Source organism: Nocardioides sediminis (assembly GCF_003047295.1).
Lineage (GTDB): Bacteria > Actinomycetota > Actinomycetes > Propionibacteriales > Nocardioidaceae > Nocardioides > Nocardioides sediminis.
In genome coordinates, this window is sequence record NZ_PZYZ01000007.1 from 1 (window position 1) to 56,145 (window position 56,145).

General features: G+C 72.3%; 55 protein-coding genes (1 of these 55 only partly in view). 37 read left to right on the forward strand and 18 right to left on the reverse strand.

Going from position 1 to position 56,145, the window contains the following annotated elements:
• Positions 1 to 470: 470 nt before the first annotated feature.
• Together DAI17_RS15640 and DAI17_RS15645 are read right to left on the reverse strand one after the other, a co-directional pair.
• Positions 471 to 965: a beta-class carbonic anhydrase gene (locus DAI17_RS15640; protein WP_107774153.1), complete on the reverse strand. Its 495-nt coding sequence runs from the start codon at positions 963 to 965 to the stop codon at positions 471 to 473.
• Between the two features lie 27 nt (positions 966 to 992).
• Positions 993 to 2,210, reverse strand: a complete 1,218-nt coding sequence (locus tag DAI17_RS15645) for a sigma-54-dependent transcriptional regulator family protein (RefSeq protein WP_107774154.1) — start codon at positions 2,208 to 2,210, stop codon at positions 993 to 995.
• Positions 2,211 to 2,320: 110 nt separating this feature from the next.
• Between DAI17_RS15645 and DAI17_RS15650 the strand changes: the two genes are divergently transcribed.
• Positions 2,321 to 4,156 (forward strand): NAD(P)/FAD-dependent oxidoreductase, encoded by a 1,836-nt coding sequence (locus DAI17_RS15650; protein WP_107774155.1) that lies wholly within the window; start codon positions 2,321 to 2,323, stop codon positions 4,154 to 4,156.
• Positions 4,157 to 4,201: 45 nt separating this feature from the next.
• Here DAI17_RS15650 and DAI17_RS15655 read toward each other — a convergent pair whose 3' ends face one another.
• From DAI17_RS15655 to DAI17_RS15665, 3 genes are read right to left on the reverse strand one after another with little or no spacing between them, the layout of a single operon-like run.
• Entirely contained in the window at positions 4,202 to 5,965 is a 1,764-nt protein-coding gene (locus tag DAI17_RS15655) for an MFS transporter (RefSeq protein ID WP_107774156.1), read from the reverse strand.
• A complete protein-coding gene (locus tag DAI17_RS15660; protein ID WP_107774157.1) occupies positions 5,962 to 6,702 on the reverse strand; it encodes an LppX_LprAFG lipoprotein in 741 nt (246 codons plus the stop codon). Before DAI17_RS15660 ends, DAI17_RS15655 begins: the two co-directional genes overlap by 4 nt.
• Positions 6,703 to 6,706: 4 nt before the next feature.
• Entirely contained in the window at positions 6,707 to 9,211 is a 2,505-nt protein-coding gene (locus tag DAI17_RS15665) for a DNA gyrase/topoisomerase IV subunit A (protein ID WP_107774158.1), read from the reverse strand.
• A 79-nt stretch (positions 9,212 to 9,290) separates the two neighbouring features.
• Between DAI17_RS15665 and DAI17_RS15670 the strand changes: the two genes are divergently transcribed.
• The 3 genes from DAI17_RS15670 to DAI17_RS15680 are packed head-to-tail and all read left to right on the forward strand — an operon-like array spanning position 9,291 to position 13,743.
• Positions 9,291 to 11,996: a bifunctional acetate--CoA ligase family protein/GNAT family N-acetyltransferase gene (locus tag DAI17_RS15670; protein WP_107774159.1), complete on the forward strand. Its 2,706-nt coding sequence runs from the start codon at positions 9,291 to 9,293 to the stop codon at positions 11,994 to 11,996.
• A 26-nt stretch (positions 11,997 to 12,022) separates the two neighbouring features.
• Entirely contained in the window at positions 12,023 to 12,598 is a 576-nt protein-coding gene (locus DAI17_RS15675; RefSeq protein WP_107774160.1) for a DUF5998 family protein, read from the forward strand.
• Positions 12,595 to 13,743 carry an alkaline phosphatase family protein gene (locus tag DAI17_RS15680; RefSeq protein WP_107774161.1) on the forward strand — a complete coding sequence of 383 codons (1,149 nt, stop codon included), beginning with the start codon at positions 12,595 to 12,597 and terminating at the stop codon, positions 13,741 to 13,743. Before DAI17_RS15675 ends, DAI17_RS15680 begins: the two co-directional genes overlap by 4 nt.
• A 6-nt stretch (positions 13,744 to 13,749) precedes the next feature.
• On the opposite strand, the gene DAI17_RS15685 is transcribed toward DAI17_RS15680, so the two are convergent.
• On the reverse strand, positions 13,750 to 14,403 hold the full coding sequence (locus tag DAI17_RS15685) for a thymidine kinase (protein WP_107774162.1): 654 nt from the start codon (positions 14,401 to 14,403) through the stop codon (positions 13,750 to 13,752).
• 54 nt (positions 14,404 to 14,457) lie between these two features.
• On the opposite strand from DAI17_RS15685, the gene DAI17_RS15690 reads away from it, so the two are divergent.
• Positions 14,458 to 15,282: a sulfurtransferase gene (locus tag DAI17_RS15690; protein ID WP_107774163.1), complete on the forward strand. Its 825-nt coding sequence runs from the start codon at positions 14,458 to 14,460 to the stop codon at positions 15,280 to 15,282.
• Between the two features lie 191 nt (positions 15,283 to 15,473).
• A complete protein-coding gene (locus DAI17_RS15695) occupies positions 15,474 to 16,817 on the forward strand; it encodes a carboxypeptidase-like regulatory domain-containing protein (RefSeq protein WP_159081593.1) in 1,344 nt (447 codons plus the stop codon).
• A gap of 45 nt (positions 16,818 to 16,862) precedes the next feature.
• Here DAI17_RS15695 and DAI17_RS15700 read toward each other — a convergent pair whose 3' ends face one another.
• The 3 genes from DAI17_RS15700 to sepH all read right to left on the reverse strand — a co-directional run bounded on the left by DAI17_RS15700 (position 16,863) and on the right by sepH (position 20,812).
• Positions 16,863 to 17,702, reverse strand: coding sequence for an MOSC domain-containing protein (locus DAI17_RS15700; RefSeq protein ID WP_107774165.1), 840 nt, complete (start codon positions 17,700 to 17,702; stop codon positions 16,863 to 16,865).
• Between the two features lie 9 nt (positions 17,703 to 17,711).
• Entirely contained in the window at positions 17,712 to 19,721 is a 2,010-nt protein-coding gene (locus DAI17_RS15705) for an SDR family oxidoreductase (RefSeq protein WP_107774166.1), read from the reverse strand.
• A 68-nt stretch (positions 19,722 to 19,789) separates the two neighbouring features.
• On the reverse strand, positions 19,790 to 20,812 hold the full coding sequence (gene sepH, locus DAI17_RS15710) for a septation protein SepH (RefSeq protein ID WP_107774167.1): 1,023 nt from the start codon (positions 20,810 to 20,812) through the stop codon (positions 19,790 to 19,792).
• A 125-nt stretch (positions 20,813 to 20,937) separates the two neighbouring features.
• On the opposite strand from sepH, the gene DAI17_RS15715 reads away from it, so the two are divergent.
• The gene (locus DAI17_RS15715; RefSeq protein WP_234412530.1) at positions 20,938 to 21,573 is read left to right on the forward strand and encodes a trimeric intracellular cation channel family protein; all 636 of its coding nucleotides are present in this window, start codon (positions 20,938 to 20,940) and stop codon (positions 21,571 to 21,573) included.
• 4 nt (positions 21,574 to 21,577) lie between these two features.
• On the opposite strand, the gene DAI17_RS15720 is transcribed toward DAI17_RS15715, so the two are convergent.
• The 4 genes from DAI17_RS15720 to DAI17_RS15735 all read right to left on the reverse strand — a co-directional run bounded on the left by DAI17_RS15720 (position 21,578) and on the right by DAI17_RS15735 (position 26,839).
• A complete protein-coding gene (locus DAI17_RS15720; protein ID WP_107774168.1) occupies positions 21,578 to 22,876 on the reverse strand; it encodes a D-arabinono-1,4-lactone oxidase in 1,299 nt (432 codons plus the stop codon).
• 148 nt (positions 22,877 to 23,024) lie between these two features.
• The gene (locus DAI17_RS15725; protein ID WP_107774169.1) at positions 23,025 to 23,471 is read right to left on the reverse strand and encodes a hypothetical protein; all 447 of its coding nucleotides are present in this window, start codon (positions 23,469 to 23,471) and stop codon (positions 23,025 to 23,027) included.
• Between the two features lie 308 nt (positions 23,472 to 23,779).
• Positions 23,780 to 25,219 (reverse strand): HNH endonuclease, encoded by a 1,440-nt coding sequence (locus tag DAI17_RS21590; RefSeq protein ID WP_107774170.1) that lies wholly within the window; start codon positions 25,217 to 25,219, stop codon positions 23,780 to 23,782.
• Positions 25,220 to 25,654: 435 nt separating this feature from the next.
• Positions 25,655 to 26,839, reverse strand: coding sequence for an MFS transporter (locus DAI17_RS15735; protein ID WP_107774171.1), 1,185 nt, complete (start codon positions 26,837 to 26,839; stop codon positions 25,655 to 25,657).
• 33 nt (positions 26,840 to 26,872) lie between these two features.
• Here DAI17_RS15735 and DAI17_RS15740 point away from each other — a divergent pair, with 33 nt between their 5' ends.
• The 3 genes from DAI17_RS15740 to DAI17_RS15750 all read left to right on the forward strand — a co-directional run bounded on the left by DAI17_RS15740 (position 26,873) and on the right by DAI17_RS15750 (position 29,276).
• A complete protein-coding gene (locus DAI17_RS15740; RefSeq protein ID WP_107774172.1) occupies positions 26,873 to 27,970 on the forward strand; it encodes a ferrochelatase in 1,098 nt (365 codons plus the stop codon).
• On the forward strand, positions 27,967 to 28,821 hold the full coding sequence (locus tag DAI17_RS15745) for an inositol monophosphatase family protein (protein WP_234412531.1): 855 nt from the start codon (positions 27,967 to 27,969) through the stop codon (positions 28,819 to 28,821). The genes DAI17_RS15740 and DAI17_RS15745 overlap by 4 nt, the downstream gene beginning before the upstream one ends.
• 164 nt (positions 28,822 to 28,985) lie before the next feature.
• Positions 28,986 to 29,276, forward strand: a complete 291-nt coding sequence (locus tag DAI17_RS15750; RefSeq protein ID WP_107774173.1) for a DUF4193 domain-containing protein — start codon at positions 28,986 to 28,988, stop codon at positions 29,274 to 29,276.
• 103 nt (positions 29,277 to 29,379) lie between these two features.
• Here the strand turns inward: DAI17_RS15750 and DAI17_RS15755 are convergent, their stop codons facing one another.
• Positions 29,380 to 29,700: a DUF4235 domain-containing protein gene (locus DAI17_RS15755; RefSeq protein WP_107774174.1), complete on the reverse strand. Its 321-nt coding sequence runs from the start codon at positions 29,698 to 29,700 to the stop codon at positions 29,380 to 29,382.
• A gap of 9 nt (positions 29,701 to 29,709) precedes the next feature.
• Positions 29,710 to 30,159, reverse strand: coding sequence for a DUF3093 domain-containing protein (locus tag DAI17_RS15760; RefSeq protein ID WP_107774175.1), 450 nt, complete (start codon positions 30,157 to 30,159; stop codon positions 29,710 to 29,712).
• A 44-nt stretch (positions 30,160 to 30,203) separates the two neighbouring features.
• On the opposite strand from DAI17_RS15760, the gene dut reads away from it, so the two are divergent.
• From dut to DAI17_RS15780, 4 genes are all read left to right on the forward strand, one after another.
• Positions 30,204 to 30,698 (forward strand): dUTP diphosphatase, encoded by a 495-nt coding sequence (dut, locus tag DAI17_RS15765; protein WP_107774176.1) that lies wholly within the window; start codon positions 30,204 to 30,206, stop codon positions 30,696 to 30,698.
• Between the two features lie 120 nt (positions 30,699 to 30,818).
• Positions 30,819 to 31,481 carry a DUF3710 domain-containing protein gene (locus DAI17_RS15770; RefSeq protein WP_234412532.1) on the forward strand — a complete coding sequence of 221 codons (663 nt, stop codon included), beginning with the start codon at positions 30,819 to 30,821 and terminating at the stop codon, positions 31,479 to 31,481.
• Positions 31,482 to 31,486: 5 nt separating this feature from the next.
• Positions 31,487 to 31,870, forward strand: a complete 384-nt coding sequence (locus tag DAI17_RS15775) for an OB-fold nucleic acid binding domain-containing protein (RefSeq protein ID WP_107774178.1) — start codon at positions 31,487 to 31,489, stop codon at positions 31,868 to 31,870.
• Positions 31,867 to 32,688, forward strand: a complete 822-nt coding sequence (locus tag DAI17_RS15780) for a DUF3159 domain-containing protein (RefSeq protein ID WP_107774179.1) — start codon at positions 31,867 to 31,869, stop codon at positions 32,686 to 32,688. Before DAI17_RS15775 ends, DAI17_RS15780 begins: the two co-directional genes overlap by 4 nt.
• A 19-nt stretch (positions 32,689 to 32,707) precedes the next feature.
• Here DAI17_RS15780 and DAI17_RS15785 read toward each other — a convergent pair whose 3' ends face one another.
• Together DAI17_RS15785 and DAI17_RS15790 are read right to left on the reverse strand one after the other, a co-directional pair.
• A complete protein-coding gene (locus DAI17_RS15785; protein WP_107774180.1) occupies positions 32,708 to 33,379 on the reverse strand; it encodes a potassium channel family protein in 672 nt (223 codons plus the stop codon).
• Complete coding sequence (locus DAI17_RS15790; protein ID WP_407669746.1) at positions 33,379 to 34,026, reverse strand: potassium channel family protein; 648 nt, start codon at positions 34,024 to 34,026, stop codon at positions 33,379 to 33,381. Before DAI17_RS15790 ends, DAI17_RS15785 begins: the two co-directional genes overlap by 1 nt.
• Before the next feature lie 95 nt (positions 34,027 to 34,121).
• Here DAI17_RS15790 and DAI17_RS15795 point away from each other — a divergent pair, with 95 nt between their 5' ends.
• The 18 genes from DAI17_RS15795 to DAI17_RS15880 all read left to right on the forward strand — a co-directional run bounded on the left by DAI17_RS15795 (position 34,122) and on the right by DAI17_RS15880 (position 52,145).
• Positions 34,122 to 36,164, forward strand: coding sequence for an APC family permease (locus DAI17_RS15795; RefSeq protein ID WP_107774182.1), 2,043 nt, complete (start codon positions 34,122 to 34,124; stop codon positions 36,162 to 36,164).
• A complete protein-coding gene (locus DAI17_RS15800; protein WP_107774183.1) occupies positions 36,161 to 37,336 on the forward strand; it encodes a class I SAM-dependent RNA methyltransferase in 1,176 nt (391 codons plus the stop codon). The genes DAI17_RS15795 and DAI17_RS15800 overlap by 4 nt, the downstream gene beginning before the upstream one ends.
• A 741-nt stretch (positions 37,337 to 38,077) precedes the next feature.
• Positions 38,078 to 39,661, forward strand: coding sequence for a S8 family peptidase (locus DAI17_RS15805; protein WP_199905162.1), 1,584 nt, complete (start codon positions 38,078 to 38,080; stop codon positions 39,659 to 39,661).
• 45 nt (positions 39,662 to 39,706) lie between these two features.
• Complete coding sequence (locus tag DAI17_RS15810) at positions 39,707 to 40,687, forward strand: phosphotransferase family protein (RefSeq protein ID WP_107774185.1); 981 nt, start codon at positions 39,707 to 39,709, stop codon at positions 40,685 to 40,687.
• The gene (locus DAI17_RS15815; RefSeq protein ID WP_107774186.1) at positions 40,684 to 41,655 is read left to right on the forward strand and encodes a T3SS effector HopA1 family protein; all 972 of its coding nucleotides are present in this window, start codon (positions 40,684 to 40,686) and stop codon (positions 41,653 to 41,655) included. The genes DAI17_RS15810 and DAI17_RS15815 overlap by 4 nt, the downstream gene beginning before the upstream one ends.
• On the forward strand, positions 41,652 to 42,995 hold the full coding sequence (locus DAI17_RS15820; RefSeq protein ID WP_107774187.1) for a lanthionine synthetase LanC family protein: 1,344 nt from the start codon (positions 41,652 to 41,654) through the stop codon (positions 42,993 to 42,995). The genes DAI17_RS15815 and DAI17_RS15820 overlap by 4 nt, the downstream gene beginning before the upstream one ends.
• A gap of 22 nt (positions 42,996 to 43,017) precedes the next feature.
• Complete coding sequence (locus DAI17_RS15825; RefSeq protein WP_159081594.1) at positions 43,018 to 43,326, forward strand: hypothetical protein; 309 nt, start codon at positions 43,018 to 43,020, stop codon at positions 43,324 to 43,326.
• A gap of 223 nt (positions 43,327 to 43,549) precedes the next feature.
• On the forward strand, positions 43,550 to 43,897 hold the full coding sequence (locus tag DAI17_RS15835) for a UBP-type zinc finger domain-containing protein (protein ID WP_107774190.1): 348 nt from the start codon (positions 43,550 to 43,552) through the stop codon (positions 43,895 to 43,897).
• Positions 43,898 to 43,957: 60 nt separating this feature from the next.
• A complete protein-coding gene (locus DAI17_RS15840; protein WP_107774191.1) occupies positions 43,958 to 44,413 on the forward strand; it encodes a hypothetical protein in 456 nt (151 codons plus the stop codon).
• A gap of 39 nt (positions 44,414 to 44,452) precedes the next feature.
• Positions 44,453 to 44,809, forward strand: coding sequence for a hypothetical protein (locus DAI17_RS15845; protein ID WP_107774192.1), 357 nt, complete (start codon positions 44,453 to 44,455; stop codon positions 44,807 to 44,809).
• A gap of 133 nt (positions 44,810 to 44,942) precedes the next feature.
• The gene (locus tag DAI17_RS15850; protein WP_107774416.1) at positions 44,943 to 47,756 is read left to right on the forward strand and encodes an aconitate hydratase; all 2,814 of its coding nucleotides are present in this window, start codon (positions 44,943 to 44,945) and stop codon (positions 47,754 to 47,756) included.
• 3 nt (positions 47,757 to 47,759) lie between these two features.
• Positions 47,760 to 48,341, forward strand: coding sequence for a hypothetical protein (locus DAI17_RS15855; RefSeq protein WP_107774193.1), 582 nt, complete (start codon positions 47,760 to 47,762; stop codon positions 48,339 to 48,341).
• Positions 48,338 to 49,090 carry a sulfite exporter TauE/SafE family protein gene (locus DAI17_RS15860; protein WP_107774194.1) on the forward strand — a complete coding sequence of 251 codons (753 nt, stop codon included), beginning with the start codon at positions 48,338 to 48,340 and terminating at the stop codon, positions 49,088 to 49,090. The genes DAI17_RS15855 and DAI17_RS15860 overlap by 4 nt, the downstream gene beginning before the upstream one ends.
• A gap of 35 nt (positions 49,091 to 49,125) precedes the next feature.
• A complete protein-coding gene (locus DAI17_RS15865) occupies positions 49,126 to 49,728 on the forward strand; it encodes a DUF3105 domain-containing protein (protein ID WP_107774195.1) in 603 nt (200 codons plus the stop codon).
• Between the two features lie 200 nt (positions 49,729 to 49,928).
• On the forward strand, positions 49,929 to 50,687 hold the full coding sequence (locus tag DAI17_RS15870; protein ID WP_267894734.1) for a DUF4386 domain-containing protein: 759 nt from the start codon (positions 49,929 to 49,931) through the stop codon (positions 50,685 to 50,687).
• 147 nt (positions 50,688 to 50,834) lie between these two features.
• Positions 50,835 to 51,137: a thiamine-binding protein gene (locus DAI17_RS15875; protein WP_107774197.1), complete on the forward strand. Its 303-nt coding sequence runs from the start codon at positions 50,835 to 50,837 to the stop codon at positions 51,135 to 51,137.
• Positions 51,127 to 51,531, forward strand: coding sequence for a YjbQ family protein (locus DAI17_RS21065; protein WP_159081596.1), 405 nt, complete (start codon positions 51,127 to 51,129; stop codon positions 51,529 to 51,531). The genes DAI17_RS15875 and DAI17_RS21065 overlap by 11 nt, the downstream gene beginning before the upstream one ends.
• Positions 51,528 to 52,145 (forward strand): GNAT family N-acetyltransferase, encoded by a 618-nt coding sequence (locus DAI17_RS15880; RefSeq protein WP_159081597.1) that lies wholly within the window; start codon positions 51,528 to 51,530, stop codon positions 52,143 to 52,145. Before DAI17_RS21065 ends, DAI17_RS15880 begins: the two co-directional genes overlap by 4 nt.
• A 10-nt stretch (positions 52,146 to 52,155) precedes the next feature.
• On the opposite strand, the gene DAI17_RS15885 is transcribed toward DAI17_RS15880, so the two are convergent.
• Positions 52,156 to 52,644 carry an FBP domain-containing protein gene (locus DAI17_RS15885; protein WP_107774199.1) on the reverse strand — a complete coding sequence of 163 codons (489 nt, stop codon included), beginning with the start codon at positions 52,642 to 52,644 and terminating at the stop codon, positions 52,156 to 52,158.
• 54 nt (positions 52,645 to 52,698) lie between these two features.
• Here DAI17_RS15885 and DAI17_RS15890 point away from each other — a divergent pair, with 54 nt between their 5' ends.
• The 5 genes from DAI17_RS15890 to DAI17_RS15910 form a co-directional block, all read left to right on the forward strand.
• Positions 52,699 to 53,265 (forward strand): TetR/AcrR family transcriptional regulator, encoded by a 567-nt coding sequence (locus DAI17_RS15890; protein WP_107774200.1) that lies wholly within the window; start codon positions 52,699 to 52,701, stop codon positions 53,263 to 53,265.
• Positions 53,266 to 53,366: 101 nt separating this feature from the next.
• Positions 53,367 to 54,122 (forward strand): hypothetical protein, encoded by a 756-nt coding sequence (locus DAI17_RS15895; RefSeq protein ID WP_107774201.1) that lies wholly within the window; start codon positions 53,367 to 53,369, stop codon positions 54,120 to 54,122.
• An 86-nt stretch (positions 54,123 to 54,208) separates the two neighbouring features.
• Entirely contained in the window at positions 54,209 to 54,943 is a 735-nt protein-coding gene (priA, locus tag DAI17_RS15900; protein WP_107774202.1) for a bifunctional 1-(5-phosphoribosyl)-5-((5-phosphoribosylamino)methylideneamino)imidazole-4-carboxamide isomerase/phosphoribosylanthranilate isomerase PriA, read from the forward strand.
• On the forward strand, positions 54,940 to 55,701 hold the full coding sequence (hisF, locus tag DAI17_RS15905) for an imidazole glycerol phosphate synthase subunit HisF (protein WP_107774203.1): 762 nt from the start codon (positions 54,940 to 54,942) through the stop codon (positions 55,699 to 55,701). Before priA ends, hisF begins: the two co-directional genes overlap by 4 nt.
• 70 nt (positions 55,702 to 55,771) lie before the next feature.
• Positions 55,772 to 56,145: the 5' portion of an ABC transporter substrate-binding protein gene (locus DAI17_RS15910; RefSeq protein ID WP_107774204.1), read on the forward strand. The gene runs 511 nt beyond the window's last position; 374 of the gene's 885 nt are visible here — the first part of the coding sequence; its start codon is at positions 55,772 to 55,774; the stop codon falls past the right edge of the window.

Here is a 56,145-nt window from a genome sequence, read left to right on the forward strand (position 1 = left end):
GGGGCTGTACTTCGAAGCCTGCGGCTTCCTCAGGTTGGGCATGTTCCATCCTCCATTCACATCGGAGGTGTGCACCAGACCCGGGGAGGTTCACCCGCGGATCTGCTGCATTTCCACGCAACTGCGCGGAACTGCACACACGCTGCGGTCCCGGTGGCACGCCGGGCGCCGAGGTCCGGTGCACGTCCGACACCTCGGCGGCCGGGTCGTCGGACGTCAGCCGGGACGTCCGGCGCTGCGGTCGTTCGGACAGCCGGGTAGTCGTACGTCCCGGGCGACGTCCGACGTGACGGGCGCGCTGCGGCGACGCGGGCGCCTGATCGTCGTACGGCGCCGGCGGCTCGTGGACGCGCGGACACAAGTGCTCCGTCCGGTCACGACCGAGCGTGGCTCCGCCTCGGCGACCGCGGTTGTGTCCGCGTGTCTCCGCGGACGTCGATGCGCTCGCCGGCGACCGCCGCCGGGCTGCGTCAGTACTTCTGCTCGAGCAGCCCGGTGTCGACGTCGTAGACGAACCCGCCGACCTTGACGGTGTCGGGGATCAGCGGGTGGGAGCGCACCTTCTGCACGTCCTCCTCGAGGGCGGCCACCTGGTCGGCGATCACGTGGAACCGTTGCCACGAGGCGTCGACCCCGGCGGACTCGCCGATGCGCACCCGCAGCTCCGCCTCGGTGGCCGTGGTCATGGCGCACCGGGTGTGCGGCACGACCAGCACCCGCTCGACGCCGAGCAGGTGCACGCCGAGCACCAGGGCCTCGAGCGCCGCGCTGGTGACACGGCCGCCGGGGTTGCGGAAGATCTTGGCGTCGCCGTGCGTGAGGCCGAGCATGCGTAGCGGGTCGATCCGGCTGTCCATGCAGGTCACGATGGCCACCCCGGCACGGGCGACGCCGTCGAAGCCGCCGAGGTCGAAGTCGTCGGCGAAGGTGCGGTTGGCAGAGATCAGGTCGCTGAAGTCGTCCACGACCGCTGAGGGTAGCGGAGTCCGGCGTCAGCCCCGCGCCACGACCGGTGCGCTGGACCCCGCGATCGCCGGCCCCTGCTGGGGAAGGAGCACGGTGACCCGCACCGACGGGACGATGCGGTAGGGCTGGGCCTCGAGCAACGACCCCAGCGTGCGCCGCAGCCGGGACATCTCGGCGCGCACGGTCACCACCCGGCTCGGGTCGGCGAAGAGGTCGTCGGCAAGCTCGGCGGCGGTACGGCCTCCGGGGGAGCGCGCCAGGGCCAGCAGGATCTCCGCGTGCCGCCGGCTGGGTCGGTGCTGCCAGGCGTGGCTGGGGGTGCGCACCCGCAGCTCCGGCAGGTCACGCAGGTCGAGCTCGAGCTCGGTGGCGGTCGGGCGCTCGTCGCCGAGCCGGACCAGCCACCCGCCGGGCAGCGGCTCGACGGTCACGGCGCCGAGGGTCGGCAGCCACGTCGACTCCGCGGAGAGGTCGGCGGGCAGGACGAGGCGGTCGGGGGCGGTGAGGCCGGTGACCGCGGCGATGTGCCCGCTGGGGTCGACCGCGAGGGTGCGGCCACCGACCCGGGCGACGACCGGTGCGGCGTACGCGCGCAGGCGCTCGAGCGCCGCCGCGTGCTCGCTGCGGACCTGGGCCGCGGCCAGCTGCGCCGTCACGCCGACGAGCGCCAGCACCGACCGCTGGACGGCGTACGCCGGGCCGCTGATGTCGACGGCGCCGAGCGTCGCACCGGTCCACGGGTCCAGGACCGGCGAGGCCGCGCAGCTCCAGCGGGTGTGGGACTCCACGTAGTGCTCCGGGCCGTGGATGTGCACCGGCTCGCCGACCACCAGGCAGGTGCCGATGGCGTTGGTGCCCACGTTGGCCTCGGTCCAGGCCGAGCCCCGCACGAAGCCGAGCCGGTCGGCCAGGCGCTGTACGCCGGACCGGCCACGCCGCCACAGCACGCGGCCGTCGGTGTCGGTCACGACCACCAGCAGGCCGTCGTCGACCACGGGGGACAGCGAGGTGGTGATGCTGGGCAGCAGGGGAGCCAGGGCGCTGGAGGCGCGGCGCGCCTCGACCTCGCCCTCGCTGAGGGGCGGCACGGCCGGCTCGGCGCCGGGGGCCAGGCCGCCGGCCCGGACGCGGCGCCAGGACGCGCTGATCTCGGGGCGGGCGGCCTCGGCGGTGCCGGTCCCGGACAGCGCGCGCTCGCGGGTGAGCCGGGCAGCGCGCTCGTGCTGTCCCTCGTCGCGCCCCATCCCGCCTCCCCGCGGTCCCCGGACCATCTGCCGACGGTTGCAACCCCGTGCAACCCTGCCGCCGATGGTACGACCGGGTGTGTCGTGGGTCACGTCGGAAGGAGACGTTCGTGACCCAGACCCTGGATGCACCCGAGACCACCGAGACGCCCGACCCGAGCGCGGTGGCCACCCGATGGCTGGACGACCTCGAGGCGGCTCTCGCCGCACGGGACGTCCCGGCCGCGACCCGGCTGTTCGCCACCGAGTCCTACTGGCGGGACCTGGTGTCCTTCAGCTGGAACATCACGACCGTCGAGGGCCGCGAGGGCGTCGGCGACCTGCTGGAGCACACCCTGGCGGGGACGGACCCCTCCGGCTTCGTGCTCGAGGAGCCGGCGGACGAGGTGGACGGCGTGGTGACCGCGTGGTTCCTCTTCGAGACCGCGATCGGTCGCGGGCGGGGGCTCCTGCGGCTGGTCGAGGAGGACGGCGAACGCCGGGCGTTCACGTTCCTCACCACGCTCTACGAGCTGAAGGGCCACGAGGAGCCGCGCAACGAGCACCGTCCGCGGGGCGCCGAGCACGGCGCGGACAAGCAGCGCAGGACGTGGCTGGAGCGCCGGCAGGAGGAGGCCGAGAGCCTGGGCAGCACCACGCAGCCCTACGTGCTCGTCATCGGCGGCGGACAGGGCGGCATCGCCCTCGGCGCCCGGCTGCGGCAGCTCGGCGTACCGAGCCTCGTCATCGACAAGCACCCCCGGCCCGGTGACCAGTGGCGCAACCGCTACAAGTCGCTGTGCCTGCACGACCCGGTCTGGTACGACCACCTGCCCTACCTCAAGTTCCCCGACAACTGGCCGGTCTTCGCGCCCAAGGACAAGATCGGCGACTGGCTGGAGTCCTACACGAAGATCATGGAGGTCCCCTACTGGTCGAGCACCACGGCGACCAGTGCCTCGTGGTCGGAGGAGACGGGGGAGTGGACGGTCGAGGTCGAGCGGGAGGGTAAGCCGCTGACGCTGCGCCCCACCCAGCTCGTCTTCGCGACCGGGATGTCGGGCAAGCCCAACGTCCCCGACGTGCCTGGCAGCGACGTCTTCGAGGGCGACCTGCACCACTCGTCGGCCCACCCCGGCCCGGACGCCTACCGCGGCAAGAAGGTCGTCGTGATCGGGAGCAACAACTCCGCCTTCGACATCTGCGGGGCGCTGTGGGAGAACGACGTCGACGTGACGATGGTGCAGCGCAGCTCCACCCACATCGTCAAGAGCGACAGCCTCATGGAGATCGGGCTCGGCGACCTCTACTCCGAGCGGGCCGTCGAGGCGGGGGTGACGACCGAGAAGGCCGACCTCATCTTCGCCTCGCTGCCCTACCGGATCATGCACACCTTCCAGATCCCGCTCTACGAGGCGATGGCGGAGAAGGACAAGGGCTTCTACGAGCGGCTCGAGGCAGCCGGCTTCGACCACGACTGGGGCGACGACGGGTCCGGCCTGTTCATGAAGTACCTCCGGCGCGGGTCGGGCTACTACATCGACGTCGGCGCCGCCGACCTGGTGGCCAACGGCGACGTGAAGCTGGTGAAGGGCCAGATCGACCACCTCACCGAGGACGCGGTGGTCCTCGAGGACGGGACCGAGCTGCCGGCGGACCTGGTCGTCTTCGCCACCGGCTACGGGTCGATGAACGGCTGGGTGGCCGACCTCGTCGACCAGGAGACCGCGGACCGCCTCGGCAAGGTGTGGGGGCTGGGCTCCGACACCACCAAGGACCCGGGTCCGTGGGAGGGCGAGCAGCGCAACATGTGGAAGCCCACGCAGGTGCCCAACCTGTGGATGCACGGGGGCAACCTGCACCAGTCGCGCCACTACTCGCTCTACCTCGCGCTCCAGCTCAAGGCGCGCCTCGAGGGCATCGACACGCCCGTCTACCGGCTCCAGGAGGTCCACCACACCGGCTGACCACCCCCCTGCGGGTCACCCCCCTGCGGGTCACCCCCCGCCGGGTCAGTGCGCCGACAACGCGTCGCGTGCGCTGACCCGGTCGGTGCGTGCGCCGGCGAAGACCACCAGCGCCAGGACGCCGGCCACGACGGCGCAGCCGGCGGCGCCCCAGAAGACGGCGTGCTCCTGGGCGATGCCCGCCAGCTTGAGGAGCCGGGTGTACTCATCGCAGCGGCTGGACCCGTCGCAGACCTCGCGCACGGGCGGTACGTCGGCCTGCTCGGCGTAGTAGCGGCGCAGTCCCACCACGGTGAGGGCCGAGATCCCGACGAGCATGCCGACCATCCGGGCCACCACCACGAAGGCGCTGGCCACTCCGTGGACGTCGTCGTCGGTGAACGCGAGCAGCGCGGCGTTGACCGGCGCCAGGGCGAGCCCGAAGCCGAGGCCGCAGGCGACCAGCGCGACGTTGGCCGACCACTCCGACAGGGAGGTGAGGTCCCAGCGCGTCATCAGCACGAACCCCACGGCCGCGCACGCCATGCCCGCCGCCGTCACGACGCCCGGCGGGACGCTGCGGACCAGGTAGCCGCCCAGGACCGCGCCGACCGGCAGCGCGACGAGGAAGCGCACCAGCACCAGGGCCGCCATCAGCTGGGAGTCGGGGTAGACGGTCGTGCGCGCGAAGAGCGGGATGTCGATCAGCGCCGCGATGAGGGCGGCCCCGACGAAGAAGCTGACGAGCAGGGCACCCCAGGCGGGGGTGCGCCGCAGCGCGCCGCGCGGCACCAGGGGTGCCGCCGCCCGGCGGAGGTGGACCACGAAGAGCACCGTGGCGACCGCCGAGCCGAGCAGGAACCACAGGCCCTGGTCGGAGAAGACCTGCACCTTGGGGTCGGCGGTGGCGAAGGCCAGGATCACCCCGCCGAGCGCGACGGCGAGGAGGAGGGCGCCGGTGAGGTCGGCCTCGCGCAGGGCCGCGACCCAGCGGCGTACGTCGAAGAAGGGCGCGGGCGCCAGGGTGCACCAGGCCACCAGCGCGACCGCGGCGCCGACGGCCAGCACCCCGACCGGGGTGAGCCACCGGCCGTCACCGGCGAACGGGATGAACGCCTGGCCCCACGTGAGGTCGCGCAGCAGGGGCGGAGGGCGCAGGAACACCAGGGAGCCCGCCGCCAGCGTGAGCGCCAGCAGGGCGAGCCCGACGAGGTCGGGCCGGCGCCGGTGCGCGTGCGGGCCCGGTGCCGCGCGCCGGATGGCCGCGGCCAGCACCAGCCCGACGGCGAGGTTGATGGCGAAGATGGCACGCCAGTCGGTGAACGCGAGCACGACGGCGCCGAAGAGGGGCCCGACGACCGACCCGATCTCCTGCACTGCGGAGACGACGCCGAGCGGCACGCCACGCCGGTGCGGCGGGTAGAGGTCGGCGACCAGGGCCAGGGTGGCGGGCACCAGGCCGCCGCCGCCGACGCCCTGGAGGAACCGGCCGGCGACCATCGAGGGCATGTCGTAGGCCAGCGCCGTCACCAGCGACCCGAACGCGAAGAGGACCAGGGAGAAGACCAGCACCGGCACCCGGCCGCGCAGGTCCGCCATCCGGCCGATGAGGGGCAGCATCGCGACGTAGCCGAGCAGGAACCCCGAGATGATCGGCGCGGCCCGCTGGAGCTGGTCGATGGGCACGCCCGTCGAGGTCATCATGTCGGGCAGCGCGAGCACCACCACGTAGGTGTCGGCGGCCGCGAACGCCACGGCGACGGCCGCGAGGCCGAGCAGCAGGCGCGCCGAGCGGGCGCCGGACGCGTCCGGTCCGGCCGCCGGGCTCATGGGGCGACGATGTCCTTGGTCGTGCCGTAGTCGGCGAAGTCGACGGTGTAGGTCATCTCGGTGCTGTCCCGGTAGAACACGCCGGTCAGCACCGCCTGGCGCAGCTCGCCGGCGTCGGAGACGAGGTACTCGACGTCGAAGGCGTCACCCGACGAGCTCGGGATGACCTTCTTCATCGCCCGTCCCGGGACGGTCCCGGTGTAGGTCGTCAGGACCTCGGAGTTGTCGGCGCCGCCGCGCACGCTCTCGCCCTCCTCGAGGTCCTCGGTGACGCCGAGCAGCGAGCCGAAGCCGCGGTCCTCGCTCACGAAGGCGGACGGGTCCGGCGCGCCGTAGTCGGCGGGGTCGACGTCCTGGTAGCCGGTGGTGAACGGGAGCTGGGCGTAGACCACGTCGTCGACCGCCACCACCGGCACGTCGACGCTCTGGCCGGCGTAGATGACGGTGATGGAGCCCTCGAAGGCGGGCGCGTTGGTGGCGATCCCGTCGGCCTCGGTGATCCCGGCGATGCCCTCGGGCAGGTCCTGCGTGGAGAGGGTGAGGTCGACACCGCTGGTGCCGGCGAGGGTGGCCGCGGCCGCGGCCAGGACCTCCTCGGGGGTCGGCTCGTCGGCCGCAGCCTCCTCGTCACCGGCGCCGGAGCAGCCCGTCAGGACGAGCGCGCCCACGAGCGCGCCCGCCAGGGTCATGGCGATCGGTCGGGACGGCGTACGCCGGCGGGCCGTGGGGGAGCGCATGCGGTCAGCCTTCCACACCGTCGGTCGCAGCCGCGGTGGCTCCGGACGGACCGGCCACCACGCTCGCCACCGGGCCCGCGACCGCCGCGATCGGCTGGGCGGCCGGGATCCCCGAGCCGTCCCGGCGGCCGGTGGCCTCGGGCAGGTCGACGGGCGCGCCGCTCGCCGCCGCGGCCCGTGCGGGGGCGGCACCGGCCCACGCGGTGAGCAGGGTGTCCTCGCCCTTGAGGAACCGGTGGCACCGGACACCGCCGGTGGCCCGTCCCTTGGCGGGGTACTCCGAGAACGGGGTGACCTTGAGGGCGCCGGCCTCCGTGCCGGGCAGCGCGGTCGAGGCGCCGCTGGCGGTGACCACGACGGCGGCCTCCGGGTCGAGGGCGCCGAAGAACGCGACCCGCTGGCCTGCGGTGAGCCGCACGCCGGCGATGCCGCCACCGGAGCGGCCCTGCGGCCGGACGGCGTCGGCGCCGAAGTGCAGCAGCTGGGCGTCGGTGGTGATGAAGCACAACGTCTCGTCGCCGGTCGCCAGCTCGACGGCTCCGACGACCTCGTCACCCTCCTTGAGCGAGATGACGTCCCACTCGTCGCGGTTGAGAACCTCGGGGTTGACCCGCTTGACGACGCCGTCGCGGGTGCCGAGGGCGAGGCCGGGACCGTCCGCGGCCAGCGAGGTCAGCGCCAGCGCGCGCTCACCGGCCTCGAGGGGCAGCACCTCGGTGAGCGGGAGGCCGCCCTGGAGGTTGGGGTCGTTGGCGGAGTCGGGCAGCTCGGGCATGTCGAGCACGCCGAGCTTGAGCAGCCGACCGCGCGAGGTGAGGACGCCGACCTCGCCGCGGGCCGAGGTGCGCACCGCGGATACGATCACGTCGTGGTTGGCGCGGCCCTCGCCCTGGCCCGGGAGCGAGTCGCTGCTGGAGCGAGCCAGCAGGCCGCTGGAGGAGAGGTAGGCGAAGCACGGGTCGTCGGCCACCTCCAACGGGGTCGCCGCCGCGGCGGTGGCCGGGGAGCCGGCCGAGGCGAGCAGGACCGTACGTCGCGGGGTGCCGTAGGTCTTGGCGACCTCGGCGAGCTCGTCGGAGACGACCTTCCGCAGCATCTTCTCGTCGGCGAGGATCGCGTCGAGCATCTCTATGGTGCGCTCGAGCTCGGCCTTCTCCTTGTCCAGCTCGATCTTGCTGAACTTGGTGAGCCGGCGCAGCGGCATGTCGAGGATGTACTCCGCCTGCACCTGGGACAGCTCGAAGATGTCGATCAACCGCTCCTTGGCCGCCGCGGCGTTGTCGGAGGTCCGAATCACCTGGATGACCTCGTCGATGTCGAGGATCGCGGTGAGCAGGCCGTCGACGAGGTGGAGCCGGTCGGCGGCCTTCTTGCGGCGGAACACCGAGCGGCGTCGTACGACGTCGAAGCGGTGCTGCAGGAAGACCTCCAGCAGCTGCTTGAGGCCCAGGGTGCGGGGCTGGCCGTCGACCAGGGCGACGGTGTTGATGCCGAAGGAGTCCTCCATGGGCGTGAGCTTGTAGAGCTGCTCGAGCAGCGCCTCGGGGACGAAGCCGTTCTTGACCTCGATGACCAGGCGCAGGCCGTTGGTGCGGTCGGTGAGGTCCTTGATGTCGGAGATGCCCTGGAGCTTCTTGGACAGCACCAGCGCCTTGATCCGCTCGATGACCCGCTCGGTGCCGACGCCGTAGGGGAGCTCGGTGACCACGATGCCCTTGCGGCGGGGGGTGACCGCCTCGACGCGGGCGGTGGCACGCATCTTGAAGGTGCCGCGGCCGGTCTCGTAGGCGTCACGGATGCCGTCGAGGCCGACGATCTTGCCGCCCGTGGGCAGGTCGGGGCCCGGGATGAACCGCATCAGGTCGTCGAGGGAGGCCTTCGGGGTGGTGATGAGGTGGCGCAGCGCCTGGACGACCTCGACGAGGTTGTGGGGCGCGATGTTGGTCGCCATGCCGACCGCGATGCCCGTGGTGCCGTTGACGATCAGGTTGGGGATCGCCGAGGGCAGGACGACGGGCTCGGTCTCGCGGGAGTCGTAGTTGGGCTTGAAGTCGACGGTGTCCTCGTCGATCGAGGCGGTCATCGCCGCGGCCGCGGGCGCCATCCGGCACTCGGTGTAGCGCATCGCGGCGGGGGAGTCGTCGGGCGAGCCGAAGTTGCCGTGCCCGTCGACCATCGGCAGCCGCATCGACCAGGACTGCGCCATCCGCACCAGGGCGTCGTAGATCGCTCCGTCGCCGTGCGGGTGCAGCTTGCCCATCACCTCGCCGACGACGCGGGCGCTCTTGACGTGCCCGCGGTCGGGTCGCACGCCCATCTCGTCCATCGTGTAGAGGATGCGCCGCTGGACGGGCTTGAGCCCGTCGCGCGCGTCGGGGAGCGCGCGGGAGTAGATGACCGAGTAGGCGTACTCCAGGAAGGAGGACTGCATCTCGTCGCCGATGTCGGTGTCGAGGATGTGCTCCTCGAAGTCATCGGGCGGGGGTGTCTTCGTCGTACGCCGTGCCATGGCGCCATTGTCCCCGCTGGTCCACGCCGCGCCGCGCGGGGCGCGCCGGGGCCCCGGGCGGGACCGGTAGATTTCGGGTGTGACCGAGACCCAGGCCCAGCAGGCCACCCCTCCGCCGCGGCACTGGGAGGCCGACGTCCTGCTGCGCGACGGCCGCACGGCCCACATCCGGCCGATCCGGCCCGAGGACGCCGAGCTGCTGGTCGAGTTCTACGCCCGGGTCTCCGACGAGTCGAAGTACTACCGCTTCTTCTCCCCGATGCCGCAGCTGTCCGAGCGGGACGTCAAGCGCTTCACCGAGGTCGACTACAGCAGCCGGGTGGCCTTCATCCTCACCGTGGCGGGCGAGATGATCGCGGTGGGGCGCTACGACACCATCGACCCCGGCAAGGCCGAGGTCGCGTTCCTCGTCGAGGACCGGCACCAGGGACGCGGGATCGGCCAGCTCCTGCTCGAGCACCTCGCCCAGGCGGGCCGCGAGCGGGGGATCGAGCGCTTCGTCGCCGAGGTGCTGCCCGACAACCAGGCGATGATCCACACGTTCAAGGACGCCGGCTACCAGGTCAAGAGCGCCTACGACGAGGGCGTCATGGAGCTCGAGTTCCGCATCGACCCGACCGAGACCGCCATCGGCGTCATGGAGCAGCGCGAGCACCGCGCCGAGTCGGCCTCCATCGAGAGCTTCTTCCGGCCCAGGTCGGTGGCGGTGATCGGCGCGAGCCGCCGCCAGGACACCATCGGTCGCGCCCTGGTGCGCAACCTGGTCCTCGGCGACTTCACCGGGCGGGTCCACGTCGTCAACCCCAGTGCCGACGCGGTGGCCGGCATGCCGGCGTACAAGACGGTGGGTGACATCCCGGGCCAGGTCGACGTCGCGATCGTCGCGGTCCCGGCCGAGGCGGTGCAGGACGTGGTGCTCGACTGCGCCGCCAAGGGCGTGCACGGGCTGGTCGTCATCTCCTCGGGCTTCGCCGAGACCGGCGAGGAGGGCCGCCACCGGCAGCGCCGGCTCGTCGGGCTGTCGCGGTCCTACGGCCTGCGGCTGATCGGCCCCAACGCGCTGGGCATCATCAACACCGACCCCGAGGTGTCGCTCAACGCGTCGCTGTCGACGCTGATGCCGCCGCGTGGCCGCGCCGGCTTCTTCTGCCAGTCCGGCGCGCTGGGGTCGGCGATCCTGGAGAAGGTCAACAACCGGGGCCTGGGCCTGTCCACGTTCGTCAGCGCCGGCAACCGCGCCGACGTCTCCGGCAACGACCTGCTCCAGTACTGGGAGGAGGACGACGCCACCGAGGTCGTGCTCCTCTACCTCGAGTCGATCGGCAACCCGCGCAAGTTCTCCCGTATCGCCCGGCGGGTCAGCCGGCGCAAGCCGATCATCGCCGTCCGGTCCGGCCGCAGCACCCAGGGCGTGCCGATGGGCCATGCCGTGCGCAAGATCGCCGCGCCGTCGCAGGCCGTGGACGCGATGTTCCGCCAGGCCGGGGTCATCCAGGTGGACACACTGGAGGAGATGTTCGACGTCGCCCAGCTGCTGGCCCACCAGCCGCTGCCCCGCGGACGGCGGGTCGCGGTGGTCGGCAACTCCGACGCGCTCGGCCTGCTCGCCGCCGACGCCGCCACCAGCGTCGGCCTGGTGGTCAACAAGACGGTCGCGCTCGGTGCCGACGCCGGCGCCGAGGACTTCGAGGACGCCCTCGACGCCGCGATCGACGACCCGGAGGTCGACGCCGTCGCGGCGATCTACATCCCGCCGCTCAACATCTCCGGCGAGGACGTCGCCAACGTCCTGGCCGCGGTCGGCGAGCAGTCCGACAAGCCGATCGTGTCGACCTTCCTCGGCGCCGAGGGCGTGCCCGAGCTGCTGCGGGTGCCCGACGTCGCCGGCTCCAGCGCCGGCCGCGGCTCCGTGCCGTCCTACCCCGCCGTCGAGGCCGCGGTCCGGGCGCTCGCGCGCGTCGTGGAGTACGCCGTGTGGCTGCGGACCCCCGACCGCGCCCACTCCGACGAGGCGCTCGTCGACCGCGCGGCTGCCCGGCGCTTCGTCAACGAGCTGCTCATGCACCACCCCGAGGGCAAGGACCTCTCGTTCACCGAGCTTCGTGACCTGCTCAAGGCCTACGGCATCGACCTGTGGGACACCCGGCCGGTGGCCACCATGGAGGAGGCGCTGGCCGCGGGGGAGGAGCTCGGGTTCGACGTGGTGCTCAAGGCCACCGCCGACCACCTCCGCCACCGTCCCGACCTCGCGCACGTGTGGCGCAACATCGACAACGCCGAGGAGATGCGCGACGCCTGGCAGACCCTGGGCCGCGTCATCGACTCCCCGGAGCGGGCGGGCTTCGTGGTGCAGAAGAACGCACCCCCCGGCGTGCCGGTCGGCATCTCCTCGATGGAGGACCCGCTCTTCGGGCCGGTGCTGTCGTTCGGGATCGGCGGTCCCCTCACCGAGCTGCTGGGGGACCGGTCCTTCCGGATCCCGCCGCTCGCCGAGCACGACGCCCAGGACATGGTCCGCGAGATCAAGGCGTCGCCGATCCTCTTCGGCTACCGGGGCTCGGAGATCGTCGACGTCGCCGAGATCGAGCGGCTCGTACGCCGGGTGGCGCAGCTCCAGAACGACCTGCCCGAGGTCCGCGCCCTGGACCTGCCGCTGGTCCTCGCCGGCGCCACGGGCGCGTCGGTGCTCGGTGGGTCGGCCCGGATCGAGCCGGTCCTGGACCCGCGGTCGGACTGGTTCGTCCGACGGCTGTCCACACCTCCGGGAGACACGCTGCCCGACTGAGCGGGGCGCGTGACAGGATGCCGCCCATGCGCACCACCAGGCGAGACGCGGGAGCGCTCCGCGTCGCCATCGACCACACCGGCTACTACCCCGAGGTGGTGACCGACGGAGTCTTCGCGGCCGTCGCCGGCGAGGACGTGCTGTCGTTCTACGTGCACCACGAGCCGACGTTCGACCGCGACGAGGTGCGCCGCCACCTCACGGTGGTCGTGCTGACGCCCTCGCGGCTGATCCTGGCCCACACCGACGAGCACCCGGGCGACGACCTGCTGCCCGACCCCTACACCTCGACCTCGACCGAGGCGATCTCGCTGGCCTCGGTCCGCTCGGTGGTCGTGACCCGGATGATCGCCAACCCGACCTCGGGCCCCACGCCGCCGGCCGAGGCCGTGCTGACCATCGGCTGGGGCGGGGTCGGTCGGGTCGACCTGGAGCCGGCCTCCTGCTCCGACCCCGACTGCGACGCCGACCACGGCTACACCGGCGTGATCGCCGGTGACGACTTCTCGCTCCGGGTCTCGGCCGTCGCCGAGGGCACCGCCGCCGTCCACGGCCTGCTCGAGTTCGCCGAGGCGCTCTCGTCGCGCACCCACGGCGCGTGACGTCCCCCGGGGCCCCGGAAGGGGCCTTCACCGAGCCGGCGTACGGCGACCGGTCGCTCGGCGACGTCGTCCCGGCCGTGGCGCGCGCCCTGGGCATCGGTCCCGACGTCGTCGGCCCGCCGCCGACGGGCCTGCTCCTCCCCGACGCCGGGTCCTGGGTGATCTTCCTGGTCGACGGGCTCGGGGCCGAGCTGCTGACCCGCTACGCCCACGCCGCGCCGTACCTCTCCTCGCTCGTCGACGGCAGCGCGACCGGCACCGCCGGCGTCCCCTCGACGACCGCGACCAGCCTCACCTCGCTCGGGACCGGCCTCACGCCGGGCACGCACGGGCTGGTGGGGTTCACCGCGCGGGTCCCGGGCACCGACCGGCTTCTCAACCACCTGTGGTGGGACAAGCGGGTCGACCCGATGGAGTGGCAGCCGCACCCGACGGCCTTCGCGCGGCTCGGCGCCGCCGGGGTCGCGGTCACCGTGGTCAACAAGCGCGAGTTCGAGGGGTCCGGGCTGACGGTCGCGGCGCACCGCGGGGCCGGCTACGTGGGCGCCGACCGGGTCGGCGAGCGGATCGCCGGCGTCGTCGCGGCGGCGGGGACGACCCCGTCGCTGACCTACGTCTACGACTCCGACCTCGACTGGACCGGGCACAAGTTCGGGGTCGCCTCGACGCAGTGGCTGCAGCAGCTGGCCATGGTCGACGCCGAGGCCGAGCAGATGCGCGAGGCGCTGCCCGCCTCGACGCGGCTGCTCGTGGTCGCCGACCACGGGATGGTCGACAGCCCCGTCGAGGCGCGGGTCGACGTCGACGAGGTCACCGAGCTCCGGGACGGCGTCGACCTCCTCGGCGGCGAGGCACGCTTCCGGCACCTCTACTGCTCGCGCGGGTCCGTGGACTCCGTGGTCGCCACCTGGCGCGGGGTGCTGGGGGACCGGGCGCTCGTGCTGAGCCGGGACGACGCGGTCGAGCGCGGGTGGTTCGGCGACTCCCGGGCCGGGGTGCTGCCCCGCATCGGCGACGTGGTGGTGGCCTGCCGGGGTGACGCCGCCGTGGTGTCGAGCACCGACTTCTCCTACGAGATGTCGCTGGTCGGCCTGCACGGCTCGCTGACGTCGACGGAGATGCTGATCCCCGTCCTCGTCGGCTGACCCGCCTCAGCCGAAGGGCAGCGGCTCGGGCGCCAGGCTGACGGCCTTGGCCCGCGCCGCGGTGAGGCGGCGCCGGTGGTGCTGGCGGCACAGCACCTCGTAGGCGACCTCGGCCGGCGGCTCGTCGACCGCGTCCACGTCCCCGACGACGACCACCTCGCCCTCCACGACCATCACGCCGTTCTCGGTGCGCGCGTTGTGGGTGGCGCGCTTGCCGCACCAGCACAGCGCCTCGACCTGGAGCACGTTCATCCGGTCGGCCAGCTCCACGAGCCGGGCCGACCCCGGGAAGAGCATCGACCTGAAGTCGGTGAGGATCCCGAAGGCGAAGACGTCGATCTGCAGCTCGTCCACGACCTTGGCGAGCTGGTCGATCTGGGCGGCCGAGTAGAACTGGGCCTCGTCGCAGATGAGGTAGTCGATGCGCCCGCCCGCCGTCAGCGTGCTGACGACGTACTGCCAGAAGTCGAAGTCGGGCGGCACCTCGAGGGCGTCGTGGGTCAGGCCCAGCCGGCTCGAGAGCACCGCCTCGCCCGCACGGTCGTGCGAGGTGAAGATCCGGCCCACCCGTCCGCGCGCCGCGTGGTTGTGGTTGGTCTGGAGCGCCAGCGTCGACTTGCCGGAGTCCATGGTGCCGGTGAAGAAGTGCAGTTCAGCCACGAGGAGCGATCCTGTCACAGCACACCCGGCGCCGAGGGGTGCAGGATGGGTGTCATGACCCACTCTCCGCTGATCTCGGCCGACGCCCTCCGCGACGGACTGGCCGGCCTGACGGTGCTGGACGTCCGCTACCGGCTGGGCGGCCCGCCCGGCGCCCCCGAGCACGCCGCCGGCCACGTGCCGGGAGCGACGTACGTCGACCTCGACACCGACCTGTCTGACCCGCCGGCGGACCCGGTCGACGAGCGGGGACGGCACCCGCTGCCGTCCGCCGCACGCTTCATCGAGGCGATGCAGCGTGCCGGGGTGGGCCTCGAGTCGTCGGTGGTCGTGTACGACGACTGGCAGGGCCGCGCGGCGGCGCGGGCCTGGTGGCTGCTGCGCCACCACGGGCACCCCGACGTGCGCGTGCTCGACGGCGGCTGGGCGGCCTGGGTCGCCGCCGGTGGCGAGGTCGAGACCGGCACCACCGAGCCGCGCCGCGGTGACTTCCACGGCAGCCCGGGCTCGATGCCCGTGGTCGGGGCCGACCACCTCCTCGACGTGCCGGTGGTCATCGACGCCCGGGAGCCGGCGCGCTACCGCGGTGAGAACGAGCCGGTCGACCCGGTGGCCGGACGCGTGCCCGGCGCGGTCAACGTGGACACGGGCCGCAACCTGGACAACCACGGCCACTTCCGCGCCGCCGTGGAGCTCCGATCGGTCTACGGCGGCATGGGGGCGGCAGGCGGCGGCGACGTCGCGGTCTACTGCGGCTCCGGGGTCACCGCGACCCACGACATCCTCGCGATGGAGATCGCGGGACTGCGGGCCTCCCTGTACGCCGGCAGCTGGAGCGGCTGGGTCTCCGACCCGGTCCGCCCGATCGAGCGGGGCTGAGGGCCGCACACCCCGACCCGGACGTCTGACGAACGCCGCAACCTTCGCCCTCGGGCATGCGTGGTCCAGACCGGTCGGACCGGTCTGGACAAGGATTGCCAGAGACGCCACGGCGTGCATCGAGCCGCGCCTACGGTCACGGCACTGACCCGCCGACTCGCGGCCCGGGCAACCCATCTCTGGAGCACTCTGTGACTTCTCGACTGCGTCGGCCTGCCGGCGCGCTTCTCGCCGGCGCCCTGGTCGCCGGTGTCCTCGGCAACTCGCCCCTGGCCCACGCGGCCGGGGACCCCGTCTCCGGCACAGTCACCGCTGTCGGTGGTGAAGCGCTGGCCGACATCCAGGTCGCCGCCATGCAGAACGAGGGCACGATGAGCGAGCCGTACTGGCAGAACATCGACTTCGCGACGACCGACGAGTACGGGCACTACTCGTTCCCCGACCTGCCCGACGGCACGTACCGGCTGGAGTTCGGCGACCGGCTCAACGCCAACCCGTGGGCCTCGGAGTTCTACGACGACCAGCCGACCGTGGCAACGGCTCAGGACATCACCGTGGTCGGCGGCGCGGCGGACGGCCCGTTCGACGCCGAGCTCGCCGCAGAGTCCACCATCAGCGGCACCGTCACCGGCGCCGCGGGCGAGGGTCTCGCGGGCGCTGGCGTGTACGTCTACGAGCGCGCTGGCGGCGCGTGGGCATACCTCGACGAGACGAGGACCGGTGACGACGGCACCTACCTGCTGCGCGCGCTGCCGCAGGGCACCTACCGGGTCGAGTTCCAGTACGAGACCCCGGAGGGCGACTTCCTCGGCGAGACGTGGAACAACGTCCAGTACCTCCCGCAGGGCCAGGACATCGTCGTCGCGGAGGACGGCAAGGACGTCGAGGGAGTCGACGCCGAGCTCGTCGCCGGCGAGTTCGACCCGGTCCCCTTCACCCTGGTGACCGAGCCCGCGATCAGCGGCGTGCAGCAGGTCGGCAACACCCTCACGGTGAGCACCGGCACCTGGAACCCCACCCCGGCGACGACCGAGATCTACTGGTTCCGCGGCGAGGAGTACACCGGCGTCAGCGGGCCGACGTACTCCCTCACCGCCGCCGACGCCGGCCAGGTGCTGACCGTCCTGGTGCAGGTCTACGCACCGGACGGGCAGTACGAGTACGCCAACGCGACCACCGGCGCGATCGCCGCGGCTCCGGTGCCGGCCGTCACCCCGCCGGCCCCGGTCGTGACACCTCCGGCGCCGGTCGTGACTCCGCCCGCCGCGACGATCACGTTCCCGAAGTCCATGGACGTCAAGGGCTCCCTCAAGGTCGGCTCGATGCTCAAGCTCACGAAGTACAAGGCCACCTCCGGCTCCACGGTGTCCTACACGTTCCAGTGGTACGCCGGCAGCAAGAAGATCAAGAAGGCCACCAAGGCCAAGCTCAAGGTGACCAAGGCCCTCAAGGGCAAGAAGATCTCGGTCAAGGTGACGGCCAAGGCCGGGACCACGACCAAGAAGGTGAAGGTCAAGGTCGGCAAGGTCCGCTGACCCGCTGACGCAGGACGGGGGTGGCCACCTGGCCGCCCCCGTTCGTCACGTCCGGACCGTGACCGGGTCGCCGACGCGGACGGTGCCGTCCGACTCCGGCACGAGGCTGATGGCGAACCACGTCTTGTGGTCCCACTGCCGGTGCCTCGACAGCGTGCGGATCGGCTCCTTGCCGGTCGCGAGCGAGCCGAGGTCGATGGTGGTCATCACGCAGCGGTCGGTCGGCTTGGCGATCCGGAAGTCGACGTCACCGATCCGCACACCGGCCCAGGAGTCCTCGGCGAAGGGCTCGTCACCGTCGACGACGAGGTTGGGCCGGAACCGCTCCATGGGCATCGGCTCCGGCGGCTCCTCGCCGCGCTCGAGGGCACCCTCGACGATCCAGTCGTTGAGCCGGCGCAGCGAGGCCTCGCTCGCGAGGGTCACCGGGTAGCCGTCGGCGTACGCCGTGTGGTCGCCGGGCCGGGAGAACTCCGGGTTGAGCCGTCGGCGGGTGGGGTCGTCGCACCACACCAGGCGGACGTCGTCGCGGCCCAGCGCCGTACGCACCCAGGTGTCGGCCTCGTCGCCGGCCGGGACGCCCTGCAGCTCCCGCGAGAACAACCGCACGCGCACCAGGTCGCCGACGGGGTGGTCGAGGTCGAGGTCGGGGAGCCCGTCGGCGCGCAGCCGCAGGTCGCGCCCCACGCCGGCATCGGTGCGAGGGGTGTCCGCGGTGATCGCGAACAGGCCGTGCTCCTCGCGTGCGGTGACGGTGACGCCGTCGGCGTCGACGACGACCCAGGAGCGGTCGTCAGCCAGTCCCCGGGGCGACACGACGGCGCTGGCGAGGGGCCGGATCGCCGTGCTCTTGACGGGATGGGTGGCCAGGCCGGTGATCTGCACGGGTGATGTCTACCAGTGCACTCCCTTGAAGATCCTCGCCACCATGATCTGCTCGGACTCCCGCGCGCCGCCCTCGGGGACCTCGCCCCGGGCCGCCGCCGAGTCCGGGAAGACGTTGTAGGCCATGTTGAGCAGCCGGAAGGTCGCCTTGGGGGCCACGGTGTGCGCGACGGCACCGACGTTGCCGAGCGCCGTGTTGATCTCGTGCGGCCGCTCCACCATCGCCCTGACGAGGATGTCCGCCGCCTGTGCCGGGCTGATCATGGGGAACTTGTCGTAGAGCTTGGTCGGCGCGGTCATCGGCGTGCGCACCAGCGGCATGTGGATGTTGGTGAAGCTGATCCCGTTGCCGACGACCTCGCTGGCCACGACGTTGGACCAGGCGTCCAGGGCGGCCTTGGACGCGACGTACGCCGAGAAGCGGGGCGGGTTGGTCTGCACGCCGATGGAGCTGACGTTGACGACGTGGCCCGACTGCTGGCGCTGCATCACCGGCATCAGTCCGACGACCAGGCGGACGGCACCGAAGTAGTTGAGCTGCATGGTGCGCTCGAAGTCGTGGAACCGGTCCTGGGACAGCCGCAGCGAGCGGCGGATCGAGCGGCCGGCGTTGTTGACGATGAAGTCGACCGACGGAAGGTCGGCGGCCACCTGCTCGCAGAGCCGGTCGATCGCGTCGAGGTCGGAGAGGTCGCAGGGGTAGACGTGCGCCTGGCCGCCGCGCAGCTCGATCAGGGCGCGGGTGTCCTCGAGCTTGTCCTTGCCGCGGGCGACGAGGACCGGGATGCCGCCCGCCTGGGCGACCTTGAGGGCCGTCACCTGGCCGATTCCCGAGGAGGCGCCGGTGATCACCACGTGCTTGCCCTGGAGGGCGGCGCGGGTGGCGCGGTCGCGTCCGGTCGCGTCGTCGAGGTGGTCCTCCCACCAGGCCCACAGGGCGGGGGCGTAGGACTCGAGGTCGGGGACCGCGATCCCGGAGCCGGCCAGCGCCTTCTCCGTACGACGGGAGTCGAAGACCGCGGTGAAGCTCGTGTGGCCGACCACCTCGGCCGGCACCCCGGCACGTCCCAGGGTCTGGTCGAGCAGCAGCCGGCCGGGGGCCGACCGGACGGCGGTGCCGACGAGCGAGGACGGGCGCAGCAGCCGGGGGACCAGGCCTAGCGGTCCCGCTGAGGTCACGTGCCGGTCGATCGGCGTGGCGAAGCGGGGCGCCCCGGCGGCCGCGCAGAAGAGGTTGATGACCTCCACCACGGACTGCGGCTCGGGGTTGACCAGGTGGAACGCCTCGCCGTCGCGGTCGGGGAGGTGCGCCAGGTGGTCCATCGCCGAGGCGACGTAGTCGACGGGCACGACGTTGGTGTCGCCGAGGTCGACGCCCAGCAGCGGCAGCCACGACGGCAGCACGTCACGCAGCATCTTGAGCAGCGGGAAGAAGTAGTAGGGGCCGTCGACCTTGTCCATCGCCCCGGTCTCGGAGTGCCCGACCACGACGGCCGGCCGGTAGACCCGCCACGGGACGGCCGACTGCTCGCGGACGAGACGCTCCGACTCGTGCTTGGTGCGGTGGTACGGCGAGGGGAGGTGCTGGCCCTCGGCGAACATCGTCTCGTCGAACACGCCCCGGTGGTCGCCCGCCGCCGCGACCGAGGACACCTGGTGGAAGCACCCGGCGGCGACCGCCTCGGCCAGGGCCAACGCGTTCCGGGTGCCCTCGACGTTCATCGCGTCGTTGGTCTTGTCGTCGGCCGTCATGTCGTAGACGGCGGCGAGGTGGAACACGTGGTCGATGCGGCCCGCGTGCTCACTGATCCACGTGGGGTCGACGCCCAGCGTCGGCTCCGTGAGGTCGCCGGTCACCGGCACGACCCGGCTGTCGTCCCACTGCCGCAGCAAGGTCTCGAGCCGGCCGCGGGACCCCTCCCGGACCAGGACGAAGACGTCGCCGTCGCGGTGGTCGAGGAGCTCCTCGACGAGGTGGCGGCCGATGAACCCGGTGGCACCGGTCACGAAGTACGACATGCCAGCGGAGACTACTCGGAACCGGCCCGCCCGTCGGCGGGTCGGACCGGCCGATCAGTCGGTCCGGTTCAGTCGGACTTGCCGCCGCCGAACATGATCTCGTCCCAGCTCGGCACCGACGCGCGGCCGCGACCCTTGCGGGCGGGCTTCTTCGCCGGACGCTCGTCGGCTGCGGGCGGCTCCGTCGTGTCACCGTCCGCAGCAGCGGCCGGCTCGGGTCCGGTCGACTGCTGCCCGGGCTGCTTGTCCTCGGACGGCTCGGTCTCGGCGGGCTCGTCTACGTAGGCCTCGATCGGCTGCTCGCCGCCGAGGCCGGCGACCTCGGTCAGGTCCATCGTGGTCTCGGCGTCGCCCGGTGCGTCGGCGGGGGAGGTCTCGGTGTCGTGCACCATCTCGATGGCGTCCTCGCCGAGCGGCAGCTCGTCGGGGCGCACGGAGGACAGCCGACGCTGGCGGGCCTGCTGGAGGTCGTCCCGGCTGGCCGTCGCGGAGGGAGCCGATGCGGCCGGGGGCCGGCTGACCTGCTCGCCGACCAGCCACCGGGCGTGGTCGTCCTCGAGGGTCACGAAGTTGCCGCGCACGTCGAACGCGAAGGTCGCCGTGCCGCTGCGACCGGGCGTCGAGAAGGCGCCGGTCAGGGTCCACCGGCCGTCCTCGCGGCGCCAGGCGTCCCACTCGACGACCGACGGGTCGACATTGACGGAGCGGAGCTGCGCGGCGGCGGCCTCGCCGAGGGTGCGGGCCCCGGTCTCGCCGGAGCGGCGGCGTACGGACGAGAGCTGGGCACGCTGCGCGACGTGGGCTCGCTCGGCGAGCACGGGCGCCGCGAACGGCATGATGCGCTCCACCGTGGTCTGGGCGGCCTGCGCCACTGCCTCGGCTGACTCGCCGGACCTGATGCGCGCCTGGATGTCTCTGGGGCGGAGGGATGAGTCCATGGTGATCTCCAACTGGCCGATGCGGGCGTGCTCGCCGCGAAGGGCGGCCCGAAGAGCGTCGTCGACGTCGAGCGTGTGCTCGGCGCCGTCGTCCTCCACCAAGAGCAGCCGCTTGCCGTCATCGCTCAGTCCCGCGAGCGTGAGGTGGGCCATCGGTGCTGGACTCCTTGAAGCGGTGGTGGTTCTCCGGTCCGTCCGAGCCTACGCCAGCGGTGCCGCGCCGCACCGCTAGGCGGGCGGCGCGCCCACGCCGGGATGGCGCTCGATAGCCTGCGGCGGTGTCCACCGCCGACCCGCCCCTCATCCTGGTGGTCTTCGACCTCGTGGGCATCTTCGTCTTCGCGATCTCCGGTGCGCTGGTGGCCGTGCGCCGGCACTTCGACCTGTTCGGGGTCCTGGTGATGGCGGGTACGACGGGACTCGGCGGCGGCTTCCTGCGCGACGTGCTCATCGACGCGACCCCGCCGGCGGCGCTCATGGACTGGCGCTACCTCGTGGTGCCGGTCCTCGCCGGGCTGCTGACCTTCGCCTTCCACCCCACCGTCGGTCGCCTCGAGCGGCAGGTCGACGTCTTCGACGCCTTCGGGCTGTCGCTGTTCTGCGTCACGGGTGCTCTGAAGGCGGTCGAGTTCGGCCTCGGGCCGATCCCGGCCGCGCTGATGGGCATGGTGACCGGCATCGGCGGGGGGATGGTGCGGGACCTGCTCGCGAGCCGGCCGCCGGTGGTCTTCAGCGGCAACCTCTACGCGACCCCGGCGCTGCTGGGGGCGGCGGTGGCCGTCGGCCTGGACGCCACCGTCCTGCCGCTGGGGGTCGTGGTCCTCACGGCCGCCGGCGCCTGCCTCGTGCTGCGCCTGCTCGCGATGGTGCTCGACTGGCGGGCCCCCCTGCCGTCGGGGCCGGCCAACGTGTGACTCGTCAGCCCAGGATCCGGGCGAGGTGGTCGTTGGTGAACACCCGGTCCGGGTCCAGCCGGTCGCGCAGGGCGATGAACTCGTCCCACCGGGGGTAGACCGGGGCCAGGTCGGCGGCCGACAGGCTGTGCATCTTGCCCCAGTGCGGTCGGCCCCCGGCGGCACGGAGCACGGCCTCGACGCCGTCGAAGTAGGCCCGGTGGTCAGCGCTCGCGTGCACGTGGAAGGCGAGGTAGAGCGACTCGCGCCCCGACGCGGTCGAGAGGGTGATGTCGTCGGCCGGGGCGGTGCGGATCTCGACGGGGAAGCTGACCCGCCAGCTCGAGGCGTCGACCTGGCGGCGCACCTCGCGCAGCACGTCGAGGCCGACGTCGCGCGGGACGGCGTACTCCATCTCCTTGAACCGGACCCGGCGCGGAGTGGTGAAGACGCGGTGCGCGACGTCGGAGTAGCGCCGTTCGGTCTGGAGTCCCGCGCTGAGCCGGTTGAGGCGGGGGATGGCGGTCGGGACGTGGTTGGCCGTGGCCGTGAGGCCGCCGTAGAAGGTGTTGGCCAGCAGCTCGTCGTCGAACCAGCGCCGCCAGCGGGGGAGCGGCTCGGCGGCGTCGAGGTCGGCGAGCCGGTCGTTGGTCTTGGTCATCATCCGGTCGGTGTGCGGGAACCAGTACATGTCCACGTGGTGGTGGGCCTCGACCAGGTCGTCGTACGACGACAGCGCCTCGTCCCAGCTCATCGGGCGCTCGTGGGCCTCGAGGGCGAAGAGCGGCTCGACGCGCAGCGTGACCTCGGTCAGGACCCCGAGGGCACCGAGGCCGACGCGGGCGGCGGCGAACACGTCGGCGTGCTGCTCGGCGCTGACGTGCAGGACCTCGCCGGAGCCGGTCACGAGCTCGAGCGCCTCCACCTGGACGGCGAGGGAGGCGTCCACCCCGCCGGTTCCGTGGGTGCCGGTGGAGATGGCGCCGGCGATCGTCTGGGCGTCGACGTCACCCATGTTGTGCAGCGAGAGCCCCAGGTCCTCGAGGCGGGCGTTGAGCTCGTGCAGGGGAGTCCCGGCCGCCACTGTGACGGTCATCGCTGCGCGGTCGACGGCGAGGACGCCGGTCATCGCGCTCGGGCGGAGCATGCCGTCGGGGGCGACGGCGATGCCGGTGAAGCTGTGTGCGCTGCCGACCATCTTGACCGTGCCCCCGCGTCGTCGGGCGGCCAGGACCTCGCGGACCACTGCCGCCGTGTCGGCCGGCGTGGTGATCCGCGTCGGCGCCGCGGACTCGGTGCGTGCCCAGTTGTGCCACGTCGTCATCGGTCCTCCTCGTCGGCGGGCGCGGGGTGCTGGCCACCCGGCCTCTAGGCTGCTCGGGCGCTCGGAGGTGAGGCTAGACCGTGGTGCCGTCGGCGCCGGCCCGGGTCTTCTGAGCCTTCGCCGTCCACTTCGCCGCACGGTCGCACCCCTAGGAGACATCCGGCCGGGGCAGGACCTTGGTCGCCGTCCGTGCCGCGAGCAGGCCGCCGAGCACCGACGACGCCGGGAACCACACCAGCTCGAGCCACTCCTCGCCCTTGGGCAGATCGGCAGGAACGACCACCGGCCCTCCGGGCAGCACCGAGAGCACGGTGAGCATTGCCAGGGGAGGTAGCAGGACCCCGAGGACGAAGGCGCGGCGCCGTGCCACCGGCGCGGAAAGGTGGCGGCCGACCAGGAAGGTCAGCGGCAGGCCGGCGAGGAGGCCCACGCCCGCGCCGACGGGACCACCGAAGACAACGGCCAACAGCGCGACGGGGACCGCACCGGCCACGACGTCGGTGACCGACGGCGTCGGTCCATCAGCGGTGAGACCGATCATCAGGACCGCGAAGGCCACCAGGGTGCCCGACAGCGCCCCCAGCAGGGGACCCATGAGAATCCATCGCGGCTCCGGACGGAAGACCGGCCTGATGGAGTGCCCGCAGGCGGAGCGGCGCCCGGGAGTCATGCGCGAAACCTACGTGGCCGGGAGTGCGGATGCAGCGAAGCGCGGAGACTCCACCACGACCCCGCAGCATGGTTCGGGGGCCGGTCCCCATCACCGCAGCTGTGTCTCGCGCAGTCGCTCCGCCCCCGCGTCGTTCCCGTGCCGCGCAAGCCTGGACTCCGGCCGGTCATGAGGCATCCGAACGTGCCAACAGCCCCGCCGTGGTGCTGTGGGCGGGGTGTGGGGCGTGGTGGCTACTGGTCGGGCGGGTGCAGGTCGGGGACGTCGTGTTGCCCGTGCTGCTGGTCGCTGTCGTCGGACCCGGGTTCGGGCCAGGCGCGTCCGGTCGATCTGCTGCCGGTGTGGTCGCGGCGGTAGGTCCAGCCCAGCGGGCTGGTCCAGTCGAACACGCCCGGTTCGGTCATCCGGTAGCGCCAGCGGCCCTTGGTCTTGAGGCGATGGTGGCGGCGGCACAGGGCGGCGAGGTTGTCGGTGCTCGTTTGTCCGCCGCGGTCGGGGTGGTCGTGGTCGTAGGGGACGATGTGGTCGATGTCGCCGAGGCGGGCGTTGCGGCCGCACCACGGAAAGACACACGTGCCGTCCCGGACGACCACGTGCTCACGCATCGCCGCGGTCGGGGTATAGCCCTTGGTCTCGAGGCGTTCGCGGAGGTCGATGACGGGCTTGATGACGACTTGGGCGTCTGAGCGACCGCACCACTGGCGGATCTGCTCGGCCGAGAGCAGCCGTTGGCCGGCCTGCTCGACGCGGGCGCACAACGCCTCGCCGGTCGCGTCACCAGTCGGGCCCGCCAGGCCGGTGATGGCATCGGCGGACAGGTGCGCGTAGATGACGATCTGCGTCACCGGCGCGGCCGGTTTCGCGGCTCGCACCCCGACCACCGCCGACACGTGGTCGCCACCGTCGGTGTCCTCGGTCTGGTCGAAGCCGAGGGTCAGCTGCCGGCGCGCCAGGTCACCCAGCGCCGTGGCCCGACGGCCGTCGACGGTGTCGGTGGACCCGAGCCTGGCGAGGTGCTCCGCCCCCGACGCCACCGCCTCGCGCAGGGCGAGGGCGTCGGGGATCTCCAGGTCGGCCTCCAGGTGCATGGTCCCGTCGAAGGAGACCTGCTGGGTGTCGAAGGTGACGTTGCGCTTGTCCGCACTCTTCTCCAACGCCTGCTCCACGGCCTCGGGCATGAACCGCACCCGGGCCTCGTCCACCACCCGCCCCAGCGCCGAGGGCGTGAGCCGGTTGGCGCACCAGAACACCTGCCCGTCCACATACGTCGCCGCCTCGAGAGTGAGGTCCAGGGTGGTCTGCGCGATCACCCGCGCCCGCCACCCCGCCACCAGCCCCGCCTGCACGGCACCCCACAGCTGCGGGAGCCGGTAGGCCACCTCCACGCACTCGGTCAGGAACCGACCCGCACTGTCGTTGGTGCGGCCGAGCATGGTCGCGAACTCCGGCACGCAGAACTCATCGATCGACGGAGACCCCTCGCCCGCGAAGGTCTTCGGGGAGGTGAAGCACGCCTCCGCGTGCTCGGGGTCGGCCAGGTGCAGGTCGGCCCAGTGCACCCCGAGCCGCATCATCTCCACGTCGGCCCGCTCCGCCGTCTGCTTCTGATCTCGCACCGCACGCAACAGCTCGGCCGGGGTGTCCGGCAGAGCGGGAGCGTTGGTGTCGGGCATGCACCTATTCCAGCAGGGACCACCGACAACGGACCCCCGGAAACCGGCCTCCCGACCACACTGTGGACACGACTTTCGACGGGTTTCGAGGCTCGCCCCGCTCGCGCCCCAACCACCGATCGGGGTGGCGAGGTATGACGCGTCAGTCGCGCCCGCTCGGAGCGACGTCCCGCGCCATCACGCAGTTGCCGTGGCCCTGGGCCAGTCGTAGGTGAAGCCCTCCCGCTCTTACATCGCCCGGGTGCCGTACCCGGACGTTCCTCTGCCGCACCCCGCCCGTGTCGTGCGGGTAGCCCTCGACTAGGCGTGCTCATCGTCGTACGCCAGAGCTGCGTGCGCGATCCCCTCGTCCACCCAGCGCTTCCTGAGGACCCTTGTTGCCCTCCGCGGACTGCCCGCGTGCGGCGCCGCCGGGACGGAACCAGATGCTCCCCGTCAGGCCGGTACGACGACCCGCGTGCGGGTCGCCTGCGCACCGAGCACCGCGACGAAGCCGGCGGCGACCGCGACGAGGTAGGCGGCCGAGGCGCCGTGGTGGTCCACGACGAACCCGGCGATGGCGGCCCCGGGCGCGACCCCGGCCATCAGGCCGGTGTGCAGGATCGCCATGCCCTCGGTCAACCGGCCCGGTGGCACGGTCTGCTCGGTCAGCGACATGGTGGCGATCAGCGTCGGCGCGATCGAGCAGCCGCCGACGAGCAGGGCGACGAACATGAGCGGGAAGCCCTCGACGAGCACGGGCGGGACCATCGCGAGCATCATCGCGAAGGACCCCCAGCGCACCCTCGTCGCCGGCCCGCGGCGCCACACGACGGCCCCCGTGACGATGCCGGCGAGCATGCTGCCGACGGCCCACGTGGCGAGCAGCCAGCCGGAGACGGCCCGAGAGCCGGTCTCGTCGGCGAAGGCGACCGTGGTGACCTCCGCCGAGCCGAAGAGCGCGCCGAGGGACAGGCACACCAGCGTCAGCGGCAGCACCGTGCGCCACGGCATCGGGAGCCGCGTGCCGCCCCGTCGGTGCAGGCCGTACGGCGGCTCGGTCGCCCGCTGGGCGGCGAAGGCGTAGGTGCCGACCAGGCCCGCGGTGGCTGCGACCACCAGTCCGGCGACCGGGTGCCACAGGGTGGCGAGGACCGTCGCGAGGACGGGCCCCACGACGAAGACGACCTCGTCGAGGACCGACTCCAGCGCGTAGGCGGTCTGGACCTCCCGCGGGCGGTCCAGCAGGTGCGACCAGCGCGTGCGCACGCACGCGCCCACCTGGGGCTGGAAGGCTCCGGTGAGTGCCGCGAAGAGGTAGACGAGGGCCGAGGGCCAGTCCCGGGTCACCGCCATGACCATCAGCGCCATCGACGTGGCGAAGAGCGACACCGCGACCGGGAGCACCCGACGCTGCCCGAGGGCGTCCACGAGCCGGCCGTGCAGCACCGCACAGGACGCCTGACCGAGCACGACGACCCCGGAGACCGCGCCGGCGAGCCCGTAGGAGCCGGTCTCGCCCTCGACCAGGAGGACCACGCCGAGCGTGACCATGGAGATGGGGAGCCGCGCGACCAGTGCGGCGGAGCTGAAGCGCAGTGCGCCGGGCCGGGACAGCACACGCCGGTAGGAGTCGAGCATCGCGAGGATGCTAGGCCTCACTAGTCTGGCGACATGAATCCCGACGTGTCGCCGTACGACGCCCTCCTGCTGCTCTCGTTCGGCGGCCCGGAGAAGCCCGAGGACGTCGTCCCCTTCCTCGAGAACGTCACCCGTGGCCGGGGCATCCCGCGTGAGCGCCTCGAGGAGGTGGGGGAGCACTACTTCCTCTTCGGCGGCCGCAGCCCGATCAACGACCAGAACCGCGCGCTGCTCGCCGAGATCCGCGAGGACCTCACGGGCAGCGGCATCGACCTGCCGGTCTACTGGGGCAACCGCAACTGGGACCCCTACCTCGCCGACACGCTGCGCCAGATGCGCGACGACGGCATCACGCGGGCGGCGGTGATCACCACCTCGGCCTACTCGTCCTACTCCTCCTGCCGCCAGTACCGCGAGAACCTCGCGGACGCGGTCGCCGAGGTCGAGGGTGCGCCCCGGCTCGACCGGCTGCGGCAGTACTACAACCACCCGGGCTTCGTGGAGCCGGTCGTGGACGCCACCCTCGCGGCCCTGGCCGACCTCCCCGACGCCGTGCGCGAGCAGGCCGAGCTGGTCTTCGTGACCCACTCGATCCCCGCGGCGATGGCCGAGACCAGCGGCCCGCCGCTGGAGGGTGGCAACGCCTACGTGCGCCAGCACCTCGTGGTCGCCGAGGAGATCACCTCGCGGGTGCGCCAGGAGACCGGTCGCCGGCACAAGCACCAGCTCGTCTACTGCTCCCGCTCGGGCTCGCCGCACGTCCCGTGGCTGGAGCCGGACATCAACGACCACCTCGGAGAGCTCGCCCGGCGGGGCGCCACCGCCGTCGTGATGATCCCGGTCGGCTTCGTCTCCGACCACATGGAGGTCATCTACGACCTCGACACCGAGGCCATGGCCACCGCGGAGAAGGTCGGCCTGGAGGCGGTCCGCGCGAGCACCCCGGGCATCGACCCCCGATTCGTCTCGATGGTGCGCGACCTGCTCGTCGAGCGGGCCGCGGTCGAGCGCGGCGAGGAGGTCACCCGCAGCACCGTGGGCGACCTGCCGGCCTGGCGGGAGGTCTGCGCCGCCGGCTGCTGCCCCAACCCTCGTGGCCCCCGACCCGCGCTCTGCGGGGCCGACTCGTGACCCACGACCCCGTCGCCCTGCGCGACGTCGCGTCGGTGGTGGCCCGTGAGGGTGCCGAGCTCGCCCGCAGCATGCGCGACGGCGGGATCGCGGTGGCCGACACCAAGTCCAGCGCCGTCGACGTCGTCACCGAGGCGGACCGCGCGGTCGAGGAGCTCGTCCGGCGCCGGCTCCTCGAGCACCGTCCCGACGACGCGATCCTGGGGGAGGAGGGCGACGACCACCCGGGTACCAGCGGGGTCCGCTGGGTGGTCGACCCGATCGACGGCACCGTCAACTACCTCTACGGGCTGCCCGACTGCGCCGTGTCCATCGCCGCGGAGGTCGGGGAGGAGGTCGTCGCCGGCGTCGTCGTCACGATCCCGACCGGGGTCGAGTACGCCGCCGCGCGCGGCCACGGCGCGACCCGCGACGGCGTACCCATCTCGGTCCGACCGTCGCCCCCGCTCGCCGAGCGGCTCGTCCTCACCGGCTTCGGCTACCTCGCCGAGACCCGGGCCCACCAGGCCGAGTCGGTGGCGGCCCTGCTGCCCGTGGTGCGTGACGTTCGTCGCATGGGCTCCTGCGCGCTCGACCTGTGCCACGTCGCCGACGGCAGTGCCGACGCCTACGTGGAGGAGGGACCGGCGCGCTGGGATTGGGCCGCCGGCTCGCTCGTCGCGAGCGAGGCCGGGGCCGTCTTCGCCCGCCTGCCGGGCCGTCTGAGCGACCACCTGGAGCCCGTGCGCAGCCAGATCGACGCCATGCCCGACTGGCCGGAGCGATCCGTCATCGCCGCGGCGCCGGCCGCCGGCTGGGACGAGTTCGTGGCCGCGCTGCGCACCGCCGGATTCGTCGCCGACTCCCCCTGAGGAGGGCGGGAATACCAGGGGTGCGGGGGGCGTTGCCGCGACACGTTCGGACCGGCGTGGCGCAAGCGCCGCACATGGTGCACAATCCACCCCGCGACGATGAGCATGAACGATCCAATTCTTTGCGCTGACGACGTGGATCGCTCGGCATGGGAGAGAGAGCAATGGCTACTGACTACGACGCGCCACGCAAGACCGAAGAGGACCAGAGCGAAGAGAGCATCGAGGAGCTCAAGGCGCGGCGGCACGACAAGAACTCCGGCAAGGTCGACGAGGACGAGGCCGAGGCGGCCGAGTCCTTCGAGCTGCCCGGTGCCGACCTGTCGCACGAGGAGCTCGCCGTCGAGGTGATGCCCCGGCAGGAGGACGAGTTCACCTGCATGAGCTGCTTCCTGGTCCACCACCGCTCGCAGCTGGCGGACGAGAAGAAGCTGATCTGCAAGGACTGCATCTGACCCGACGCTCGACCAGCACGGCAGCACCCACGTCGAAGGCCGCGGACCCCGAGGGGTCCGCGGCCTTTCGTGTGCCCGTCCCGCGACACGGGGCAGGAGGTGGTCAGGTGGTGGGGGCGGACGCATTGTCGGCGTCCTGGTCGTCCTTCTCCAGGCCGGGCGGCAGGTGCCCGGTGGACTTCGCGTAGTAGTTGGCGGCCCGGCGGGTGGCCAGCATGCGCGCGACGGCGATGAGGGTGCCGCTCACGGCGGCCCACGCGAGGGCCTCCTTGACGTCGACGTCGGGGTCCGCGGGGTTGGCCGGCGGGTTCTTGCCGGTCGTGGCCCGCCACGTCGTGTTCAGGGCCTTCTTGGCCACGGCGGCCGCTCCGAGCGCCGCAGCGAGGGAGAAGACCGACCAGACCTTGCTGTTGTCGGATGCCATGACGGCACCCTACCCAGCGGAGCGGTCGCGCATGAGCGCCGCCGCGAGGCGGTCGGGGTGCCGCGAGCTGATCAGCCAGTAGGGCGCCGGGTCGGCGACGTCGGTGATCTCCACCCGCACGCCCCGCTTGAGGTAGGGACGCAGCAGGAGGAATGCCCGCGCGTCGGCGTCGGGGCCAGCCTGGCGGCGCATGGCGTCCGCGTCCAGAGCGGTGACGGTGCCGACGTGCTCGAGACCGATCCACGCCTTGCCGGCCTGCAGCCGCCCCCCGGACACCGCGACCCGTGCGGACCCGTAGGACACGAACGCCAGCACCAGGCCGGCCATCGCGAGACCCGTGACGGTCCACGCCACGGCGGGCGGGGTCGCCACCACCACGGCCAGCCACAGCGTGGCCACCAGCATGGTCCCCTGCACCCACCAGCGCAGCGGGACGCCCAGTCGTTCCGCGTACTCCACGCCGCAGAGCCTAGGCGGCGCCCCGGCAGGTAGATTCACCGCCCGTGCCCGACCACCTGCCGACCGCCGACACAGCCGCCGAGCCGCCCGCCGACCTGGAGGTGGCGATCGTCCGCCTCGACCCGGACCTGCCGCTGCCCTCCTACGCGCATCCGGGCGACGCCGGCGCCGACCTGCACACCACCGTCGACGTCTCCCTGGCCCCGGGGGAGCGGGCCCTGGTCCCGACCGGGATCGGTGTCGCCCTGCCCGAGGGGTACGTCGCCCTGGTGCACCCCCGCTCCGGTCTCGCGGCCCGGCACGGCCTCTCCATCGTCAACACCCCCGGCACCGTCGACGCGGGCTACCGCGGCGAGGTCAAGGTCATGCTGATCAACCACGACCCGGTCACCGCCGTGGAGCTGCGGCGCGGCGACCGGATCGCCCAGCTGGTCTTCCAGCGCGTCGAGCGAGCCCGCTTCGTCGAGGTGGGGCAACTCCCCGAGTCGGTACGCGGTCCGGGGGGCTACGGTTCTACTGGAGGCTTCGGTCGGTCCTGACCGCCCGCCACGACCACCAGCCAAACCACCTGTGAACCACCGCTCGAACCACCACTTGAACCACCAGGGCACCGACGACGCCCCCGGCCCTCGGGGGCCGTCATGAAGGAGTGATTGCACGTGAAGTTCCGCCGCAAGGCCGAGCCGACGCAGGAGCCGGCCGCCGCCACGGACGGCGACCCCACGCCGGTCGACGCTCCGACCGAGGGCGGCTCGACCCCTCCGTCCACGCAGACGGGGAGCGGACCCTTCGACGAGTCCGAGGTCGCCGGTGACGGTGTCGAGCGGGTCGACCTCGGGTCGCTGCTCGTGCGCCCGACCCCCGGTCGCGAGCTCCGCCTCCAGGTCGACGAGCCCACCGGCACCGTGCAGGCCGTGATGCTCGCCGGACCGGACGGCGCCCTCGAGTTCCAGGCCTTCGCCGCGCCCCGCAACGGCGACCTCTGGTCGACGGTCCGCCCGCAGATCGCTGCCGACATCGCGCGACGTGGCGGCACCACCACCGAGCGCGAGGGCCGCTTCGGCACCGAGCTGCTCTGCCAGGTCCCGGTGCAGCGGCCCGACGGCACTGCTGCCACGCAGCCGTCGCGGATCATCGGCATCAACGGCGAGCGCTGGATGCTGCGCGCCTCGCTGCTGGGCCGCCCCGCGGTCGAGCCCGACAGCTCCGGCGAGTGGGAGGACGCCCTGGCGCAGGTGGTCGTGCGCCGCGGCTCGGAGGCCATGCCGGTCGGCGAGCCGCTGACGGTCGTCCTGCCCGAGCAGGCACGGCGGGTCAACTGAGCGCCATGCCCGACACCACCGGTCCCGCGTCGCACCGCAGTCGGCTGCGGCGGAGCCTCTCCCGCTGGGCGGACTCCGAGGACCAGCACGCCCGCGACCTCCGCAAGACCCACCAGGCCGACGGCGAGACGACGGTCGCGGGCGCGCCGGACCGGGAGCGGGTCCGGCTACGGGGGACGGTCAAGACGGTCACCCTGCGTCCGCGCGGGGGCGTCCCCGCGCTCGAGGCCGAGCTGGACGACGGCAGCGGCGTGCTCCTGGTCGTGTGGCTGGGCCGCCGGCGCATCGCCGGGGTCGGCCCGGGTCGAGCGATGTACGTCGAGGGGCGGATCGGGTCGGCCGGCGGCCACCGTGTCATGTTCAACCCGCGTTACGAGCTGATCCCATGACCTCCGAGCACCGTCCCGGGCACCCGGACCCCACGGGGCAGCCCGGCCCCACCGAGGCCCCGCGCCACGCGGCCCCCCACCACGCGACTCCGCACCACGCGGCGCCCCACCATGCTGCCCCCCACCCCGTCGCCTCCGTGGAGACCGTCGAGCAGGTGGTGCGCCGGCAGCTGTCCCAGGCCCTCGGCGGCCGGCGCGGGATGGTGGAGGCGGCTGTCCCGACGATCGTGTTCACCGTGCTGTGGCTGACCACCCGCGAGCTCCAGCTGGCGCTCACGGTGAGCGTCGGTGCGGCGCTGGTGCTGCTCGTCGTACGCCTCGTGCAGCGGTCCAGCATCCAGTTCGTGGTCAACGCGCTGTTCGGGATCGGCATCGGCTGGTTCTTCGTCCAGAGGTCGGCCGCCGCGGGCGGCAGCGCCGACGACCAGGCGCTGGCCTACTTCCTGCCCGGGATCCTCTACAACTCCGGCTACACCGTGGTGCTGGCATTCACCTGCCTGATCGGCTGGCCGCTCGTCGGCTTCATGGTCGGCAGCGTCACCGGCGACGCGACCGGTTGGCACTCCAACAAGCAGGTCGTGCGCCTGTGCTCGCTGCTGACCTGGATGCTCGTGCTGCCCTGCGTCGTCCGCGTGGCGCTCCAGGCGCCGGTCTGGCTGGCCGGCACGTCGGGGTCGATGGACGCCGACACCGCCGTCGCCGCCCTCGGCATCATGAAGATCGCCCTCGGCTGGCCGCTCCAGCTCGCCGCCCTGGGCGGCATGGTGTGGCTCCTGGCGCGCAACCACACGCCGATGGAGCCCACGCCCGAGACCTGACGGACAGGGCTCGGGCGGGTCAGCCGCCGTGGTGGTGCGGGGAGAGGAGCCGCTCGAGCCCCTCCTCGACGTCGGCCGGCACGACGAACAGCAGCTCGTCGCCCGCCTCCAGCGGCTGCTCCGCCGAGGGCGTGTAGACCTGGCCGTCGCGCAGGATCGTGACGAGCGCGCAGTTCTCCGGGAACGGCACCAGACCGCTGGGCGTGCCGACGTACGGCGACTCCGGCGGCAGCGTCATCTCGACCAGGTTGGCGTTGCCCTGGCGGAAGGTGAACAGCCGCACCAGGTCGCCGACTGTGACGGCCTCCTCGACCAGCGCGGACATGATCCGGGGGGTGGAGACGTTGACGTCCACGCCCCAGGCCTCGGTGAAGAGCCACTCGTTGTTGGGGTGGTTGACCCGGCCCACGGTGCGGGGCACGCCGAACTCGGTCTTGGCCAGCAGCGACGTGACCAGGTTGGCCTTGTCGTCACCGGTGGCCGCGATGACCACGTCGCACTTGTCGAGCTGCGCCTCCTCGAGGGAGGACATCTCGCAGGAGTCGGCGAGCAGCCACTCGGCGTTGGGGACCCGCTCCGGCCGGATCGCGGCGGGGGACTTGTCGATGAGCAGGACCTGGTGGCCGTTGTCGATCAGCTCGCGAGCGATCGATCGGCCGACGGCGCCGGCCCCGGCGATGGCGACCCGCATCAGTCCTCCTCCGGACCCTTGTCGAGGACGGCGTAGGCGTGGGCCGCCCCGTCCTCGCGGATGACGAGGTGCAGCATGTCGCCCTCCTGGATGACGGTGTCACGGGTGGGCAGCATGCCCTCGCCCAGACGGTCGATCCACGCGATGCGGCTGCGGGACTGCTCCTGGAAGTGGATGGTGCGCTGCCCGACCCAGCGCTCGGGGACCTGGATGTGGTCCACGCGGATCGTGCCCGAGGGGTCGCGGAAGTCGGGCTCGGCGCCGGCCGGCAGGATGCGGCGCAGCACCTGGTCGGCGGTCCACTTGACCGTCGCGACGGTCGTGATGCCGAGCCGCTGGTAGACCTCGGCGCGGCCGGGGTCGTAGATGCGGGCGACGACCTGCTGGATCCCGAAGGTCTCGCGGGCGACACGCGCGGCGATGATGTTGGAGTTGTCGCCGCTCGAGACGGCCGCGAACGCGTCGGCGCGGCGGATGCCGGCCTTCTCCAGGACCGCCTGGTCGAAGCCGTAGCCGGTCACCTTGTCGCCGTTGAACGTGGGGCCGAGGCGCCGGAAGGCGTCGGGATCGCTGTCGATGATGGACACCGTGTGGTTACGGTCCTCGAGGCTGCGGGCCAGCGTGGAGCCGACCCGGCCACATCCCATGATGACGACGTGCACGCAGGCACCGTATCCCAGTCCGGAGGCGGGTCGGGCCGCGATCCCGACGACTCGCCCCGCGGTGGCTAGGCTGTCCGCTCGTGGGTGTCGGCGACGTATCTAAACGGATCCTGCTCGGGCGCAAGCTCCGCAGCAGCCAGCTGGGGGAGACCCTGCTCCCCAAGCGCGTCGCGCTCCCGGTCTTCGCCTCCGACGCGCTCTCCTCGGTGGCCTACGCGCCCGACGAGATCTTCATCATGCTGGCGGTCGCCGGCGCGTCGGCGTACGTCTGGTCCTGGAAGATCGGCCTCGCGGTCGCCCTGGTGATGTTCACCGTCATCGCCTCCTACCGCCAGACCGTCCACGCCTACCCGTCCGGTGGTGGGGACTACGAGGTCGCGAAGGTCAACCTCGGGCGCAACGCGAGCATCACCGTAGCCAGCGCGCTCCTCGTCGACTACGTCCTCACGGTGGCGGTGTCGATCTCTTCCGCCGCGCAGTACGCCGCGGGCGCGATCCCGGCGCTCATCGACCACGAGGCGACGGTCGCGTGCCTCGCCGTGGCCGTGCTGGCCGCGCTCAACCTGCGCGGCGTGCGGGAGTCGGGCACCTTGTTCGCCGTCCCGACCTACCTGTTCATGGTCGCGATCCTGGGCATGTGCGGCTACGGACTGCTGCGCCTCCTGGCGGGCGACCTGCCCGATGCCGAGAGCGCACACCTCCAGATCCAGCCGCAGGAGGGCTGGGACGGGCCGCTCTCGCAAGTGGCGCTGTTCTTCCTCCTCGCGCGCGCCTTCTCCTCGGGCTGTGCCGCGCTCACCGGCGTCGAGGCGGTCTCCAACGGGGTGCCGGCCTTCCGGCGGCCCAAGAGCCGCAATGCCGCGACGACGCTGCTGCTGCTCGCCATGATCGCCATCAGCATGATGATGAGCGTCATCGTGCTCGCCAACCAGATGAGCATCCGGTACGTCGACCCGCACGAGCTCGATCGTCTGCGCACCGCCGCCGGGTCGGCCCTGCCGGCCGACTACGAGCAGCACCCGGTCATCTCCCAGATCGCGGCGGGAGTCTTCGACCACTTCTCGCCGGGCTTCTACTTCGTGGTGACGGTGACCGGCGTGATCCTCGTGCTTGCCGCCAACACGGCCTTCAACGGCTTCCCGGTGCTCGGCTCGATCCTCGCCCAGGACGGGCTGGCCCCGCGGTCGCTGGGGTCGCGCGGCGACCGGCTCGCCTACAGCAACGGCATCGTCTTCCTCGCCGGCGTGTCGGCGCTGCTCATCTGGGTGTTCGACGCCGAGACGACCCGGCTCATCCAGCTCTACATCGTGGGCGTCTTCGTCTCCTTCAACCTCAGCCAGCTCGGCATGATCAAGCACTGGACGCGGCACCTGCGCACCGAGCGGGACCCTGCCGTGCGGCGCCGCATGATGCGGTCGCGGGCCATCAACACCTTCGGCCTCGGCATGACGGCGGTGGTGCTCGTGATCGTGCTGATCACCAAGTTCCTCGCCGGCGCGTGGATCACGATCATCGCGATGACCGTGTTCTTCATGGTCATGCAAGGCATCGCCCGGCACTACGACCGCGTCGAGCTCGAGCTCGCGGCCGACGAGCAGGACAAGGTGATGCCGACCCGCGTGCACGCCATCGTGCTGGTCTCCAAGCTGCACAAGCCGACGCTGCGGGCGCTGGCCTTCGCCAAGGCCACGCGTCCCAACGGCCTGGAGGCGATCTACGTCTCGACCGACGACGCCGCGACGAGCAGGCTGATGGAGGAGTGGGACGAGCGGCACATGGACGTGCCCCTCAAGGTCCTGCACTCGCCCTACCGCGAGGTGACGCGGCCGATCGTCCAGTACGCCCAGGAGATCCGGAAGGCCAACCCGCGCGGGGTGGTGGCGGTCTACATCCCCGAGTACGTCGTCGGGCGCTGGTGGGAGCAGCTGCTGCACAACCAGACCGCATTGCGACTCAAGGGGCGGCTGCTCTTCGCGCCGGGCGTCATGGTGACCTCGGTTCCCTACCAGCTGCGGTCCTCGCGCTACGCCCTCGAGCGCGAGGAGGCCATGGAGGGTCGTGTCCACGCCGGGGACCTGCGCCGCGGCCGGGTCACCCAGGATCCGGGCCAGGTCGACCGGTGAGTCGCCACCCCCGGGCTCGTCGCAGCCGCGGCCGATCCCGCGTCGGCGAGCGGTTCGAGGCCGAGGTCGGTCCGGTCGCCCACGGCGGCCATTGCATCGTCCGGCTCCCCGAGCCGGAGTCCCGGGTCGTCTTCACCCGGCACGCGCTGCCGGGGGAGCGCGTGGTCGTGGAGATCACCGAGGGCAGCGAGGGGGACCGCTTCTGGCGGGGCGACGCCGTGGAGGTGCTGTCGGCCTCCGCGGACCGGGTCGAGGCCCCGTGCCCGGTCGCAGGACCGGGTCTCTGCGGCGGCTGCGACTTCCAGCACGTCGCGCTGCCCGCCCAGCGCGACCTCAAGGCCGCGGTGGTGCGCGAGCAGCTCGTCCGGGTCGGCCGGCTGCCCGCCGACCATCCGCTGGTCTCGGGCCTCGTCGTCGAGGCGGTGCCCGGCGACGACCACGGGCTGCGCTGGCGGACCCGGATGCAGTGGGCGCGCACGCCGGACGGTCGCCGTGGCCTGCGCGCCCACCGGTCCCGCCGCGTCGTACCCGTCGACGACTGCCTCATCGCCCACCCCGATGCCCGGACCCCCGAGCCCGGCCCGCCGATCACCGAGACCGTCTCCGGTCGCGACTTCTCCGTGGAGCCCGACGGCTTCTGGCAGGTGCACCCGGGGGCACCCTCGGTGCTCGTGTCGACGGTCCTGGACATGCTGGCGCCGCAGCCGGGGGAGCGGGTGCTCGACCTGTACGCCGGCGTCGGCCTGTTCGCGCGCTTCCTCGGCGAGGCCACGGGCTCGCGGCTCGTCGCGGTCGAGGCGGACCGGGCCGCCTGCGGCCACGCGCGGACCAACCTCGCCGGGCACGACGGAGCCGTCGTGGAGCGCGGACCGGTCGACCGGGTGCTCGCCGCGTCGTACGACGAGCCGTTCGACCTCGTCGTCCTCGACCCGCCGCGCGAGGGCGCCAAGCGTGTCGTCGTCGAGCAGGTCGTCGACCGGGCGCCGCGGGCGGTCGCCTATGTCGCCTGCGACCCCGCCGCCCTGGCGCGCGACCTGGCGATCTTCGCCGAGCACGGCTACCGCCTCGAGCGGCTGCGGGCCTTCGACCTCTTCCCGATGACGCACCATGTCGAGTGCGTCGCGCTCCTGGTGAGGACCGGCTCCGACCTGCGGCGGAGCGAGGTGCGCTGAGGTCGTCGACCTCCGCAGGATCACCATCGAGCCCTTGCGGGAATCCCTCGACAGGCTCCGCCCGGAATCCGCGGATTCCGGGCGGAAAGCATGAGGTGAATTGATCGCTTGCCCACCGCCGAACGAACGCATTTCGGCCGTCAATAGGCGGATGAGACCATTGCGACCCGACAGGCACGGTCGTATCGTTTTTCTTTACATGGATCAGCAGAGCGATCGGACTGACCTCGGTTTGCGGTCGGCCCTCGGATCTCGGCAACAGACACCGGGATCCTGACCAGGCGGGCGGTGCGCCACGCTTCGGTCCGTCCGTGAGCTCACCACGCTGAGCCGATGAGGGGCGGACACAGGCGGAGGGCCCTGCAGGGACGATCGCCTGCTGTCCAGGCACACATGGCGGCGATCTCGGCGCACAGGTCGCGTCTGCGAACTGACGGGAAACGGCGAAAAGACGGTCGCCGAACCGCTTCTTGGATCCTGGTCGTCGTTGCGTGTGGCAACGCCGCATTCAGGTTACCGCCTGATGCCTGGATCCAGCACGTCAACGAGTGCGTCGACTCAGCGCTGCGCTCGTGGTCGCGCAGGTCCTGCCGTCTGCAGGAGGTTTTCATGGCAACAAGTCGGCGGAAGAAGTCCGATTCGGGACAGGATCCTGAATTTCCGCTCCGGGATGCTGACGGGAAGATCAGCGTCCTGGTCGAGATGGCCGCGGCGCCAGGCGTGTCACCGGTGATGGCGAGCATGTCGTCCCGAGCGATCGACATGACCGGGTTCGCCCACGACGAGGAGTTCGTCCCTGTTCCCCTGACGCCGCCCGGCGCTGCCCGGGCGCCCGGCCCCCTGGGCCTCGGCTTCGGGTCCGCACCGCCGACGTCCTACGTCGTCCGCGGTCGGGTCGACGACGAGGGGGACATCGACTCCTTGCGGAGCCGGCCCGACGTGCTGGGAGTGTGGACCGACACGCCGGTCGCGCCCTTCCCCCAGGGACAGCTCGGCACCGCCGAACCGGTGGACAGCCCGGCAGCGGGAGCCTGTCCGATCGGGACGTGCGACTGCGGACCCGGGACGCCGAAGGGGACCATCGCCGACGTCGCGAACTACCTGGGCGTCTCCAACATCTGGTCGCTCGGCTTCCGGGGGGCGGGCATCGTCGTGGGCGTGGTCGACGGCGGGATCACGGCGCAGGGCCGTCCGGTCAAGACGGGCGAGACGTCGCGGCGGATCCCCCGGGTCATCGGCGGGTGGCCGACGGCCGACTGGGGCACGGAGGCCAGCAAGTGGGGCGAGCACGGCAACATGTGCTCGACCGACGTCCTGGGCATGGCGCCCGACGCCCAGATCTACGACATGCGTATCTCCGGTGCTCCAGACATCCCGGCGACGATCAGCCGGGCGCTCCAGGCCTTCCAGTGGGCGATCAACCAGCACCGGATCGACGGCACGCCGCAGGTGCTGTCCAACAGTTGGGGCATCTTCCAGGAGTCGTGGGACCCGACGTACGCCCGCGACCCGAACCACCCCTTCACCCGCAAGGTCCTCGAGGCGCTGGACGAGGGCATCCTGGTGCTCTTCGCGGCCGGCAACTGCGGTGGCACCTGCCCCGACGGTCGGTGCGGACCGGACAACGGTCCCGGCCGGAGCATCTGGGGAGCCAACAGCCACCGCCGGGTGATGACCGTGGGAGCGGTGAACCGGAACGAGGAGTTCGTCGGTTACTCGAGCCAGGGACCTGGTGCCCTGGAGCCCAACAAGCCCGATTTCTGCGCGGTGACGCACTTCACCGGGTACTTCACCAGCGACAGCGGCACGTCCGCGGCCACGCCGATCCTGGCCGGTTGCGTGGCGCTGCTGAAGCAGGCGTTCCCGGCGAAGACGCAGGACCAGATCAGGTCGGCACTGGCCACCACTGCCAAGGACATCGGTCCGGCGGGCTTCGACCAGCACTCCGGTGCGGGCATCGTCAGGATCAAGGGCGCCTACGACTCGTTGCGCGGGATCGTGGTGCGGCCAACCTTGGCCTGTCCGTCGCGGGTCATCGCGTGCTCCTCGGTCGCCTGTCCCTCCGAGGTGTTCCGGTGCCAGCCGTCGCTCAGCACTCCGTGTGCGTCGTTGACCGTCGTCTGTCGCAGCCTGGCGTGTCCCACCAGCGGGGTCGCGTGCCAGTCGCTCGCCTGCCCCTCCACCGCGATCTCGTGCTCGTCGCGGGTCTGCCCGACGCTGGCGTGCCACGTGGATCCGATCGAGCCAGGGCAGTTCGAGGAGATGTGGTACGACGAGGGCCAGGGCGGGCCGGGCGACCCGACCGCCGGATGGTACGGGGGCTAGGGCTTGGTGGATCTCGACCGCCCCCTGCTGCCGAGACTGCTGTCCATGGGTCTGCTGTCGGAGCGCGACGTCGTCGACGCCGGCGTCGTGACGTCGAACCTGAGCAGCTCCAACCCGGTGGCAGCGGTCTCGGTGGGTGGCGCACCGCGGTTCGTCGCGAAGACCGGCCGCCCGGACGCGGAGCGCTGGGAGCAGGGCGACCCGGCGGCTGAGCGGGTCCTGCTGGGCCGGCTGGCTCGCGAACGCCCGTCATGGCTCCCGGAGGTCGTCGTCTGCGACAGCGACGTCCTCGTGATGGGCTTCGTCGGCGAGGGGCAGTCGCTGCACGGGCAGATGGAGGAAGGTCGTGAGCCGCGGCGGATGGCGACCCACGCGCTCGGCGCGGTGCTGCGGCAGGTGGCCGACTGGTCGACCGCAGACATCGCCCCTGCGCGTGTGCCGTGGATCTTCCGGCTCGCCGAGCGCCCATGGCCCCGCTTCGTCGTCGAGCACCCGCCCGCCGTCGACCTGGCCTCCACCGTCCTGACGCCTGTCGTCGCGCGGCGGCTGGGCTCGACGGCGGAGTCGTGGCGATCGACGCGTCTCATGCACGGGGACGTTCGCTGGGCGAACTGCCTGGTCGACGGCGGGGGTGGCATCGCGCTCGTCGACTGGGAGTACTCCGGCCTCGGCGACCCGGCGTGGGACCTCGGCTGCGCGTTGGCCGAGCACCTCGCCTGGGGACCGCTCGGCCCCGAGACGGGCCCCGACCCGCTTGGTGACCCCGACGGACTCGCCGTCCGCGCGGTGGAGGCCGTCGCCAGCGAGTGGGCGTGGATCCTCGAGGCGTACGCCCGCGATGCGTCGTCCGCGGTCGCCGACACCCTCGATGCCACGCGCTCGCACGTCGGCGCCCGGCTGTTGCAGATCGCCTTGCAGTGGACCTACTGGACGCCCGACGACGCCGTGCGTGCGCGCTTCGTCGCCGCGGTGGCCTGCGCCCTGCTGGCCTCGCCGCCGGCACTCCCGGTGGGGTCAGCACCATGACCGTCTTCGGCGTCCTGCACACCCGGGTCTCGCTGGAGATCCTGGACGGGGTGAAGTGCGCCCTACGCATCCTTGGGAGATCAGAGTCCGCGAGCGTGGACGGGGTGCCGCTCGCAGGTGGGGCGGCTGACCTGCTGTACCTGGACTGGTACCTGAAGGCGGACGGCGAGCCGACGCCCGTCGACGGTCCACCGGCCCCCTGGCAGATCGAGCCGGTGGGCGTGCTGCGCGCGGCGCACTCCGCGGACGGCGAGTACGAGGCCGGCTGGCAGGTGGCGCGCGTCTCCAACCTCGGACGGCTGCACGTGCGACGTCCCGGCCGTCCGGATCGCGTCGTACCGAGGGCCGACGTGCTCCGCCACGACCGGCCGTTCCTTCCCGCTCGTCCTGGTGACGTGGTCGAGGTGTCGCGCCGGCACGACCTGGAGGACCCGTCCGGGTTCTGGTACACCTTCCTCGGCGGCTGGGACCCGGAGAGCCCGCCTGGCGACGTCGTGCGCATCTACTTCGCGGTGAGCCGCTCCGCGGCAGCGGATCTCGTGCACCGCCTGACCGAGCAGCTGCCGCGGGAGCTGGCCTGCTCTCTCAAGGTGGCGGTGGGCGACGACATGCTGGGGCGGCCCGACGCGGCGGTCCTCTACGCGTCGGCCGAGGACCTGCCCGCGGTGCTTCGGGTGGCCCGGGACGTACGCCGTGCCCTCGGGTCCGGCGTTCGCTCCCGCACACCGCCTCTCACCCTCCCCTTGGGTGACGGCCTGGCCCTGGCGGAGGAACCGCCGGGCGGCAAGCAGTCGTTCGGGCAACATCGCTGCGATGCACTTCTTGCTGCGGCCGCCGAGGGTCCCGCGGACGACGGGCGGCTGCTGCGTCGTGCTCGCGAGCAGCTCGTCGAAGCCGGCATCGACCACCGGCACCCGTACCGCAACCTCGGGAGCACCCTGAGCATCGACGCGGACGGCAGGTCATGAGCGGCGCCGGGATCGCGTTCGAACGCGCGGCACACGTTCTCGGTGGTCGGCTGGCGGGCGCGGCAGTCCACCACGAGGGGCGGTGCGCCTGGCTCTCGTTCGACGTGGACGAGTCGAATCCCGCGGGCAGCGTGATCGAGACCTCCACGGGGCCCGACCTGTACGGCGGGACCGCCGGCATCGCGCTCGCACTGTCCTACCTGGCGAGCGGCGGGTCGGACCCGGTCGTGGCGGCCGCGGCCCGCGGGGGCCTGAGGCACGCCCTCGCCAACGTGGGAGACGACGTGTCGCTGCAGATGGGTCGGGCCGGCGTAGCCCTTGCCGCGCTGGTGGCGGGACGTCTCCTGGAGGACGCCGACATCGTGGCCGGCGGAGCGGACCTCGCTCGGGAGGTCGCAGATGTCTCGACGCGCGGCTCCTCGACGGGGGAGTGGGACCTCATCGCTGGCGATGCAGGGATCGCGTTGGCGCTCACGTCGTTCGCGGAGGAGACCGCGGACCCCGACCACCTCGGTGCGGCCGTGCAGACGGCGGACCGCCTTGCCGACGCGGGACTGGACACGTCGTACGGAACCTGCTGGCCGTCTCCATCTGCCGACGCGCCGGGGCTGGTCGGGCTCGGACACGGGACGTCGGGCGCTGCGTTGGCGCTGGCGACGGTCGCCGACCGCGCCGGGAGGGGCGACCTCGCCGCTCGTGCCGCCGACGCCTTGAGGTACGAGCGGGTCTGGTCCCACGCCATGTGGGGCTGGCCCGACCTGCGCGGGGTGACCGGTGCGAGAGCGGGGAGGACATCGCTGCCCTACCCGACGCAGTGGTGCCACGGGTCGGCCGGAGCCGGCATCGCCAGGGCCAGGATGCTTCGCCTGCCTGTCATGACCGGGCTCCTGGGGGAGTCCTGTCTCACCGAGGTCGCGGCGGCGGTGGAGGTCAGCACGACAACCACCCTGCGCCAGCTGGCGACCCCGGACACCGGGCTGCCCAATCTCTCCATCTGCCATGGAGTGGGGTCGGTCGCCGAGCTGCACCTCGAGTGCCACCTGACGTCCGGGGACCAGGAGCACCTGGACCACGCACGGCGGCTGACCCTCGCAGGGCTCGGTGTCCCCGAGGAGCTGCGCGGTGCGTGGCTCGACGGGTCTGTCTCCGAGACGGACCTCGCCGCCCCGCTGGAGCGCATCGCGTGCGGCCTGCCGGGCGGACCGGAGGTGCCGGGCCTGATGCTGGGCCTTGCCGGCGTGGTGGTGCTGCTGCTGCGGCTCGCCGACCCCGCCTCGGTGCCGGCACCAGGACTGGGCGCGGACACCGCCGACGGGTCCCGCACTAGACTTCTCCGGTGAACGCAGGGGCGGAGGCGAGATCTTGACCAGCGCGGACCAGCCCGGCTCCGACCAGCAGCCGATGGCTGTCATGGTCGAGCTGCTCTCGAGACCTGGACCGTCGAAGACCGTCGACGACCTGGCTGCCGACCTCGTCGGCTTCGCGCCCGACCACGAGTTCGAGCCCGTGCCCATGGCCACCGGGCCCACGGGCGAGGGCCCGACCGTGATCATCCGCGGGTCGATCGACACGCCTGATCGCATGGCGCAGCTTGCCGCGCAGCCCGGCGTCGTGCGGGTGTGGCTGGACACACCGACCGCGCCGATCGACCCGAGCGGCCTCGCCATCTGAGCCCCGCAGCTCCATCGATCAGGACTCGATCAATCGGCCCCCCCGGAGGATCGAGGCGACCGCCTGCTCCCGGCGACTGGACGAGCCCGACGGGCGAGGCGTCTCCGGCGGTGTGGCCGGCACGGCGAGCGCCTCGGCCGCGGCGCTGGCCTCGGGGTGGGGCCACGTCAAGGCTTGCTGCTCGCCCCTCGCGGTCGGCCGCCGACGTGGGTAGCGTCGGTCCATGACCGAGACCGGCATCGACCCGTCCGTCCCGCCGAGCGGCCCCGGCTGCCTGGACTGCGAGGGGACGGGCGGATGGTGGTTCCACCTCCGCCGGTGCGCGCAGTGCGGCCACGTCGGCTGCTGCGACTCCTCGCCGAGCCAGCACGCCACCGGCCACTTCCGCGAGACCGGACACCCGGTCGTGCAGAGCTACGAGCCGGGGGAGGACTGGTTCTGGGACTACGCGGAGCAGAAGGGCCGACGTGGTCCCGAGCTCGCGCCCCCGGCCTCCCACCCCGACGACCAGCCCTCGCCGGGGCCGGCCGGCCGGGTGCCCGACGACTGGCGCGACCGCCTTCACGGGTAGTCGGAGGCCAGTTGCCCGGATGCCGAGCGCCGGGCGCCGTGACGTAACTAGGATCGCGGCATGGGGGATCCGCGGGTCGGCTGCGCGCTGCTGGTGCTCGTCCTGAGCGGTTGCTCGGCGGGCGGGGGCGAGGACGTGGTCGGGGCGGCACCCGTCCCGACGTCCACGACCACGGTCACCGCCACGGCGACGGTCACGGTCACCGAGACCGTCGCCGCGACTCCTGACGCCACCCAGGTCCCCTCGGAGTCGGCGGCGGCCGCGCCGCCGCCCCTCGAGCTCGAGGTCTACGAGGACGGGTGCGGCGTGATCCGCTCGGAGGCCGAGCCCGGCGTCTCCTACGACAACCTGACCTGGTCGGTGAAGGACATGGCGGGCTTCCAGGTCCTGGGCCGGGTGGCCGAGAACGAGACCCGGTACCGCTACTTCATGGGGGGCAGGTTCACCGTGGTGCTCGAGGCGTACTGGGGCGGGGCCTACCGGCAGGTGAGCAACGAGGTCACCATCAACTGCTGACCGTTGCCCGGCGGGGTGCGGGCGCGACAGGGTGGGGCCATGGCGGCGTACACGGTCAACGAGGCGGCCGTGGAGCACGCCCGACGCCTGATCGAGGCCCGGCAGTACGTCCTCGACAGCGACTGGGGCGAGGTCCAGCCCCACGCGGCGGCGGAGAACCACTTCCTCGAGCGGCACTCCTGGGACGAGTACGCCGCGTGGCACCTCGGCCTGACCGTCGGCGCGAGGGACGGCACCAAGGCCCGCTACGCCTTCGTGTACGGCGACCTGCGGCGGGTCCACCGCAGCGGGCTCATCGCGTGCGTCTACCGCGCTGCCGAGTGGCGGCACAAGAAGATCGAGCTAGCGGCCCACGACCTGCTCCAGCGGCTCGACGCGCGGGCGGGCATCGCGTGACACCTCTCTCGGCGTCATGTATCTTGACATCGAGATAAACGCCGCACCCCACTTAGGGGTGCCTTGCTTCCCCCGCTTCGGCGCGCGACGGCAAGATGGGCGAAGACCCGACGACTTACAGGAGATGTGGCTGATGGCCAGTCAGGACAGCTTCGGCGCCAAGAGCACCCTGGACGTGGACGGAAAGTCCTACGAGATCTTCCGCCTCGACAAGGTGGTGGGTGAGGGCCTCGACGTCGAGAGCCTGCCCTTCTCGCTCAAGGTGCTGCTCGAGAACCTCCTCCGCACCGAGGACGGCGCCGACATCACCGCCGACGACATCAAGGCGCTCGCCGGCTGGGACGAGACCGCGGAGCCCGACAAGGAGATCCAGTTCACGCCGGCGCGCGTGATCATGCAGGACTTCACCGGTGTCCCGTGCGTCGTCGACCTCGCCACCATGCGCGAGGCGATGGCCGAGCTGGGCGGTGACGCGACCAAGATCAACCCGCTCGCCCCCGCCGAGATGGTCATCGACCACTCCGTCATCGCCGACGTCTTCGGCTCGCCCGAGGCGTTCGAGAAGAACGTCGAGATCGAGTACGAGCGCAACCGCGAGCGCTACCAGTTCCTGCGCTGGGGCCAGGGTGCCTTCGACGACTTCAAGGTCGTCCCGCCCGGCACCGGCATCGTGCACCAGGTCAACATCGAGCACCTCGCCCGCACCGTCTTCACCCGCGAGGTGGACGGCGAGCTGCAGGCCTACCCCGACACCTGCGTGGGCACCGACTCCCACACCACGATGGTCAACGGCATCGGCGTCGTCGGCTGGGGCGTGGGCGGCATCGAGGCCGAGGCCGCGATGCTCGGCCAGCCGGTCAGCATGCTGATCCCGCGCGTCGTGGGCTTCAAGCTCAACGGCGACCTGCCCGAGGGCGCGACCGCGACCGACCTGGTCCTCACGATCACCGAGATGCTGCGCGAGCACGGCGTCGTCGGCAAGTTCGTCGAGTTCTACGGTCCCGGCGTCTCCGCGCTGCCGCTGGCCAACCGCGCCACGATCGGCAACATGAGCCCCGAGTTCGGCTCCACGATCGCGGTCTTCCCGATCGACCAGCAGACGGTCGACTACCTGCGCCTCACGGGTCGCTCCGAGGAGCAGCTCGCCCTCGTCGAGACCTACGCCAAGGAGCAGGGCCTCTGGCACGACCCGGACGCCGAGCCCCGCTACAGCGAGAAGCTCGAGCTCGACGTCTCCACCGTCGTGCCCTCGCTCGCCGGCCCCAAGCGTCCCCAGGACCGCGTCGAGGTCTCCTCGGCCCGCGACTCCTTCCGCAACGCGCTCAAGGACTACGTGTCCGAGGGCGACACCGACCCCGACGACGCGGCCGAGGCGACCGGGTACGACGAGGCGGTCGAGGAGTCCTTCCCGGCCTCCGACTCCCCGTCGCACACCGGGGGCAACGGTGCTCCCAAGCACGCGGACACCCACGCCGCCGCGGGCCGCCCGAGCAAGAAGGTCACGATCTCGATCGACGGCCAGGAGGTCGAGATCGACCACGGCGCGGTGACCATCGCCGCCATCACCTCCTGCACCAACACCTCCAACCCGAGCGTGATGATCGGCGCGGCGCTGCTGGCCAAGAACGCCGTGGACAAGGGTCTGGCCCGCAAGCCGTGGGTCAAGACCACGCTGGCGCCCGGCTCCAAGGTCGTCAGCGACTACTACGAGCGCTCCGGCCTCACGCCGTACCTCGACAAGCTGGGCTTCAACCTCGTCGGCTACGGCTGCACCACCTGCATCGGCAACTCGGGCCCGCTCATCCCCGAGGTCTCGCAGGCCGTGCAGGACAACGACCTCGCGGTCGTCTCCGTCCTCTCGGGCAACCGCAACTTCGAGGGCCGGATCAACCCGGACGTGAAGATGAACTACCTCGCGTCCCCGCCGCTGGTCGTCGCCTACGCGCTGGCCGGCTCCATGGACGTCGACCTGTTCAACGACCCGCTGGGCCAGGACACCGACGGCAACGACGTCTTCCTGCGCGACATCTGGCCGAGCCCCACCGAGGTGGAGGAGACGATCGCCCACGCGATCACCGCCGACATGTTCGGTGAGTCCTACCGGGACGTCTTCGCCGGTGACGAGCGCTGGCAGTCGCTGCCGACGCCCGAGGGCGACACCTTCGAGTGGGACCCGGAGTCGACCTACGTGCGTCGTCCTCCCTACTTCGACGGCATGCCCGACGAGCCCACGCCGGTCGAGGACATCGAGGGTGCGCGCGTCCTGCTCAAGCTGGGTGACTCGGTCACGACCGACCACATCAGCCCCGCCGGCGCGATCAAGAAGGACAGCCCGGCCGGTCGCTACCTGGCCGAGCACGGCGTGGAGCAGCGTGACTTCAACTCCTACGGCTCGCGCCGCGGCAACCACGAGGTCATGATCCGCGGCACCTTCGCCAACATCCGGCTGCGCAACCAGCTGGCTCCCGGCACCGAGGGCGGCGTGACGCGCGACTTCACCAACGGTGGCGAGGTGACCAGCGTCTTCGAGGCCTCCGAGCACTACATCGAGGCGGGCACCCCGCTGGTCGTGCTGGCCGGCAAGGAGTACGGCTCCGGCTCGTCGCGCGACTGGGCGGCCAAGGGCACCTCGCTGCTGGGCGTCAAGGCGGTCATCGCCGAGTCCTACGAGCGCATCCACCGCTCCAACCTGATCGGCATGGGCGTCATCCCGCTGCAGTACCCCCAGGGCGAGAACGCCGAGTCGCTGGGCCTCACCGGTGAGGAGACCTTCTCCATCACCGGCATCACGGCCCTCAACGACGGCAGCACCCCCCGGACCGTCACGGTCAAGGCCGACGACAAGGAGTTCGAGGCCACCGTCCGGATCGACACCCCCGGCGAGGCCAACTACTACCGCAACGGCGGGATCATGCAGTTCGTCCTGCGGAACCTCCTCAAGGGCTGACCCTTGCGGGAGTTCATCGAGCGAGCGCAGGCGGTCGTCGGCGACGACGGCCGCCTGCCGCTCGGCGGCATGGCCGACTGGGAGGTCTTCCCCTTCGAGCGGGAGGGCCTCCGGGTCCGCCCGCTCGACCAGTACGTCGTGCCCGAGCCGGACCGTCGCAAGGCGCCGGAGGACTGCAAGACGTGCACGGCGCTGGGACGCGACGACCTGGTGCTGCACCGCGGCTCGCGGCTGGGCGTGATCCGGCCCGGCGGCTGCAACCTCGTCTTCGTCGCCAACGTCGTCTCGCTCTCGCACGAGATGCTCGACGACCTCGACGACGAGGGGCACGTCGAGCTCGGACGCCTCATCGGTCGCACGTACGCCGCGATGAAGGCGCTCGAGGGCGTCGGCAACGTGCACGTCAACAAGTGGGAGAACGGCACCGGCCACCTCTCCGTCACGCTCCTGGCCCGGCCCGAGGGCGTGCTCCAGCTCCGCGGGTCCAACCTCGCTGCCTGGGCGGACATGCTGCCGCCCACGCCGGCCGACGAGCTCGGCGCCCGCGCCGTGCTCGTGCGGGAGGCCCTGGCGAACGCCGGGTGACCGCACTCCTCGACGCGAGCTGGGTCGGCGTCCCGGTCTGGACGATCGCCCTCATCGGGCTGATCGTGCTCCTGGGCGCCTTCGTGCAGGCCACCGTCGGGCTCGGCCTGGGCCTTCTGGGTGCCCCGCTGATCGCGCTGCTCGAGCCGCAGCTCGTCCCGACGCTGCTCCTGCTGCTCGCCGTGCCGGTCTCGACGACCGTCATGGTGGCGGAGCGCCACCACATCGACTGGCGCGTGGTCGCCTGGGCGCTGCCGGCCCGGGTGCCCGGCACCCTGCTGGGGGTCTGGCTGGTCACGGTCATCGCCGGACGGTGGCTGGTGGTCGCGGTGGCACTGATGGTGCTGGTGGCCGTGGCCCTGGTGCTGCACACCGTCGAGGTGCGCCAGACCCCGGCCACGCTGGTGGGGGCCGGCTTCCTCGCCGGCACGGCCGGGACCGCCGTGGCGGTCGGCGGTCCGCCGATGGCCATCGTGCTGGCGCACCGCCCCTCCCGCGAGGTGCGCGGGACCCTGTCCCTGTTCTTCGTGGTCGGCTCGGTGATGAGCGCCGCCTGGTTCGCCGCCGTCGGCGCCATGCCGCGGTCGTCGGTCGTCCTGGCGCTGGCCTACCTGCCCCTGCTCGCGGTCGCGGTGCCGCTGGGCAGCTGGGCCAACCACCGCCTGCCCCGCGAGCAGTTCCGTACCGCGGTCCTGGGGCTGTGCGCGCTGTCGGCGGTGGTGCTGCTGGTGCGCTCCCTGATGGGCTGAGACCCGGCCCACGACCGTCCCCGTAGCCTGACGCGGTGACCGAGATCGACGACCGGCCCCCGCGGCGGTCCCCGCTCCTGCTCGTGCTGTCCTCCGTCGTCTCCCTGGTCGTGATCGGGGGTGCCCTGACGGCGCCGCTGGTGGCTCGGGTCGCCGGCTACGAGGGGGAGCCGGTCGACCTGTCGGAGGTCCAGGTCTGGGAGATCGAGGACACCCGGCACACCGACAGGGACGTCGACTACCCGCAGGACCCGCCGGCCGGGGGACCCCACGCGCCGGTGTGGCTGGACTGCGGCGTCTACGACGAACCGGTGCGCGAGGAGAACGCCGTGCACGACCTCGAGCACGGCACGGTCTGGATCACCCACGACCCCGCCCTGCCGGAGCGTGACGTCGAGGCACTCGCCGAGGTGCTGCCCGACAACGGCATCATGTCGCCGCGCGAGGGTCTGTCCTCGACCGTGGTCGTCACCGTGTGGGGCGCGCAGCTGGCCCTGGACGGCGCGCGGGACCCGCGGCTGCGGCTCTTCCTCGACGAGTACGGCGACGGGCACACCGCACCCGAGTTCGGGGTGACCTGCCACGGCGGCACCCGCGACCCGGCCGGCGCGGCGCCGGAGCCGGGCCTGGGAGCCTGACACCGGCTGCGTCCTGTTGCGCCGTCAGAGGCCGTGGTCACCGTGCCGCTCGGTCGTGCGAGATCGGGACCATCGCCCATGGGCGTCTCCCAGCGGATCGTGGCCATGAGTGGACGTTTGACGTCTGTGGCGGGTCGTTTGCCTCTGACCTAATCACGGAAGCCGTTGAACGATGAGGAGCGGATGGGGGTGTGTGGACCATGTCTTCCAGGACGTCGTACCGGTCACATGGTGAAGCCGATGCTCGGTCCGGCCGCAGCGTCCGCGAGCACAGGGCTACCGCCACGACCGCGGGAATCCTCTTCATCATCGGAACGGTGGCCGGCATCCTCAGCAAGGCCGTCGCAGCCTTCCCCGTGGGTGACGCAGACGACCCGCTCGCCTACGCAGCGGACCACTCCGGCGCCGTCGCGACGGGAGCACTGCTCGTGCTCGTCATGGGCCTGTCGCTCGCGCTGGTCGCGGTGGTGCTCTTCCCCGTGCTGCGCCAGGTGGATGAAGTGTTGGCCACGGGCTACCTGATCATCCGAGGAGCGGTCGAGACGACGACCTACGTCATCGTCGCCATTGCATTCCTGCTCCTCGCGCCGCTGGCCGAGACCATGGCTGCAGGCCCGGGCACGGCCTCACCAGCCGGCGTGCGTCTGGGCACTCTCGTGATCGACCTGGACGGCGCCAGCATCATCATGTCACTGGTGTTCTGCCTGGGGGCCACCCTCTTCTACGTGCTGCTGTTCCGGTCGCAGATCGTCCCCCGCTGGATCACGGTGTGGGGCCTCGTGGCGATCCCCCTGTACGTCACCGCCTATCTGCTCGCGATGTACGGGGCTGTCGGCACCAACTCCTCCGAGGTGAACCTGCTGTGCGTTCCCTTGGCCGTGCAGGAGATGGTGCTGGCGATCTGGATGATCGCACGCGGTTTCCGTCCGGTGGCCGCCACCAGCACGACCGAGATCTGATGAGGCCCCTGCCACAGCGAACCCGCTCAGCCCACGCCGGCTCCAGCGGGTGGAGCAGCCCTGCCCCTCGGCGCCGCGGCGGGGTTGGCTGCTCGGTCATCGCGGCCTCCCGGACCCGCATGCCACCCGTCGGCTAGCGTGCCGGTCATGCTCGTCGCCTTCTCGATCTCCCCGACGTCCGGCGACCCGAACGGGTCGGTCACCGAGGCGGTCGCCGCCGCCGTCCGCGTGGTCCGCGAGTCCGGGCTGCCGCACGAGACCAACGCGATGTTCACCAACGTCGAGGGGGAGTGGGACGAGGTCATGGCCGTGGTCAAGCGCGCCGTCGACGTCGTCCCGGAGGTCTCGCCACGGGTCGGACTGGTGCTCAAGGCCGACATCCGGCCCGGGTACGACGGCCAGCTCACCGCCAAGGTCGAGCGGATCGAGGAGGCCCTGCGTGGAGAGTGAGGTCCGCTCCTACCGCACCGGCGGGTCCGAGACCGTCCTCGACCTGACCCGCGACGTCGCGTCCTTCGTCGACGGCCGCGGGGACGGGCTGGTGCACGTCTTCGTCCCGCACGCCACCGCGGGCCTCGCGATCCTGGAGACGGGTGCCGGGTCGGACGACGACCTGCTGGCCGCGCTCGGGGACCTCCTGCCCGCCGACGACCGCTGGCGGCACCGGCACGGGTCGCCCGGCCACGGCCGCTCCCACGTCATGCCGGCCCTCGTGCCGCCGTACTGCTCCGTCCCGGTGCTCGACGGTCGCCTCGCGCTCGGGACGTGGCAGAGCATCTGCCTGGTCGACCTCAACGTCGACAACGCGGACCGCGACGTGCGGTTCTCGTTCCTGGCCGGGTGAGCGTGCCGGGACCGGCGGTCGAGCTGCGCGCCGCCACGGCCGACGACGCCCGCGAGGTCGACCGCGTGATCTGCGCGGCCTTCGGCGCGGAGGACCCGGTGGAGGCCGACAAGGTCGCCGGCCTCTGGACCGACGTGCGGGCCAGCGGCCACCTGCTCGCCGAGGTGGTCGCGGTCGACGGCGACCGGGTGGTGGGACACGTGGGCGTGAGCCGGTGCTGGATCGACGCCCGGCGCGCCCTCCTGGACGCGGCCATGCTGAGCCCACTGAGCACGGTGCCCGACGCACAGGGACGTGGCATCGGTACGGCGCTCGTCGCCGCCGCCGTCGGCGCCGCGCGAGAGCTGGGCGGTCCCGCGATCTTCCTGCAGGGGAGCCCGACGTTCTACGGGCGCCGCGGCTTCGACCGCGCGAGCGACCACGGGTTCGAGGCACCGTCGCGACGTACGCCGGACGCGGCCTTCCAGGTGGTGGTCCTCGACGGCTTCGAGGACTGGATGACGGGCCGGGTGGTCTATCCAGAGGTGTGGTGGCGGCACGACGCCGCCGGTCTGCGGGATCCCGACCTCGCGTTCCTCGAGGACCTCTTCGCGCGGGAGCACCCGCCGACCTGAGCGGCCGGTGTCAGGCCCGGACCCTGGCCACGAACGACTCGAGGTTGGCCACGAGCCGGGTCGCGCGCTGCTCCACGGTCAGCGTCTCGTGCATCCCGGGGGTGCCGGTCCGCAGCTTGCCGCGCACGTAGAGCGAGCAGGCGAGGTCGGAGCAGATGTAGGTCCCCACCGAGTTGCCCTGCTGCCCGGCCTTGCCCGCTCGGGGCGCCACCATCAGGGACACGCCGCCGGACTGCACGGTGATGCACAGGGAGCACATGCTGCGTCGTGCCGCGCCGACGCTCGCCTCGTTGATGCGGAGCACCACGCCGTAGGTCGCCCCGTCCACCTCCGTGACCAGGTAGCGCCGCGTCGGCGCCTGCGGGTCCGACCATCCCAGGTAGTCCAGGTCCTCCCACGGCCGGTCGGCCAGGTCCCGGGGGACGTGCAGGCGCTTGGCCTCGCCCTTGGTGCAGTTGACGAAGGACGCGCGGATCTGGGGCTCGGTCAGGGGTCTCACAGGGACGACGGTAGGCTGCCTAAAACTATTAGGCAAAATCATTAAGGAGTTCGCATGGCACGCGCCGGTCTGACGACGGAGCTGGTCGTGCGTGCGGGGGCGGATCTCGCCGACGAGGTCGGCTTCGACGCGGTGACCCCCTCGACGCTGGCGCGCGCGCTGGGGGTGCGGGTGGCGAGCCTCTACTCCCACGTCGCAGGCGCCGACGACCTCCGCCAGCGGATCGCGCTGCTCGCCCTCGACGAGCTCGCCGACCGGGCCTCGGAGGCCCTCGCCGGCCGTGCGGGCCGGGAGGCGCTGGAGGCGTTCGCCGACGCCTACCGCGACTACGGGCGCGAGCACCCGGGCCGGTACGCCGCGATGCAGACGCGGCTCTCGCCCGAGGCCGCCGCCTCGGGCCCCGGGGGCCGGCACGCCGAGCTGGCCCGCGCGGTGCTGCGCGGCTACGGCCTGGGCGAGACCGAGGAGACGCACGCGGTCCGGCTGATCGGCAGTGTGGTGCGCGGTTTCACCGTGCTCGAGCTTGGTGGGGGCTTCGACCACAGCCCGCCACCCCCGGACGCCACCTGGCCGCGGATCCTGGACGGCGTCGACGCCGTGCTCCGCTCCTGGGCACGCTGATCCTTCCCCCGGGCCTGCCTGTCATTCGTCCCGACCGGGCGGTCTGTTGTGCCCTGTGCCGGCGTCGGTCGGCGGACGAGGATCGAGGCGAGGAGGACGCCATGGACGGACGATCGCGCCGCTTCGGCCTGGCGGCCGCGCTCCTCGTCGTCGCCCTGTCGGGCTGTGGCGAGGACTCGACGCCGGGGACCACGACTGCCCCCGAACCCCAGTCGCCAGAGACGCTCGCGTCCGCCTTGGTGGAGCCCGCAGACCTCGGCGCGGCATGGTCCGTGACCCGGATGCCGGACTTCCCGGAGCTCTCGGAGACCGGGGTGGTGAGCGACGAGGCGCAGGACATGCTGCCGCGGATGGAGCCGTGCCAGAAGGCCACCGAGCAGGAGCGAGCGGCCGCGGAGGACCTCGAGTGGGATGCCTTCCGCCAGCTCGAGCTCGCCACCGGCACCCCCACCGGGTCGCCTTCCCCGGGACGGCCGCCGGTGCACCACCTGGTCTTCGCGCAGGAGTTCCTGGGCGAGGGCGCGGTGGACGAGACGAAGACGACGTACGACGCGCTGGTGTCCGGCGGGGACGCGTGCCTGGGCACCGAGAAGACCCGCGACGGCGAGACCGTCCGCACCACGGGCCTGACCGTGCCCGACCTGGGCGACGCCAGTCACGGGTGGAGGAGCATGGTGACCGAGCCCGGGCCGGCCGGCCGCACCGCCACGTGGGACCTGCGCCAGGTGCTCGTCCGTGACGGCGGGGTGCTGCTCATGGCCCAGGTAGCCGAGATCACCACGCCCGGCGTGGACACGGTGCTCGACGACGCGGAGGTCGAGGAGATGGTGCAGACCATGGTCGACAAGCTGCCCTGACGACCTCGTGGCGGCTCGTCACCGACAGCGTCTCGCCGGCGTACCGGCCGCCCGGTGAGGACGGGACGCCCTCATAGGATCGGGGCATGGCCCCCTACCTCGAGCTCCTGCCCGCCGTCGACATCAAGGGCGGACAGGCCGTCCAGCTCGTGCAGGGCGTGGACGGGTCCGAGAAGCGCTTCGGCGACCCCGTCGAGGCCGCTCTCCGCTGGCAGGAGGCCGGCGCGGAGTGGATCCACCTGGTCGACCTGGACGCCGCCTTCGGCCACGGCCACAACCGCGAGCTCCAGGCCCGGATCGTCGGCGCCCTCGACATCCGGGTCGAGATGAGCGGCGGCATCCGTGACGACGAGTCGCTGGAGGCGGCCATGGCCACCGGCTGCCGGCGCGTCAACATCGGAACCGCCGCCCTCGAGCAGCCCGAGTGGTGCGCCCGTGCCATCGCGACGTACGGCGACCGGGTCGCGGTGGGCCTCGACGTGCGCGGCACCACGCTCGCCGCCCGCGGCTGGACCCGCGACGGCGGCGACCTCTACGAGACGCTGGCCCGGCTCGACTCCGAGGGCTGCGCCCGCTACGTCGTCACCGACGTCAACAAGGACGGCATGCTCCAGGGGCCCAACCTCCAGCTGCTCCGCGACGTCTGTGCCGCCACCAGCAGGCCCGTGGTCGCCTCCGGCGGCGTCACCACGCTCGCCGACATCGAGGCGCTCATGGGCCTGGTCGACGAGGGGGTCGAGGGCGCCATCGCGGGCACCGCGCTCTACGAGGGGCGCTTCACCCTCGAGGACGCGCTCGCGCTGACCAAGGGGTCCGCATGACCCTCGCCGTACGCGTCATCCCGTGCCTGGACGTCGACGGGGGCCGGGTGGTCAAGGGGATCAACTTCACCGAGCTGCGCGACGCCGGTGACCCCGTCGAGCTCGCCCGCACCTACGACGCGGAGGGCGCCGACGAGCTGACCTTCCTCGACATCTCGGCCTCCCACCAGGAGCGCGCCACCACGATGGAGGTGGTGTCGCGCTGCGCGGAAGAGGTCTTCATCCCGCTCACCGTCGGCGGTGGGGTGGGCAGCGTCGAGGACGTCGACCGGCTGCTGCGCGCCGGCGCCGACAAGGTGGCGATGAACACCGCGGCCATCCGCCGCCCCGACCTGATCGCCGAGGTCGCGGACCGTTTCGGCAGCCAGGTCCTCGTGCTCTCCGTCGACGCGCGGCGGGCGCCCGGCACCGACTCGGGCTTCGAGGTGACCACCCACGGCGGCCGCACGTCCGCCGGCATCGACGCGGTCGCGTGGGCCGCCCGCGCCGCCGAGCTCGGCGCGGGAGAGATCCTCCTCAACGCGATGGACGCGGACGGCACCCAGGACGGCTTCGACCTCGACCTCATCCGCGCCGTGCGCCGGGAGGTCTCGGTCCCCGTGATCGCCAGTGGCGGCGCGGGGGCGGTCGAGCACTTCCCGCCGGCGGTCGACGCGGGGGCCGACGCGGTGCTGGCGGCCACCGTGTTCCACTTCGGCACCCTCCGGATCAGCGAGGTCAAGGCCGGGCTCGCGGCCGCGGGCCACCCGGTGCGCTGACGGCGGTGACGCTCGTCCCACCGACGCGTCCGTGGAGCGCGGCGGGGTCCGGCGGACTTACGATTTCGCCATGCGCACCCTGACCCGGCCGCTCCTGGCCACCTCGCTCGCCACCGCCGTGCTCCTCACCGCCTGTGGCGCCCCCCGCGACGAGGCGGACACCGCCGACGACGCGAGCACCTCCGAGGAGACGACCGAGGCCGCCTCCTGCGACAAGGAGTCCCTGGAGACCCTCGAGCCCGGCGTACTCACGGTCGGCACCGACTCCCCGGCGTACGAGCCCTGGTTCGTCGACGACGACCCGACCAACGGCGAGGGCTACGAGTCCGCCGTCGCCTACGCGGTCGCGGAGCAGCTCGGCTTCGCCGAGGACGAGGTCACCTGGGTGACCGTGCCCTTCAACGCGGTGGTGAGCCCCGGCGAGAAGAAGTTCGACTTCGACGT

What these genes read in the sequence shown, in the direction of transcription:
- DAI17_RS15705 (WP_107774166.1), bottom strand. Translation starts at nt 19,721, where the DNA reads ATGTCGTACTTCGTGACCGGTGCCACCGGGTTCATCGGCCGCCACCTC.
- DAI17_RS15845 (WP_107774192.1), top strand. Translation starts at nt 44,453, where the DNA reads ATGGCGGCGTACACGGTCAACGAGGCGGCCGTGGAGCACGCCCGACGC.
- DAI17_RS15785 (WP_107774180.1), bottom strand. Translation starts at nt 33,379, where the DNA reads ATGCGGGTCGCCATCGCCGGGGCCGGCGCCGTCGGCCGATCGATCGCT.
- DAI17_RS15890 (WP_107774200.1), top strand. Translation starts at nt 52,699, where the DNA reads ATGGCACGCGCCGGTCTGACGACGGAGCTGGTCGTGCGTGCGGGGGCG.
- DAI17_RS15895 (WP_107774201.1), top strand. Translation starts at nt 53,367, where the DNA reads ATGGACGGACGATCGCGCCGCTTCGGCCTGGCGGCCGCGCTCCTCGTC.
- DAI17_RS15645 (WP_107774154.1), bottom strand. Translation starts at nt 2,210, where the DNA reads ATGGGGCGCGACGAGGGACAGCACGAGCGCGCTGCCCGGCTCACCCGC.
- DAI17_RS15655 (WP_107774156.1), bottom strand. Translation starts at nt 5,965, where the DNA reads ATGAGCCCGGCGGCCGGACCGGACGCGTCCGGCGCCCGCTCGGCGCGC.
- DAI17_RS15720 (WP_107774168.1), bottom strand. Translation starts at nt 22,876, where the DNA reads ATGACGACGTGGCACAACTGGGCACGCACCGAGTCCGCGGCGCCGACG.
- DAI17_RS21590 (WP_107774170.1), bottom strand. Translation starts at nt 25,219, where the DNA reads ATGCCCGACACCAACGCTCCCGCTCTGCCGGACACCCCGGCCGAGCTG.
- DAI17_RS15660 (WP_107774157.1), bottom strand. Translation starts at nt 6,702, where the DNA reads ATGCGCTCCCCCACGGCCCGCCGGCGTACGCCGTCCCGACCGATCGCC.
- DAI17_RS15775 (WP_107774178.1), top strand. Translation starts at nt 31,487, where the DNA reads ATGCCCGACACCACCGGTCCCGCGTCGCACCGCAGTCGGCTGCGGCGG.
- DAI17_RS15850 (WP_107774416.1), top strand. Translation starts at nt 44,943, where the DNA reads ATGGCCAGTCAGGACAGCTTCGGCGCCAAGAGCACCCTGGACGTGGAC.
- DAI17_RS15790 (WP_407669746.1), bottom strand. Translation starts at nt 34,026, where the DNA reads ATGGGATGTGGCCGGGTCGGCTCCACGCTGGCCCGCAGCCTCGAGGAC.
- DAI17_RS15665 (WP_107774158.1), bottom strand. Translation starts at nt 9,211, where the DNA reads ATGGCACGGCGTACGACGAAGACACCCCCGCCCGATGACTTCGAGGAG.
- DAI17_RS15740 (WP_107774172.1), top strand. Translation starts at nt 26,873, where the DNA reads ATGAATCCCGACGTGTCGCCGTACGACGCCCTCCTGCTGCTCTCGTTC.
- DAI17_RS15755 (WP_107774174.1), bottom strand. Translation starts at nt 29,700, where the DNA reads ATGGCATCCGACAACAGCAAGGTCTGGTCGGTCTTCTCCCTCGCTGCG.
- sepH (WP_107774167.1), bottom strand. Translation starts at nt 20,812, where the DNA reads ATGGCCCACCTCACGCTCGCGGGACTGAGCGATGACGGCAAGCGGCTG.
- DAI17_RS15780 (WP_107774179.1), top strand. Translation starts at nt 31,867, where the DNA reads ATGACCTCCGAGCACCGTCCCGGGCACCCGGACCCCACGGGGCAGCCC.
- hisF (WP_107774203.1), top strand. Translation starts at nt 54,940, where the DNA reads ATGACCCTCGCCGTACGCGTCATCCCGTGCCTGGACGTCGACGGGGGC.
- DAI17_RS15750 (WP_107774173.1), top strand. Translation starts at nt 28,986, where the DNA reads ATGGCTACTGACTACGACGCGCCACGCAAGACCGAAGAGGACCAGAGC.
- DAI17_RS15875 (WP_107774197.1), top strand. Translation starts at nt 50,835, where the DNA reads ATGCTCGTCGCCTTCTCGATCTCCCCGACGTCCGGCGACCCGAACGGG.
- DAI17_RS15805 (WP_199905162.1), top strand. Translation starts at nt 38,078, where the DNA reads ATGTCGTCCCGAGCGATCGACATGACCGGGTTCGCCCACGACGAGGAG.
- DAI17_RS15835 (WP_107774190.1), top strand. Translation starts at nt 43,550, where the DNA reads ATGACCGAGACCGGCATCGACCCGTCCGTCCCGCCGAGCGGCCCCGGC.
- DAI17_RS15820 (WP_107774187.1), top strand. Translation starts at nt 41,652, where the DNA reads ATGAGCGGCGCCGGGATCGCGTTCGAACGCGCGGCACACGTTCTCGGT.
- DAI17_RS15675 (WP_107774160.1), top strand. Translation starts at nt 12,023, where the DNA reads ATGCGCACCACCAGGCGAGACGCGGGAGCGCTCCGCGTCGCCATCGAC.
- DAI17_RS15810 (WP_107774185.1), top strand. Translation starts at nt 39,707, where the DNA reads ATGGGTCTGCTGTCGGAGCGCGACGTCGTCGACGCCGGCGTCGTGACG.
- DAI17_RS15840 (WP_107774191.1), top strand. Translation starts at nt 43,958, where the DNA reads ATGGGGGATCCGCGGGTCGGCTGCGCGCTGCTGGTGCTCGTCCTGAGC.
- DAI17_RS15870 (WP_267894734.1), top strand. Translation starts at nt 49,929, where the DNA reads ATGTCTTCCAGGACGTCGTACCGGTCACATGGTGAAGCCGATGCTCGG.
- DAI17_RS15735 (WP_107774171.1), bottom strand. Translation starts at nt 26,839, where the DNA reads ATGCTCGACTCCTACCGGCGTGTGCTGTCCCGGCCCGGCGCACTGCGC.
- DAI17_RS15815 (WP_107774186.1), top strand. Translation starts at nt 40,684, where the DNA reads ATGACCGTCTTCGGCGTCCTGCACACCCGGGTCTCGCTGGAGATCCTG.
- priA (WP_107774202.1), top strand. Translation starts at nt 54,209, where the DNA reads ATGGCCCCCTACCTCGAGCTCCTGCCCGCCGTCGACATCAAGGGCGGA.
- DAI17_RS15690 (WP_107774163.1), top strand. Translation starts at nt 14,458, where the DNA reads ATGACCCACTCTCCGCTGATCTCGGCCGACGCCCTCCGCGACGGACTG.
- DAI17_RS15725 (WP_107774169.1), bottom strand. Translation starts at nt 23,471, where the DNA reads ATGGGTCCCCTGCTGGGGGCGCTGTCGGGCACCCTGGTGGCCTTCGCG.